Below are 56,554 nucleotides of genomic sequence, written 5' to 3'. Positions count from 1 at the left end.
CACGATCTTGAGCATCACGCGCGGGTCGTAGGCGCTGGCGCCGACTTCATCGTTGCTGAACTTGGCATCCAGCGCGCTCAGGTCCAACTCATGATCGACCAGATGATCCAGCGCGAACTCGAAGGTGCCGGGTTGAATCTGCTCGGCCAGCACAACAGGCAGAAAGCGGGGACTGCGATCTACGAGCTTGTAGCGTGGCATTGGCTTCATCCGGCTGCAGCGTGATGACTGCGATCGTGCCGACACGCCTGCGTCGGTGACAGTCGGATTTACCGCATGTCGTTGGGTTATTGCACAGCGTCAACGTTGCCGTTCAGTGGCCTGGTTCCGAGCGTAGCGACGGTGACGAATCTGTTCCCGGTGTTCAGAAGATCTCGATCACCGTTGCAGCTGGGGCAAGGCCTTCGCTGACGGCGCGCAGCGTGGCGCGACCGGGGCTGCCGGTGGATTGCAGGATCACCTGTGCATGGCCGTTGAACACGCTGCGTTGCCACGGCCCGGTGGACGTGGTGGTGCGCAGCGTGACCCAGCGCCGGCCGCCCTGCGCGTCGTCGAAGAGCTTGCGCGTGCCACCGGCCGGCGTGGCGAAGACGAGGGTCAGCGTGTTGAGATCGCTCAACTGAGCAGGGTCGAGGTCGATCACGCCCATGCCGTCCTCGCGGCGCGGCGTCTGGGCCTTGCCGTTCAAATAGACCTGCTGGCCCGGCGCGATGTCGCCCACGAACAGCGCCGCGCGGCCAACCCCCGCAGCCGGCCGGGCAAAGCTGGCGTGCACGACGTTCCAGGCGCTGTCGGCCGGCTGCTTCTCCGGCGGCAGCCAGGCGAACGGGTCGCGCGCCTTCTCGGCGTCGGCACCGGCCAGCAATGCCGCCGCGTCATCCTGCCGCGCCACGCCCTGCAGGCGCCAGCGGTCGAGCGTCGCGTAGCGGTGGAACTCGGCCGGCTTGTCGGCCTCGTGCGAGCCCGGGTCACCGTTGCCCATGCCGATCAGCCGTGCCGGGCCGGAGACCTCGAAGCTGATGCGCTGGCTGGCCGTGGGCACCACGCGGCCTTCGCGGTCGACCACGCTGACCCTGACCACCGCCACATCGTCGCCATCGGCGCGGATGCGCGCACGGTCCGCCGTCAGCCGCACGGCGCTGCCGTTGCCCGTGGTGGCCACGGTCTCGGTGACGACGAGTTTGCCGCCCTGGTAGCCGCGCGCCGTCAGGCTGCCCGGCGCATAGGGCACGCTCCATTGCAGATGGGCGTAGCGCGCCAGCGACTTGCGGCCCAGTGAATTGCCGTTCAGCAGCAGCTCGACCTCATCGGTGTTGGCGTAGACGCGCACGTCGATGGGCTGGCCTTCACGGCCGGGCCAGTTCCAGTGCGGCAATACATGGACCATGGGCTCGGCAGTCCAGGCGGCCTTGAGGTACTGGCCGCTGTCCTTCAGCGCGCCGGTCGTGTCCATCATGCCGAACTGCGAGGAGACGGCGGGCCAGCCGTAGGGCGTGGTCTCGCCGCGGTAGTCAAAGCCGGTCCAGAAGAACACGCCGGCCAGGAAGGGGCGCTCGGCGTTGAAGCGCCAGGCCTCTTCGACGGTCGAGGTCGAGTCGCCGCCTGAGCGCTTGTCGTAGGCAGCGATCTGCACGCGGGCCGGGTCGTCGGCGTAGATGCCGCGCGTCGCGTAGGTCAGGCCTTCCTCGGTGACGACTGATGCGCGCTCGGGGAAGCGCTTGTGCATCGCATCGATGTTGTGCTGGCCCTTGTAGTTGAAGCCGATGACCTGCGAGCCGACCGATGTGCCCTCGGCCGCACCCGAGCTGGAGGCGGCCAGCGTCGCGGGCCGGGTCGGATCCAGGCGGCGCACGATGGCCTGCATCTGCTGCGCGAGGCGAGTGCCGATTTCGGAGTTCTCGATGGCCCATTCCTCGTTGCCCACCGACCACAGGATGACCGACGGGTGGTTGCGGTCGCGCCGCACCATGCGCTCCAGCTCGTCGCGGATCTGCGGCGCGGTGCCCATCATGCGGTGCTCGTCGATGACGAGGATGCCGAGGCGGTCGCAGGCGTCCAGCAGCTCGGGCGTGGCCGGATGGTGGGCCGAGCGGATCGCGTTCACGCCCATGCCCTTGAGCATCTTCAGCCGCGCCTCGTGCATGGCGTCGGGCAGGGCAATGCCGATGCCGGCGTGGTCCTGGTGGTTGTTGACGCCGTGCAGCTTGACGTGGCGGCCGTTGAGGAAGAAGCCCGCGTTGGCGTCGAAGTGGATCGTGCGGATGCCAAAGGGCGTGTCGTAGCTGTCGACCACGCGGCCGCCACTCTTCACGTGGGTCGTCAGCGTGTAGCGCAGCGGCGTTTCCAGAGACCACAGCTGCGGCGCCGTCACGCGCAGCGTCGCGGCCACGTCGGTGCTGGTGTCCACGCCCACGCGCCTTGCCGGTACGCTGGCGCGTGCGACGACGCGCCCGGCGGGGTCGCGCAGCTCGTGCTCCAGGCTGAAGGAGGCGGGCGCCTTGCCGTCGTTACGCACCGTCGTGTCGACGGCCACGTCGGCGCGGCCGCCCGTGACCGTGGCGCGCACGGAGCTGCCCCAGTGGTCCACGCGCAGCGGCTCGGTCTGCGTCAGCCAGACATGGCGGTAGATGCCGGCGCCTTCGTACCACCAGCCTTCCTGTGTGGTGGCGTCCACGCGCACCGCGACGACATTGCGCCCGCCAAAGTTCAGGTAGTCGGTGATGTCGACGTTGAAGCTTGAGTAGCCGCTGGCCTCGCGGTGCAGGTAGTGGCCGTTGACCCAGACCACGCTGTCGCGGAAGACACCGTCGAACTCCAGCGCGATGCGCTTGCCGCGTGCCGACTGGGGAAGAGCCAGCTCACGGCGGTACCAGCCGACGCTGTTCTCGGGGAAGCTCCGGCCGATGGCCTTGGAGCCATGCAGCGAACTGCCGCGCGCGTCGAAGGGCAGTTCCACCGCCCAATCGTGCGGCAAGTCCAGGCGGCGCCAACTGCGGTCGTCGAACTCGGCCCCCGCAGGGCCGTCGCCAAAGCCGGCCTTGGCGAAGAAGAAGGAGCCCGTGCCGTGGTTGAAGTCCTGCGCCGGGTCATGCGCATGGCCCAGCGCAAAACGCCAGCCGTCATCGATGCGGGTGCGCTGGCGCGCGCCATCAGCGGCAGTGGCGCTGCCGACGGCAAGGGCCAGTGCAAGGGCCCAGAAGACCCAGGAGAAGGGGCGAAGTGGTCTCATCTTGATGTTTGACGTTGGGGTCATGGTTTGCTCGGATTCGCTTCGGCTGCCTATCGCGGCCAATGCAGCAGGCCAGCGTTGCGGGCATAGCCGACCACCTCGGTGACGCGTGCCATGAAGGTCGGGCTGATGTTGCCGTTGGCGTCGGCGTGCTGGTTCCAGCTGGCGGGAATGCGCACGGTCTTGAAGCCAGCCGCCTTCACCGCGTTGAGCAATTGCTGGTTGACCAGCGGGTTGCCCCAGTTGGTCTCGTTGCCGCCGGCGTCCAGCGAGTTGCCGAGGTTCCATGCGGGTGACATCTGCTGCGACAGCTGGATGCTCGTCAGCTCGCGCATGCCGCTGCTGTCCGTTGCCGGGGGCGGGGGCGGGCTGGTCGTTGCGCCACCACCACCGCTGCCGCCGCCGCCGCAGGCGACGAGGCAGAAGGCCAGCACCAACGAGGCGAAGGCTGACGCTGGGGTGAGGCGAGGCGGTGTCATCTTGGTGTTACTGCTGGGTGCTACGTGGCACAGCCTGCCCCGCTTGGGGCGGGGCAGGCTGCTTGGATGGAGCGAGGGGAGGCGCGGTGGACGGTGCTCGGTGCCACCGTCCTGATGCCGCTACCTCACTTCGCGTTGTCGACGATGGCCTTGATCAGGTCCGGGTAGTACTGCGCACCGGTCGAGCGATTGAACAGCCCGAACTGGTGGTTGTCGGCGTAGCCGTTGTCCCACCAGACCGGCACGATGCCGTGCTGGAAGGCCGACTTGGTCACGTACTTCGCCCAGGCGGTGCGGTAGGTGCCGGCCGGGTCGTACTCGGACTTCAGGATCGCGCCGTATTCACCCATCAGCACCGGCAAGCCGGCGTCGACGAAGCGGGTCTTCATCTTCTGGAACTGCGCGTCGACGTAGGCTTCATTGGCCCAGGTCTCGGTCACGGCCGGGTTGGTCGCGCTCGCGCCCCACTGCCAGATGTTGCTGTTGCTATCGAGCGCGAAGTGGAACGGATCGTAGTAGTGCACTTCCAGGAACATCCGGTTGGTCGCGGAGTCGTTTGGCTTGATGAAGCCGTTGTAGGTCGAGTCGATGTTGGTGTTGAAGCCCTGCACCACGAGATGGCGCTTGGCGTTGTTGCCGCCGGTGGCCCGCACCGTGTCGACGAAGACCTGGTTGAACCCGTTCTGAACGGCCTGGTACTCGGCCGTCGGTGGACCGTAGTCTTGACCGAACTTGACCTCGTTGGTGCCAGCGAACAGCAGGAAGTCGTCGTTGGTCTTGAAGTTGTTGGCGATCTGCGTCCACAGCTTGGCCAGGCGCGCATTGGCGCTCGCCTGGGCGGCGTAGCTCGGGATCAACCAATCGTATTCGTGGTGCGTGTTCAGTACGACGTAGAGGCCAGCGTTGCGGGCATAGCCGACGACCTCGGTGACGCGCGCCATAAAGGTCAGGCTGATGTTGCCGTTGGCGTCGGCGTACTGGTTCCAGCTGGCAGGAATGCGCACGGTCTTGAAGCCGGCCGCTTTCACTGCGTTGAGCAATTGCTGGTTGACCAGCGGGTTGCCCCAGTTGGTCTCGTTGCCGCCGGCGTCCAGCGAGTTGCCGAGGTTCCAGGCGGGCGACATCTGCTGCGACAGCTGGATGCTCGTCAGCTCGCGCATGGAGCCGGGCACGGTGATGACGAACGCCTGGGTGGTCTTGGCGCCGCAGGCGTTGGTGTACGTCGCGGTGGCCGTGCAGCTGGCAGCGGGGGTGATCAACTGCTCGCGGGCCGAGCCTGACGTGCCGCAGCCGCTCCAGCTCCACGAGCCGCCGTTGATCGGCTGCGGGCCGAGGATGGCGGAGTTGCCGGCAGTGACCGTGGCCGAAGACGTCTGCGTCCAAGAGCCGTTGTTGCTGATCCACGGCGACACAGCGGTCGGCGTGCAGGCGGTGCCGCGCGTGGCGGAGGCCGAACCGGAGTTGTAGCTGCCGCCGTTGGTCGTGAACTTGACCCAGTACCAGTAGGGCGTGCCGGTGTTGGCCGAGGTGTCGGCGTAGCTCGTGGCGCTCTTGCCCGGCACGGCGATGCGACTGCGGCCGTTCGGGTCGCTGTCCGTGTCGCGGTAGACCTCCAGGCGCGAGACGTTGCCGCTGACGGTCCAGCTGAGCTGGTTGTTGTCGGCGGAGCCGCTGGCGCTCAGGCAAACGGTGGCGCCGCCGCCGCTGCCGCAGCTTTGTGCCTGGGCCATTGGGGCCGCACTCGCCCCGAAGGCGAGCAGCAGTGCTGGTATCAAGGTTCTCATGTTCTACCTTTCTAGGTGAAGGTGCTCGGCCGGTTGTCTCCTCCGGACACGAGCGTTATTGAAGGATGTGGCTCAGTGCGTGGACCTACATCCCGACAACGACGACGGACTTGGGCGACAGTTCCAGCACCGGGCCTTGCGGGCCGGCATGGCGGAGAACGGCACCGGTGTGATGACCTGCGGCTGCTCTAAGGTGTTGTGCGCGTCCATGGCGACTGCGGTCAGCAACTGGCCCTTGGCTGCGGGTGTGAGGTGGGTCGTCACTCGGATCGCGGTGCCGTCACCAAAGGGCAAAACGCGCTCGGCCATGACGCTGTTGCCCTTCAGCGCGCGCGCGCCATCTTGACCTTGAGCATGATGGGCTCCGCCATCAGGTTCAGGCCGCTGTCGACCTGGTCGCCGTTCCAGACGCGCTCCATCTGCCAGCGGCCCTTGTCGTCAAAGCTGCCTTCCTCGACACGCAGCATGAAGCCGCTTGCTTGCGGCCCGCCTTCCATGCGCACGCGGGTGCGCTGGCCAACGATGAGGAACTCGTCGTCGCCGATCTGCGCAATGGCCACGCCGCCGCCGGGCTGTTCGGTGCCGGCCGGCCGCTCGTCCTTGCTGTCCCATGCAAGGTCCCAGAACTGCCATTGGCGGTAGGTCAGCTTGGCGACCCAGCCGCCCGGCAGTTCCAGCGACTGGGGCTTGCGGTCGTCGCCTTCAGCGGCGCCGCGCGTGCGGCCCTCAAAGGCCCATTGCGCCCACTGGCGCTGGATGGGCCGAAAGGCGCCGAAGACGCGGGCGAAGGGCTCGACCATGGTCTTGTCGGCGCGCTTGGAGCCCAGCGGGAAGTTGGCGTAGTTGAAGTAGTCCAGGCCGAAGGGCGCCACACCCAGGGTGCCGCGGCCCAGCGCCGCGTAGATCCAGCGCGCATAGCCCTCGGCATTGCCGATCTCGGGAATCCACAGCGCGTTGTCCGGCCGCTGGTACAGGCGCATGTTGGCCTTGATCCCCTCGGAGTTGGGCGTATAGATGTCGGGCGCGACGATGTCGATGGCGGGCGCGGCGGCCTTGTAGATGTCGATGACGTCCCAGACCGGTCCACCGCTGGCGAAGTTGCCCTGCCATGGCTTGGGCGGCTGTTCCAGCGCCTCGCGCAGCGCGCCGTTGACGTACATCGGCAGGTCGTAGACGGCGCGGCCGGCCTTGGCGATCTCGCCGATGTAGCGGGCGATGGCCCAGGCGTGGAAGTACTCGTCGGCGTAGTCGCCATAGACCTCGCGCCAGTTGCCCGATGCGGCGGCCTTGGGGGTCTGACGCGCCACCACTTCGGCGGGCACCGGCTGCTCGAAGGCCGCCTGGGCGGCTGGCGCGAAGTCGCGCACGAGGCCGTAGGTGCCGGCCTCGTTCTCGACCTGAACCATCAGCACGGTGCGCTCGGTCGCGTCGATCTTCTTCAGGTGAGCCATGAGCGCCACGAAGGCGCGCTTGTCGGCCTTGAGCGTCTCTTCACCGAAGGGGCTGAAGCAGAAGTTGGCCTTGCCGTCGCGGTCCAGCATGGAAGGGAAGCGCTTCCCATTGAGCTTGACCCAGTCGGGGGTGTACGAGCCGCCGGTGTTCTTCCAGGTCGCGAACCACAACAGCACCAGGCGCTTGTCCTGCTGCCGCGCTTCCTTGACCAGGACGTCGAGGAAGCTGAAGTCGAACTGGCCTTCCTGGGGCTCGACCTGCTGCCAGGCCACCGGCATCAGCACGGTGTTGGCATGCGCATCGTTGGCCGCGGCCCAGACCTTGCCCAGGGCCTTGGGATAGTTGCTGGAGTTGTGCGCCTGGGCCCCGAGCATCAGGAAGGGTTTGCCGTCGACGAGCAGGGCATGTTGGCCGTCGCGCTGCACGAGGCGCGGGGCTTCGGCGGCGCTGACGGGCGTGATCAGCACTGCGGCGAGCAGCGCCGCGATCAAGGTGGTCTTCTTCATGGGTGACGCTTTGCACGGCCAGGCGCGCCTTACGGTTTCGCAGGGCCGGTCAGGCGCAGCATCAGCACGCTGTGTGGCGCCAGCCGCGCTTCCAGTTTGCCGTTGGTGTCGCCCGTCTTCTTGCTCCACAGGTCGGACCAGCGGTAGACGGCCTGCTTGAAATCGACCGACCGCTTGCTCAGGTCATCGCCCAGGACCTGCTTCTTCCAGTCATGGTGAACGTCGGCAGGCTGGTTGGAGCGGTTCAGGAACATCAGTGCCCAATCCCCGCCGTCGAGCGGCTTGGCATAGAACTCCAGCGGGCCGTCGACCAGGACGCGCAGCGCCTGCACACCCAGCTTGTCCTGGTTCACCGCGATCACGCCCGCGTTGGTCAGGATGCGGCGGGTCGACTCGGACATGGAACGCAGGTCGTTGCCCAGGATGAGGGGGGAGGCCAGCATGGCCCAGATCGACAGATGGGCGCGGTCTTCATCCTCGCTCATGCCGTTGCCGACTTCGAGCATGTCCATGTCGTTCCAGTGGCCCGGCCCTGCGAAGTTGCGCAGGTTGGCGTCAGCGTGCTTGTCGAGAATGCGCAGTACGCCCAGACCCGTCGAGAAACCGGGATTGAACTGGCAGTCGAAGCAGTTGTAGATGTCGGGCGTGGTGCGCCACAGATGGCCGACCTTGCCGGCCCACTCCCACGGCTTGCTCATGCCCCATTCGCAAATGCTGAACACCATCGGACGGCCCGTCTTGGCGATCGCGTCGCGCATCGTGGTGTAGGCCGGTTCGGCGCTCATGCCTGGGGTGTTGCACCAGTCGTACTTGACGTAGTCGATGCCCCAGCGCGCATAGACCAGCGCATCCTGATATTCGTGGCCGCGGCTGCCGGGACGGCCGCCGCAGGTGGCATCGCCGGCATCCGAGTAGATACCCAGCTTGAGTCCCTTGCCATGGACATAGTCCGCCAGCGCTTTCATGCCGGATGGGAAGCGCTTGGCGTCGGGCTGGATGTTGCCCTCGGCGTCGCGCTGGCCTTGCCAGCAATCGTCAATGTTCACGTACTGGTAGCCGGCGTCCTTCATGCCTGACTTGACCATGGCATCGGCGGTCTCGCGGATCAGGCGTTCGTCGATATCGCAGGCAAATTTGTTCCAGCTGTTCCAGCCCATGGGCGGGGTGAGGGCCAGGCCTTCAGCCTTTTGCGCCCAGCTATTGCCTGCCGCGCCAAGGAACAGGGTCAACGCCGCGGCGGCCATCATTGCCCAGCTGTGGAACAGCGACTTGTGTGTTGTGTGCTTTGTTTTCATTTCTGAATCACTCTCAGTTCGATCAGTTCAATCAGTTGCAGGCAGCAATCGGCCGGCACGCTTTGGCCTCGCCACCACCGCCAGGCTCGGCTGGATGGTGGGCGACACGACAAGATAGGCCGCCACGCGCACCAGGTCCGGACCGTCCAACAGAACGCTTTTGGTCATACCGCGCAGATGGAACCGCACGCCTTCCGCCGTTCGGCGCCAAGCGCAACCGTCGGACCGCGCGTCCGCCTGCAACTGCCCGGCAGCGTCGAGCGCCGAAGGTTGCTGCCCTGTCGCGCGCGTCGGCGAGCGTGCCTACTAACGCCCAGGCCAGCACTCCTTCGGAGAAATTGTTGTGTTCGTCCTGGCCCAGGAACATACGGCTCTCGTTGCTTTTGCGGATTGACTAATCGGTTGATCAATTTTTAATTAACCGATTAATCAGCCGATCAAAAAAGGTGCGGCCACGCCGCACGCGCATCTTAAATTGGTCGACCAGTTAAGCTGACTAGGGGAAAACCTAGCCACCTCCGCACGTGTCAAGGGATGGTCAGCGGCTCGCTCCGCGGTCCTGGCAAGGTCCGCCTGTGGACGATCTCGACGGGCAGGACGATGTCGCGAGGGCCCTCGTAGGCCTCGCCACGGCGCTGCGCCTCGATCAGCTGCATCAGGGCCTCGACCGCACGACGACCTATCTCAAGCAGGGGCTGGCGCACGGTCGTCATGCCCAGTGCGCGGGCCATCAAGGTGTCATCGAAGCCTGCAATGGAGATGTCCCGAGGAACGCTCAACCCGCAGCTCTGCAGCGCCTCGATGCAGCCGAAGGCGATGTCGTCGCTGCCACAGCAGACGGCCTCGGGCAACGGCTGGCCGCGGTGGCGTTGCAGCCATTCCCGCATGGCCTGCCTACCCCCTTCGGCGGTGAACCACGTGCGGATCAGATGGTCGGGCGCAACTTCCACTGCGGCTTCGGCATGGGCGCGCAGGAAGCCATCGACACGGACGTCCGCGCCCTTGACGTTCACCGGACCACCCATGCAGAGGATCCGGCGATAGCCAAGCTCGAGCATGTGGCGTGCAATGGCATAGCCGCCTGCTTCATCGTCGGCCTCGACGTTCACCTGGGCCTGCAATAGCGGGCCAGCGTGGATCGTGACCATGGGCGTATGCGGTGGCAGCCAAGTCGTGCTGTCATCTTCCAGCTGACGCGCCAGCACGACGAGCCCGTCGACGCGTCCGTCGCACAACGCAGGGATGCGCTTGGGCGCTTCTTCCCAGCCGCCGAGCGGAAAAATGGATGTGCTCTGTTGGGCTTGCGTCGCGCCCCGCACGACGCCGTTGAAAATTTCCAGGAAATAGAGGTTGGGCTCCTCATTTGCAATGTTGGCGACGAAGCCGATGGCATTGGTGCGTTGAAACGTCAGCGCACGCGCGGTCGCGTTGGGCCGGTAGCTCAAGCGCGCCGCCGCCGCGAGGACCCGTTCACGCGTCTCGACCGACACGCGCGTCGAACCCTTCGCACCGCTGAGCGCGGAGGACGCCGCCGCACTAGAAACCCCCGCTTCTCGCGCGACGTCAGCAAGCGTGGGCAACTTGTGACGACGGCTCTTCGGCGGCTTGGACGGCGGGGGTATCGGAGCGGACACTTCCGGGGGCTGGAGACGGGGCGAGGCACTCTAGCATCGCGTCTGGCTGGAGCCGCTGGAACTGCTGGAGTCCTTCAGTCGAATCAATGCTCCAAGGCAGCTCTGTGCTCACCTTCGCCAGCTTGCGGCCGACCGTGGTCACTGTCGGACCTGACGTCTTCGTGGCTGATGGTCGTCAACGAAGGCCGTTGACCTATGTGGTCAGAGCCCGATCCTCGCCATTTGCGGGCTGACTTGCTGGTGAAGAGGCTTTCCGTGACGTGGGGCCGTCGGGTGCTGGCCGCTAGCCGCCCCGTCAAGCACTCGTCCTTCGCATCAGCCGGCCTCGACCCCCAAGAACTCCGCCAGCCGCGTCCGCTCCACCTCCAGCGCTGGTTTGAAGGCCGCGTCGCGGGGTGCGCGGCCGGCCACATAGCCGCAGTCCACTTTCAGTCGCCCGCCCTTCACGCTGGCATTGGCCCAGCCGACGACCTGGTCGCGCCACAGCAGCGGCAGCGCGTAATGGCCACGCACCCTCTTAGCCGCGGGCGTGTAGGCCTCGAACCGATAGGCCCAGCCCCACAGCAGCTCGAAGCGGCGGCGGTCCCAGACGACAGGATCGAAGGGCGCGAGCAGTCGCACCTGCGAGGGGATGCGCCAGCCGCGCGTCGGGTCTTCATTCGCCGGCCAGTACCAATCCACGCCGCCGATGTGCGTGTGCGCCAGGCGTTCCTTCGCGCGGGCGATCGTCGCCGGCGCCAGCTCGCGCCACTGGTGGGCGCCGTGGAACAGCATGCGGATGAGCTGGGACAGGCTGCCGGCCGGCAGGGGGGCGTATTTCTGCACCAGCACATCGGCCAGCGCGTCCATGGCCGTCTGCGGGTCGGGGTGGGCTTCCCAGGTCGGACCGAGTCGGTAGACGCGCGTGCCGCTGTCGCGCCGCACGACGTCGAGATGGCCGCGGTAGTGCAGGCCATCCAGCAGCTCGGTGGACAGCCGGCTGTTACCGCCAAACCAGTTCTTCACCGGTCCGTGGCCCAGCGCCGCGTCGACCTCGGCGGGATGGGCCTCGCCCAGGCGCTCGACCTCGGCCAGCACGGCGTTGGCGAGCTTCCAGCGCGGCTTGTCCCACACACGACGCGTCGTGCGCGGGTGCATCAGCGCGCGCAGCTCGGGCGTGACGAAGCCGTAGTTGATGAAGAAGTCTTCCTGCAGCGGCAGGCGCGGGTAGCGGCGCTCCAGGTCGCCGGCGCGGTAGTCCTTGACGCGGTGGCGCAGCGTCAGGTCCTGCGCCCTGGCTGGGGCGCGCAGCGGGTCGGCCTGCACAAAGCCACCGAGCTTCTCGACGGCCTTGACCAGGGTGGTGGGCGTGAACAGGCTGCGCGCGACGGCATGGCGGCGCAGGGTGCTGAGATCAAGGCTGGCGGGCATCGCTAGGCGGGGGCTGCTTGCGGGCGAACATGTCGGCATCGGCATGCCGGAGCAGGCTCTCGGTGTCCTGGCCGTCGTCGGGGTAGAGGGCGATGCCGAAGCTTGCCGCCACCTGGAAGTCGGCCGGTGCCAGGCCCGCCAGGCTTTCCAGCGGCATGCGCATGCTGGCCTCGAGGTGGTCGCGCGCGGCTTCGGCGTCGGCGCGGTTCTCGACCGAGTCCAGCAGCATGACGAATTCGTCGCCGGCATAGCGGGACACGATGTCGCCGATGCGCACGCCGGCCCGCAGCCGCTGGCCGACCTCCTTCAGCACCGCGTCGCCCACGCCATGGCCAAAGCGCTTGTTGACGTCCTTGACGCGATCGAGGTCGACGAACATGACGGCGAAGGGCCAGCGGTCGCCGCGGCGGCGCTGCTGCAGGATGCGGTCCTCGATGCGGCGCAGGATGGCGCTGCGGTTGGACAGGCCCGTCAACTGGTCGGTCAGCAAGCGCCTTTGCATGTCGGCAAAGCTGCGCGCGAGCTCGCCGAGTTCGTCGGTGCGGTGCACCTCGGGCGGCTCGTCGAGCACGCCCTCGCCCACGCGCCGGGCGGCGTCGGCCAGCTCGCGCAGCTCACGGGTGACGATGCCCAGCACCGCCCAGCCCAGGCCCAGGGCGATGACGACGCCCAGGCCCGCGAGCATGCCGGCCTGCACGAAGTTGCGCTGCACACCAACCAGGAAGTCGGCGCGCGGCACGGCGACGATGATGAGCCAGTTCAAGCCCAGGGCCGGGTCGACGCGGGCATAGCCGAGCTGCACGACGCGGCCATCGGCATCGGCAAAGCTCGCCGTGCGCGGCGCGGTGCCCAGGGCCTCGGCGCCGGCCGCCGTGCGTTGGCGCACTGCCTCGAAGGCGGCAACAACGAGGGCGTCGGGGCTCTGCGCGGCGTTCAGCCTTTCGTGCTGGCCGACGGCCAGCGTCTTCATGTGTGCGCCGCGTGACACGCCGACGAGTTGCCCATCGCCTTCCACGACCATGGCGACGGCGTTCTCGCTCAGCGCCAGCCGCTGCAGCAGCGCATTGACCTGTTTGAGCGACAGGTCGGTGGCGGCCACGCCCTCAGGCTCGCCGACGTCGTTGCCGACGCGCTTGGTGCGCGTCGTGACCAGATCCAGGGTCTTGAAGTCGATGTAGACCGGCGTCCAGCTCAGCGGCGCCGGGTTGGCCAGTGCGGCCTGGTACCAGGGGCGCTCGCGCGGCTCGAACACCTTGTCCTCGGTGACCGGCGAGCGCATGTCGCCGGTGATACCGCTGAGGCGGTAGATGGTGCGCGGGCCGGTGCCCGCGGTGCGCACGCGCAGCTCGGCCTCCAGTTCGGAGAAGCGCCACAGGCCAAGGAAATGACCCTGGCGGTCGCCGTAGTAGACGTAATTGTTGGGATCCCGGTGCACCGAGGTCGCCAGCCAGAAGCGGTTGCGCAGCGCGTCCAGCTCGCGGGGCAGGTTCTCCGGCGCCGGCAGGCCGGTGGGGAAGGCCGCCTCCAGCACGGCATCGGCCCCGCCGACATGGCGCTCCAGCGACACGGAGATGCGGTTCACGGCCTCGACCAGGAGCTGGCCCGACAAGGTGTTCACCGTGTCGCGCCCGGCGCGCCAGGACAGCGTGCCCACCAGCAGCACCAGACCCAGCACCAAGACGACATAGGGCAGCGTCAGCAGGCTGCGCAGGCTCAGTCGGTCGGTCAGCGCCCTGATCGGCAAGGGAGGAACTCCAGGCAGGTTGAATGTGGCGGCGGCAGGTTAGCAGGGGTGGGCGCCGCGGCGTAGCCCCTCGGAGCCCCGTCATCGGGGCGTTTGGCGCGGCGCACTAGAATTCAAGGTTGCCCTGCGGTTTTTGCGGCCGCCCATCCAAGGAATTCAACGTGTTCATCTCCAACGCCTACGCCCAGGCCGCCCCGGCTGCCGCCAGTTCCGACAACGGCCTGCTCGGCATGCTGCCCCTGGTGCTGATGTTCGTCGTGCTCTATTTCGTCATGATCCGGCCGCAGATGAAGCGCCAGAAGGAGCACAAGGCCATGATCGAGGCAGTGCAAAAGGGTGACGAGGTTGTCACGGCCGGCGGCATCATCGGCAAGGTCGCCAAGCTGGGTGACAACTTCATCCACCTGGAAGTCGCCAACGGCGTCGAGCTGCAGATCCAGCGCAGCGCCGTCACCCAGGTTCTCCCTAAGGGCAGCTTGAAGTAATCGGCCCTGCGCCCATCTCCCGGGCCACGGCCGCCCGGGCGCTGCTGATTACGCCGTGCAGGCGCATACAAGGAAGTCCCCATGAACCGCTATCCGCTCTGGAAGTACGCGATCCTGCTCGTCGCGCTGCTGATCGGCACTCTTTACACCCTGCCCAATCTGTTCGGCGAAGCGCCGGCGGTGCAGGTGTCCAGTGCCAAGGTGACCGTCAAGGTCGACAACTCGATGACCACCCGCATCGAGGCCGCACTGCAGCAAGCCGGCATCAAGGCGGACTTCGTCCAGTTCGACGGCAACTCGGTCAAGGCGCGCTTTGGCGACACCGACACCCAGCTCAAGGCCAAGGACGTCATCAGCAAGGAGCTCAACCCCAATGCTGCCGAGCCGACCTACATCGTCGCGCTGAACCTGCTGTCGCGTTCGCCGCAATGGCTGGCCAGCCTGCATGCCAACCCGATGTACCTGGGCCTGGACCTGCGGGGCGGCGTGCACTTCCTGATGCAGGTCGACATGAAGGCGGCACTGACCAAGAAGGCCGAGTCGCTGACCGGCGATGCACGCAGCATGCTGCGTGACAAGAACATCCGCCACGCCGGCATCAGCCGCGACGGCAACACGGTGGTCATCGCCTTTCGCGACGCCGAACAGCGCGCCGCTGCCACCGAGTTGCTGCAGACGCAGCTGCCTGATGTCGTCTGGACGCCGCAGGGCGAAGGCAGCGAGCTGCAGCTGTCCGGCAGCCTGGCGCCCAAGGCCCAGGTCGCGGTGCAGGACGCCGCCATCAAGCAGAACATCACCACCCTGCACAACCGCGTCAACGAGCTCGGCGTGGCCGAGCCCGTCATCCAGCAGCAGGGCGCCGACCGCGTCGTCGTGCAGCTGCCGGGCGTGCAGGACACTGCCAAGGCCAAGGACATCATTGGCCGCACCGCCACGCTGGAGCTGCGCATGGTGGACGACGGCAGCGAGTCGCTGGAGGCGCTCAAGGGCAACGGGCCCGTGCCCTTCGGCACCGAGCGCTTCATCGACCGCGGCTTCGGCCCCATCATCGTCAAGCGCCAGGTGGTGCTGACCGGTGACGCCCTCGTCGATGCTCAGCCCGGCTTCGACGAGAACCACTCGCCGTCGGTCGACCTGACGCTGGACGCCAAGGGCGCCCGCATCATGAAGGACCTGTCGCGCGAGAACGTCGGCAAGCGCATGGCCATCATCCTGTTCGAGAAGGGCAAGGGCGAGGTCGTCACGGCACCGGTCATCCGCAGCGAATTGAGCGGTGGCCGCATCAAGATCAGCGGCGCGATGACGACCCAGGAAGCCAGCGACACGGCCCTGCTGTTGCGCGCCGGGTCGCTGGCCGCGCCGATGGAGATCATCGAAGAGCGCACCATCGGCCCGAGCCTGGGCAAGGAGAACATCGAGAAGGGCATCGCCAGCGTCACCTGGGGCTTTGCCGCGGTGGCCGCCTTCATGTGCGTCTACTACCTGCTGTTCGGCGTGTTCTCGTCGCTGGCGCTGGGCTTCAACCTGCTGCTGCTGATCGCGGCGCTGTCGATGATGCAGGCCACGCTGAGCCTGCCGGGCATCGCCGCCATTGCGCTGGTGCTGGGCATGGCCATCGACTCCAACGTGCTGATCAACGAGCGCGTGCGCGAGGAACTGCGTGGCGGCGAATCGCCCCAGCAGGCCATCCGCCTGGGCTACGAACGCGCCTGGGCCACCATCCTGGACTCCAACGTGACGACGCTGATCGCCGGTGTCTCGCTGCTGGTGTTCGGCTCCGGCCCGATCAAGGGCTTTGCCGTCGTGCATTGCCTGGGCATCCTGACCTCGATGTTCTCGTCCGTCGTGTTCTCGCGCGGCCTGGTGAACCTCTGGTACGGCCGCCAGAAGAAGCTCAAGAGCGTGTCCATCGGGCAGATCTGGAGGCCCGACGCCGACAAGCCCGCCGCCGAGACGACCGACGTCGCCGCCAAGGCCTGAGAAAGCTAGAACATGGAACTCTTTCGCATCAAGCGCGACCTGCCGTTGATGAAGCATGCGTTGGTCTTCAACGCGATCTCCTTCATCACCTTCGCAGCCGCCGTGTTCTTCCTGGTCACGCGGGGCCTGCATTTCTCCATCGAGTTCACCGGCGGCACGGTCATCGAGGTGGCCTACCCGCAGGCGGCCGAGATCGAGAAGACTCGCCTGGTCGTCGAGAAGATGGGCTTCGGCGAAGTGCAGGTGCAGAACTTCGGCTCTTCGCGCGACGTGATGATCCGCCTGCCCGTGCGCGGCGATATCAAGCAGACCGAGCTGGTCGGCAAGGTCTTCACCGAGCTGTGCACGGCCGAGGCCGGCACGATCAGCGAGCATCAGGAAGTGACGCCCCAGGGCGAGCAGGTCAGCAAGCAGATCTGCAGACGAGCCGATGGCGCCGAGCCGATCAAGCTGTCGCGCTCCGAGGTCGTCGGCCCGGCCGTCGGGGCCGAGCTGGCCCAGGACGCCGCCAAGGCACTGGCCGCGACGGTCATCGGCATCATGATCTACCTGGCCATTCGCTTCGAATGGAAGTTCGCGGTCGCCGGCATCATCGCCAACTTGCACGATGTGGTCATCATCCTGGGCTTCTTCGCCTTCTTCCAGTGGGAGTTCTCGCTGGCGGTGCTGGCGGCCATCCTGGCGGTGCTGGGTTACTCGGTCAACGAGTCGGTCGTCATCTTCGACCGGGTGCGCGAGGCCTTCCGCAGGTTCCGCAAGATGAACACCCACGAGGTCATCGACCACGCCATCACCTCGACGATGAGCCGCACCATCATCACCCACGGTTGCACGCAGCTGATGGTGGTGTCCATGCTGCTGTTCGGCGGGCCGACGCTGCATTACTTCGCCGTCGCGCTGACCATCGGCATCCTGTTTGGCATCTACTCCTCGGTGTTCGTGGCGGCGGCCATCGCCATGTGGCTGGGCGTCAAGCGGGAGGACCTGGTCAAGGCGGGCGTGAATCGTGACGACCCCAATGACCCGAACTCCGGGGCCGTCGTGTAGAGTGATCGCAACCCAACATTCCAGCCGCGCAGCCCTCACCAGTCCATGACCGCCGCTCGTAACCAGGCCCTGGCGACCCAGGCGCGGCGCGTCTATCTGGAAGCTCTGGTGCGCGGCATGACGCCCCTGGTCGCTGCGGTCGGCCAGGGCGCTGGCCAGCAACTGGCCCACGGCGTCCCCCACGCCATCATGATGGCCAGGCGCGACGCGGTGCAGGCCTGGCAGAAGCTGGGCCCCAACTGGCAGATGGCCGTCGTCGCGGCGCTGCGCCACGCGGCAGTGCACGGCGTCTCCGACAACGCCCGCGAGCACGACACGACCGTGCCGGCCCAGTCGGTGAAGATGAGCCTGGTCGACGACTCGACCATCGAGCGCGAGATCACCAGCTCCCGCCTGGCCCTGGTCATGATGGACCGGGCGACCTGGGAATTCACCGACCTGCGCACCCGCATGCAGGCCCTGGAGGCTCATGACGACCTGGAACCGCTGGACCTGCTGCGGGCCCATGTCGTGGCCCGCGTGGCGCTGGACGCCTGGACCCGCGTCGGCCTGGACGCGAACATCTGGCAGCTGCTGCACCATGAGCTTCACGAGGAATTCGCCCAGCTCATCAGCGAGGCCTACCACGAGACCAACCGCTGGCTGATCGCCCAGAAGGTGCTGCCCGAGGTCGATCTGCGGCCCTTCATCCGCCGCACGGCCCAGGCCGCTACGGCGGCGACGGCGACGGCCACTGGCGCGCCGGTACCGCCGCCACCGCCGGTGTCTCCCGGCCCGGGTCTCGCCCCCACGTCAGGCCCGGTGCCGATGGTCGCGGGTGGGGCATCGGCGCGCAGCAAGGCGAGCAGCCAGGCCGACGAAGTCATGGCCCAACTGCAGCGCGTGCTGGCCCGCCATGTGCCGGGCTTTCCGGTCGTCAAAAGCCAGGTGCCGGCCCGCCCGGGTGGCGGCAAGCCGAGCCTGGCCGATGTGACACCCAGCCATGCCGGTGCCCTCGGTGGTGGCAGTTCATCGAGCGGCGATGCACCCGCCTCCGTGGCCAGGCCGTCGCTGGCCGATGCGCCGCCCGTCTCCGTTTCCGCCGCCTCGCCGCGGTTGATGGGTGCCATCAAGCATGCCCAGGAGTCCTTGCAGCGCCGCCCCGGCGCAGCTGGCGGTGTGGATACCGGTGGCAGCGCCAGCGCCCCGCGTGCGCTGGAGGAGATTGGCGCGCGCAACCAGGCCTTCAAGCAGGTCCTGAAGCAGGCCGCGAGCAACCCGGCCGAACGCGCGACCATCGAGATCGTCGCCATGATGTTCCAGAGCATCCTGACCGAGGAGCGCATCCCGGCCACGGTGCGGGTCTGGTTCGCGCGGCTGCAGATGCCGGTGCTGCGGGTGGCCGTCAGCGAACCCGACTTCTTTGCCGCCGCCGACCATCCGGCGCGTCGTCTCATTGACCGCATGGGCGCGTGCGTGATGGGTTTCAACACGGCCCAGGTCAGTGGCCCGGGTTCGGAGCGCGCCAGCAACGATGCGCTGGAGCGCGAGATCAAGCGCGTCGTGCAGGTCGTCGAGGCCTATCCGGACACCGGCCGGCGGGTCTTTGCCACCGTGCTGACCGAGTTCGAGAAGTTCCTCGACCACTATTTCGAGAACGAGAACCAGGCCTCCAAGCGCGGCGTGTCGCTGGCCCAGCAGGTCGAGCAACGCGAAACCCTGGCCATCCAGTACACCATCGAGCTGCGCAAGATGCTGTCCGAGGTGCCGGTACAGGACGGCGTGCGCGACTTCCTCTTCCACGTCTGGGCCGACGTGCTGGCCGTCACGGCGGTGCGCGCGGGCGCCCAGTCCGACGTGACCAAGTCCATGAAGCGGGCCGCCGCCGACCTGATCTGGAGCGCCAGCTCCAAGGCCTCGCGCGAGGAGCGTGCCGAGGTCATCCGCCGCCTGCCGCCCCTGCTCAAGACGCTGCGCGATGGCATGAGCCACGCCGGCCTGCCGACGGACAAGCAGGACGAGCATGTGCGCCAGCTCAACAACGCATTGGCCGCCGCTTTCACGGCCAAGACGGCCGCCATCCCGCGCGAGCGCCTGGACGAGCTGATGGACCAGCTCGAGACACTGGAAGCCATGCTGCCCGAGGACATCGAAGGCGGCGACAGCCATGTCGACGAGATGCTGGTGCGCGACCTGTCCGGCCACGAATCCGAGGGCATGGAGGTCGTCGCCGAAGGCGGTTCGGCGCCGACGCCGGCCATGGTGGCCTGGGCGCGCGAGCTGCAGGTCGGCGGCTGGTTCATGCTCGACTACCGCGGCCGCAACGAGCAGGTGCAGCTGGCCTGGCGGGGCCTGCGCAAGCAACTGGCGCTGTTCGTCACGCCCAAGGGCCGCGGCGTGCTGTTCTCGCTGAACCGCATGGCCGCCTTCCTGCAGGCAGGCCTGCTGCTGCCTGCCCAGGACGAAGCGCTGACCGTGCAGGCCACGCGCAAGGCGCTGGCCAAGCTGGATGCCGATCCCGGGCAATTGCTCAAATGATTTGCGGGTCAGACTTGCGCGCGTAGCGCGCTGCTCTGACCCCAACTGATTCAGGAATTGAAAAAGGACGCCCCGGCGTCCTTTGTTCTTGGTGCATCAGCGGGTTCAGTGGATCAGCCGATCCTCGGGGGCAACGAACAGCTCGTCCAGGATCAGCGCATCGGGCTCTTCGCCCAAGCTCCAGAACACCATCAGCACGATGATCTTCAGATCTTCCAGGTCCATCGGGTTACCGGAGATGGCCATGGCGCGGTCGATGACCATCTCGCGCATCGGGCCGGGCAGCACGCCGGCCGACTCGAGGAAGCTGACGAAGCTGATCGACTCCTCGCCCAGGTGCTCCATCTCCGCGGGCGAATACACGCGCATCGCGTGTTCGCTCTGCTCGCCCTGGTAGGACTCCCCGGACGCGGCCAGACCGTCCAGCCAGGAGAGGGCCTCCTGGATTTCGTCGTTCTCGAAGCCCACCGCCGTCAGTTTTCGCGCGAGTTGCGCGTGATCGGGGCAGGCGTCCGGGCGCCAATAGGTCTCGTAGAGATAAACCAGGACATCGAACATCGTGAGGGGATGATAGCCCAGGGTCTGGCGCACTCCGGACGCGAATAACCCCTCGGATCAGGCTCTGATATCCGCGGTTAAGCTCGCCGTCTCTGCTGCCCAGCCTGTCCTCATCCCTGCCGTCGGCGCTGGAAGAGCTGGCCCGCCAGGCGGGCGATGTGTCCGTCGAGCTCCAACTCCAGCAGGGCGGCGCTGAGCTCGGCCGCCGGCCAGCCGCAGCGGGCCATCAGGGCATCCAGGCTGACCGGATCGAAACCCATGGCGTCCAGCAGCGCCTGCTGCTCGTGAGGCGTCTCGGCAGGCTCGGGCGTCACGCACAGCTTGCCCAGCGGCGGCAGCTCCTCCAGCACGTCCTGGGCCGACTCGACCAGCTTGGCGCCCTGGCGGATCAGCGCATGGCAGCCGCGGGCCTGGGGTGAATGGATGGAGCCGGGGATGGCGAACACCTCGCGGCCGGCCTCGACGGCCTGCCGGGCCGTGATCAGCGAGCCCGACTGCACGGCGGCCTCGACGACCAGGCAGCCCTGGGCCAGGCCGGCAATGATGCGGTTGCGGCGCGGAAAGTTGCCCGGCAGCACCGGGGTGCCCAGTGAGTACTCGCTGACGATGAGGCCCCCGCCGGCCAGTAGCCGCGCCGCCAGCTTCTCGTTGCGGCGCGGGTAGACCTGGTCCAGCCCGGTGCCGACGACGGCGATGGTGGCGCCGTCGGCGTCCAGGGCGCCCTCATGCGCGGCGGCGTCCACGCCCAGGGCCAGGCCCGAGACGATGGTGTAGCCACCGCGTGCCAGCGCCCGGGCGAAGGCGCGCGCGTTGTCGCCCCCCTGGGCGGTCGGGTTGCGGCTGCCGACGATGGCGATGGACGGCGCGCCCAGCAGTTCGCGCCGGCCCTGCAGCCACAGCAGCAGCGGTGGGTCGGCCGTGGCCAGCAGGCGGGGTGGGTAGTCGGCATCGCCGAGAACGAGCAGGTCATGGCCGGGTTCGGCCAACCATGCCTGGGCCTTGTCGATCAATTCGTCGAGATGGTCAGGGGGCTTGTTGAAGCCCTCGCGCTGTTTGCCCGGCAGCGCCTGGTCCAGGGCGACGGCGGGGAGTTCGAAGACAGCCTGCGGGCTGCCGGCCATGGCCAGCAGCCGCCGCGCCGCTGCCGGGCCCACGCTCTCGGTGAGCCGCAGCCAGGCGACAAGCTCGATGGGTGTCAGCATCAGCGGTTCGAAGAACCGCCGGGCCGAGCGCTGGGCCGCTCCCGAGCCGGCCCGCCTTGGCGATGTGCTTGCCGGTCAATCCGGCAAGCATCGCCGTTCCCTCGGGGGCTGAGGCCGGACACATTGCGCCCAGTGGGCGCGATGTGCCTACCGAAGGGCTGCGGCACCCGCCGCAGCGCGGTCTGCAAGACCGACCAAGGTACTCCTTGGGCGAGGGGCTCCATTCTCTAGGGCTGGGTAAAGCGGTCGCCCGGTCGAACCGGCTCTTTCACCGAGATGATCAGCGCATAGGACACGCGCTCATAGACCTCGAAGACGAACAGGATGCCGTGGCGCTCGTCGGGCAGCTTGATGGCCTCGGCCCTCTCCTGGGTCTTGTCCATGACCCTGGCGCCGTCGCGCCACAGCGCGAACACATGGCCGCGCTCGATGCCATCACGCTTGCCGCGGTTGAGCGCGACGATCTGGTTCTGGCCTGCGTTGAGTGCCTCGCCGTAGATGGCCGCGATTTGACCCGCCATGGGCTGGCTGGGCGCGTGCGGCACATACAGCTCGAGATTGCGTGCCGGTGCCGGCGCCAGGCGGTCGCCGATGCCGACCTCCTGCTTGATCTGCCGGACGGTCATCGTGGCCGGCACGATCTCGGCCTTGCCATCGGCGCCGGTGCGCTCCTCGCCCAGACGGGTCAGTTCAGCCGTGCCGACATACGGGGCCTCGTAGCCCAGGATCTCGTTGGTGGCTGGGTCGCGCAGCGGGCGGGCGTTGCGGAAGACGCGGAAGTCGGTGCCGCTGCCGAAATCGCCACGCGCATAGGCCAGTTCGCCCGGGCCGAGCAGCACATGCCCTTCCTGGGCGGCGACGATGCGCGGTGCCGTGGCCAGCGCATCAGTGTCGAAGACGACAGCGTCGGTCAGGAAGGGTTGGATCAGGTGCAGCGGGATGCTTGGGATGGGGCTGGAATCCAGCGCCGAAATGCGCATCTGCGGCCGCAGCTTGACCACGCCATTGCCGGCCGTACTGCCGCCGACGCCCTGTGCCAGTTGCAGCCGGGCCCGGCCATCGACCTTGACCAGCAGCAGCACCTGGCCCGGGTAGATCAGGTGGGGGTTGCGAATCTGGTCGCGGTTCATGCCCCAGAGCTCGGGCCAGCGCCAGGGGCTTTTCAGGAACAGCTTGGAGATGTCCCAAAGCGTGTCGCCTGGCTGCACCGTGTGGCTGTCCGGCGCATTGGGCGCCAGTTCGGCCAGGGGCACGCCCGCGGACGCGACCTGATCGGCGACGCGTCGCTGTTCGGCGGTGACGGGCAGCTTGCTGGTTTGCGCCCAGGCTGAGGTCGCCGTCGCGAGGGCGAGGCAGGTCGCAAGGACTGCGAAGTGGGCTGGGCGGGCAACGGGCATCTGGCGCGGTCTCCGAGGGGATTGCCGGATCGGCGAAAATCCAGGCGATTCTGCCCGCAATCACCGGGGGCAACCAACAACCGCTAGCGCTCGTTTGCGAGTGCTTACAAGGCGCCATGGCCCAACTGCACATCCTTCGCTACCCCGACCCGCGTCTGCACACCGTTGCCAAACCGGTGGCCGCCGTGGACGAGCGCATCCGCCAGCTCGTCGATGACATGCTGGAAACCATGTACGCCGCCGATGGTGTCGGCCTGGCCGCGACGCAAGTCGATGTGCATGAGCGCGTCATCGTCATCGACACGTCGCAGGATCGCGACACCCCGCGCGTGCTGATCAATCCCGAGCTGGTTCGTCTCAGCGAGCGCATGGTCGAGGGCGAGGAAGGCTGCCTGTCGGTGCCGCAGATCTACGACAAGGTGCCGCGCCACGCCGAGGTCACCGTGCGCGCCACCAACCGCGACGGCGAGGTCTACGAGTTCGAGGCCGATGGCCTGCTGGCCGTGTGCGTGCAGCACGAGATGGATCACCTGCTGGGCAAGGTCTTCGTCGAATACCTGAGCCCGCTCAAGCGCGACCGCATCAAGACCAAGATGGTCAAGAAGACGCGCGAGGAAGAGCTCGAGGCCAAAAAGCGCAACCAAAGGTTGTGATGCGCGTCGTCTTTGCTGGCACGCCAGAATTCGCTGCCGTTGCGCTGGACGCGTTGCTGGCTGCCGGTTTTGCCGTGCCGCTGGTGCTGACCCAGCCCGATCGCCCGGCCGGGCGTGGCATGAAGCTGCAGGCTTCGGCGGTCAAGCAACGCGCCGTTGCGGCCGGCATCCCGGTCGCCCAGCCGCAGGGCCTGAAACTGGACGGCAAATATGCCGCTGACGCGGCTGCGGCGCGCGAGGCGTTGCGGGCGGCAGATGCCGACGTGATGGTCGTCGCCGCCTATGGCCTCATCCTGCCGCAGTGGGTGCTGGACACCCCGCGCCGCGGCTGCCTGAACATCCACGCCTCGCTGTTGCCGCGCTGGCGCGGTGCCGCGCCCATCCACCGTGCCATCGAGGCTGGCGACGCCGAGACCGGCATCACCATCATGCAAATGGATGCGGGCCTGGATACCGGCGACATGCTGCTGATCGGCCGCGAGACCATCCGCGCCGACGACACGACCGCGGCCCTGCATGACCGGTTGGCCGAACTGGGCGGTCGCCTGATTGTCGAGGCTCTGCAGGCGCCCAGCCTGGCGCCGACGCCCCAGCCCGACGAGGGCGTCACCTACGCGCACAAGATCGAGAAGGCCGAGAGCGCCATCGACTGGACGCTGCCCGCTGTCGTGATCGAGCGCCGGCTGCGCGCCTTCGATCCCTTCCCCGGCGGCCAGGCGACACTGGCCGGCGAGGCGCTCAAGGTTTGGCGGGCCGAGGTCGTTGAAGGCCGGGGTAAGCCGGGTGAAGTCATCGCCGCCGGGCCGGAGGTTGCTTGTGGTGAAGGCGCTTTGAAACTGACCGAACTGCAACGCGCCGGGGGCAAGCGCGGGCCGGCTTCGACCTTCCTCCAGGCCCGGCCGATTGCCGTCGGCGAACGCTTCGACGCTTGAAACCCCGGGTGCGTGGCACCATCTCCCACGTATTCCTGACTTCCGGGCCGGTGACATGTTCAATCTGGTGAAAACCGCTGTCCTGATGGCCGCCATCACGGCGCTGTTCATGGCCGTCGGGTCCTGGATCGGCGGCCAGGCCGGCATGCTGATCGCGTTGCTGGTGGCCGTTGGCATGAATTTTTTCGCCTACTGGTTTTCGGCCGACATGGTCCTGCGCATGTACAACGCCCGGCAGGTCGACGAGAGCACGGCGCCACAGTTCTATCGGATGGTTCAGGAACTGGCGCAACGGGCCGGTCTGCCCATGCCCAAGGTCTATTTGATCGACGAGGAAGCACCGAACGCCTTCGCGACCGGCCGCAACCCGGAGCATGCCGCCGTCGCGGCAACGACGGGCATCCTGCGCGTACTGTCCGAGCGCGAGTTGCGTGGTGTCATGGCCCATGAACTGGCCCATGTGGCGCACCGGGACATCCTCATCAGCACCGTCAGCGCGACGATGGCCGGCGCGATCTCGATGCTGGCCAACTTCGCCGGGCTGTTCGGCGGCCGCGACGAGAACGGCCGGCAGACCAATGTCATCGCCAGCATTGCGATCGCGTTGCTTGCACCACTGGCCGCCACGGTGATCCAGATGGTCATCAGCCGCGCCCGCGAGTTCGAGGCCGACCGCGGCGGCGCGGAACTCTCCGGCGACCCGGCCGCGCTGGCCTCGGCCCTGGACAAGATCCACCGCTACGCTCAGGGCATTCCGATGGCACCCGCCGAGGCTCACCCGGAGACGGCGCAGATGATGATCATGAACCCGCTGTCCGGTGGTGGCCTGCGAGGGCTGTTCTCCACCCACCCGTCGACCGAGGAACGCGTCACGCGCCTGCTCGCGATGGCCAGGCGCTGACTCGCCGTGACCTCAAGTTGCAGCCGCGCCGGCCGATAGCTGAGCCCATGAAGCGCCTTCTTCTTGCCCTGCCCCTGCTCGCAGCCCTGTCGGCCTGCGAGCAGCTTGGCATCGACGACCCCGCCAAAGTGGCCGCTGCCAAGGAAGCCGAGGGCAAGGCCATCGGCAGCGCCTGCCGGCATGCGATGCGTGCCATCGAGGACTGCTACGTCCTCAACCCCAAGGCCCAGAAGGCCGCCGTCTACACCGGCTGGCGCGAGATGGACGAGTACATGCGTGAGAACAAGCTCGAGGGCGTCGCGCCCGTCGTGCCGCGCCCGGGCTCGGTCAAGCCGTCGGCCGACGAGCCAGAGGCCAAGCCGGTCGAGAAAGCCGCTGAAAAGGCGTCTGAAAAGGGCGGCGACAAGGCCAAGGGCCACTGATCCGGCACCGCCAGACGCATTTCGCCCCTTCCATCCTGCGCACTGTCGCGTTGGTCAGGTCCGTCCCGGCGCCGCTTGGCACCATGGGAACCATCAAAACCCGATGGAGCCCGACATGAACACCTCCCGCCGTCTCTTTGCCCTCGGTCTCGTGGCCGCCGCCATGTTCAGCGGCTCCGCCCAGGCCTGGAGCTGGACCATCAACAGCGAGCGCGTCAACGGCAATGGCGACATCGCTACCGAGGCCCGCGACACGGGCGCCTTCGACGGTGTCGCGCTGACCGGCGGCTTCAACGTCGTCATCCGCCAGGGTTCGGGCAACAAGGTCGAGGTCAAGGCCGACCGCAACCTGCTGCCCCTGATCGAAACCCGCGTCGTCGACGGCAGCAAGGGCCGCACGCTGGAGATCTCGCCCAAAAAGGGCGTCAATGTGCACAGCTCGACCAACCCCAGCCTGACCATCGAGATGCCGGCCCTGCGCTCGATCGCTGTGGCCGGCTCCGGCACCGTCAAAGTCGAGGCCATGAAGACGGCCGGCGTCGACGCCTCCATCGCCGGCTCCGGCGACATCCGCTTCGCGGGCCTGGACGCCGAACGCCTGGGGATGAAGGTCAGCGGCAGTGGTGACATCGTCGCGGCCGGCCGCTGTGCCAGCGCCCAGGTGACCATCGCCGGCAGCGGCGACGTGAAGGCGGCCGACCTGGTGGCGGAAGACGTCAAGGTCAGCATCGCCGGTAGCGGCGACGCCCAGGTCAACGCGACCAAGCGCCTGAACGTGTCCATCGCCGGCTCGGGTGACGTGAAGTACGCGGGCTCGCCGGAGATTTCGTCCTCCGTCGCCGGCAGCGGCAAAGTCCGTCGCATCGGGCAGTGATTTGAGGGCCTGTTCGCCCGACAGCGATGGGTCGCGAAGGCCCGCCGCCAGGGGCCAATCAAGGCGCAGTGCGCCGCCCGCACTCGTGTGCGGGCAAGGGATGCAACGCCGAGTGGCCCCTGGCGGCGGACCTTCCCTTCGGGTTGTGGCCAGAAAGACTGCGCGCGGCGTTGCAAATCCTCGCCGGGCAACCGGCCCGGCTGCGGTTTGCGCCTTGCTCGCAGCCTTTCTTGCCACAACGCGACCCATTGCTGTCGGGTGAACAGGCCCTATGCCGCCGACAATGGCGGCATGAGTCTGACTTCCAGGTTGCGCGCGCTCGCGGCCGACCCTGATTTCCGCCACGGCGCGCGCGACATGGCCTCGCCCTCCCTGGGCCTGGCCGCCTGGGGCCTGGTGACCGGTGTGACCATGGTCAAGAGTGGGCTCAGCATCCCGCTCGCCATGGGCATGTCGCTGCTGGTGTTCGCCGGCAGCGCGCAACTGACGGCCCTGCCGCTGATCGCCTCCGGCGCGCCGCTTTGGGTGCTGCTGGCCACGGCCTTCTGCGTCAACCTGCGCTTCGTCATCTTCAGCGCGCAATGGCGCAACTACTGGGCCCAGCTGCCCAGGGTGCGCCGGCTGCTGAGCGGCTATTTCGCGGCCGACCTGAACTTCGTCTACTTCGTCAAGCGCTATCCGGACCCCGTGCCGGTACCCGGCCAGCAACGCTATTTCTGGGGCGGCGTGGCCGTCAACTGGCCGACCTGGCAGGCCTGCTCCTTCGCCGGCATCCTGCTGGCCGACCGCATCCCGCCGCACTGGGGTATTGGCTTCGCCGGCGTATTGGCGTTGCTGGGGCTGTCCTACTCGTTGCTGACCGAGAAGGTGCTGTGGTGGGTGGCTGTGACGGCCGGCGCTGTGTCGATTGCGACCTATGCATTGCCGCTCAAGCTCAACATCCTGTGCGCCATCTTTGCGGCGGGCGCCGTAGGCTGGTGGCTGGACACGCGGAAGGGCAAGGCATGAGCGACGCGATGACCTGGGTGGCGCTGTTCGGCCTGGCCGGCATTTCCGTGTTGACGCGCAGTTTCTTCATGATCGGCGAGAAGCCCCTGCCCATTCCGGACTGGCTGCGCGAGCTGCTCAAGGTCGCGCCGCTGGCGGCCCTGGTCGCGGTCGTCGCGCCCGAGATCTTCATGACGCAGGGCCAGCTCATCACGACCTGGCAGGACGCGCGCTGGCCCGCGGCAGTGGCGGCGACGGCCTACTACTTCTGGCGCAAGGGCATCCTGGGCACCATCCTCGTCGGCATGGCGGTCATGCTGCCTTTGAAGCTCGGCCTCGGCTGGTAACTGTTGGCCCCTCGCCCAGTCTTACCTGCTGAACGCGGGCAAGCCTGGTCGGTCCCCCGTGGGGACGGCGATGCTCGCGGCATTGAGCCGCAAGCACATCGCCTGCGGGCCGGCTTGGGGCGGCCCAGCGCCGGTCCGCGGTTACAACGCCGTACGGTGGAGAGCAGAGGCGAGAATCGAGGCAGTTCTTCTCATCAACTGCCCGCCCACCATGAACGTCATCCGCTTCTCCGACCTGATCGCCGCCGGCAAGGTGGCCGGCCAGCGCGTCTTCATCCGCGCCGACCTCAACGTGCCGCAGGACGACGCCGGCAAGATCACCGAGGACACCCGCATCCGCGCATCGTTGCCGGCCATCAGGATGGCGCTGGACGCTGGCGCCGCCGTCATGGTCACCTCCCACCTGGGCCGCCCGACCGAAGGCGAGTTCAAGCCTGAAGATTCGCTGGCCCCCGTGGCCGAACGCATGGCCGAGCTGCTGGGCCGCCCGGTGCCGCTGCAGCGCGACTGGGTCGACGCCGTCTCCGTCGCGCCGGGCCAACTGGTGCTGCTGGAGAACTGCCGCGTCAACAAGGGCGAAAAGAAGTGCAGCGAGGAGCTGTCCAGGAAACTGGCTGCCCTGTGCGACATCTTCGTGCACGACGCCTTCGGCACGGCCCACCGCGCCGAGGCCACGACCTACGGCATCGCCAAGTACGCCAAGATCGCTTGCGCCGGCCCGCTGCTGGCCGCCGAGATCGACGCCATCACCAAGGCCTTGGCCAACCCGCGCCGCCCGCTCGTCGCCATCGTTGCCGGCTCCAAGGTGTCGACCAAGCTGACCATCCTGCAAGCCCTGGCGAGCAAGGTCGACGGCCTCATCGTCGGTGGCGGCATCGCCAACACCTTCATGCTGGCCGCAGGCCTGAAGATCGGCAAGTCGCTGGCAGAGCCGGATCTGATTGACCAGGCCAAGGCTGTCATCGAAGCAATGGCTGCGCGTGGCGCCGACGTGCCCATCCCTGAGGACGTCGTGACGGCCAAGACCTTCTCCGCCGGCGCCACGGCGGCGGTCAAGGCGGCCACCGACGTGGAAGACGACGACCTCATCCTGGACATCGGCCCCAAGACGGCCGCCAAGCTGGCCGAGAAGCTCAAGGCCGCCGGCACCATCGTCTGGAACGGCCCGGTCGGCGTGTTCGAATTCCCGGCCTTCGCCCATGGCACCGAGGCCATCGCCCGCGCGATTGCCGAGAGCGTTGCCTTCAGCATCGCTGGCGGCGGCGACACGCTGGCCGCGATTGCCAAGTACGGCATCGAGAAGGACGTGGGCTACATCTCCACAGGCGGTGGCGCCTTCCTGGAAGTGCTGGAAGGCAAGACCCTGCCGGCCTTCGAGATCCTCAGCAAGCGCGCCGCCGGTTGATGGCGCGCGGCGGCGCACCCGCTCCTGCGCTGCTGGCCGCCGTCGCCTTGGGCGCGGCGGCACTGAACCAGTTGTTCTGGCTGATGCCCCTGGCGTTGATGCTGGGGCTGCCGGCGCTCTGGTGGGGCAATGCCTTCATCGCTGGCCTGGCTGTCGTGGCTTTCCTGGTGCTGGCCTGGGTGTTACAGCCGCGCCAGCCCTCGCCGCCGCACGAGTTGCGGCCGGATGAGGCGCCCCAGCTGTTTGAGCGGGTGAATGCGCTGGCCGATGCGCTGCAGGCGCCGCGCGTGCATGCAATCGCCTTGGACGATGAGCTCAATGCCGGGGCGCTGGAGCTGAATCGCGGTGTCTCGCTGCGCCCGGTGAGGCGGGTGCTCGTGTTGGGGCGGCCCTTGCTCGCTGCGCTTGATGTGCCCGCCGCCGAGGCCGTCATCGCCCACGAGCTCGGGCATTTCTCGCGCCGCCATGGCCGCCTGGGCCATTGGCTGTATCGCACCCGCCAATCCTGGGAAGCTTTGAGCCAGTTGGAGGATGGCGACGCCCCTGTCGCGGCCAGCTCGCCCTGGGAGCGTGCGGCGGCCGGTTTCGCGAACCGTTTCCTGCCCTGGTTCGACCGCCTCAGCTTTGCCCACATGCGTCGCTGCGAGTTCGAGGCCGATGCGCTGGCCGCCCAGGTTGCCGGGCCGGTTGAACTGGCGCGTGCGCTGGTACAGCTGCAGCGACTGCAGGCGCCGCGTGCCTTGATCGGCGACACGGTGCGGCGGCGCTGGATGCGTGAGCACGCAGAGCCGCCCGTCGATTTGTTGGCGCGTGAGGTGGCTGCCTGGCGCGAAGCGGCTCAAGGTGTCGACGCGGTGCAGGACACCTCCGGCTCCGGCACCCACCCGCCTCTGGCTCAGCGTCTCGCCGCGCTGGGCGTCGTGGCCCCGGACGGATCTTGGCCGTCGGTGGTTGCCGCCGATTGGTTGCCCGAGGCCGTTGCGCAGGGGACGCCGGCCGACGTTGCGGCAGCCCTGCTGCGCTGGCACATGGGCCATCGGCTGTTGCGCGAGCTGGTGCCAGGGCCGGAGGCAACGCCAGCGCGTCGCCTGCAGCTGGCGCTGACGCTGGGCGAGCCCACACAGGCGCTCGCCCAGGTGCTCGGAGATTCGCCGCTGGAGCTGCTGCTGCGCGCGCGTGTCGAGATCCAGGCGCAGCGTCGCGATTCGGCGCGGCAGTTGCTGGAAGCCTGCCGCGCGCACAAGACCGCCGAACGCGACGTGGCCACGGCCTGGCTGGTGGCCGACGAGCTAGGAGCGAATGCCGAGGAGCGGCATCGCCATGGGGGCTGGCTGCGCCTGGTACGCGCGCGCCGGGAAGCTGCGCTGGAACAACTCGCCGCCGACCGTGAGCAGGGCAAGGTCGACCTCGCGCCATTGCCAGCCACCGATGGCGCAGCACTGGGTGGCGCTCTGCAGAAGCATCCCGCGGTGCGGGAGGCCTGGCTGTTTGGCCAGACCGCGGCTGCCCAGGGCGTGTCCTACCAGGCCGCGGTGCTGCTGTTGCGCGTGGATGCCGCGGCTACGCTTGAGCTGGGGCTCGACGAGGATTCGTTGGCCGAACTCGCCCACGAGCTGTTGGCCTGGGTATCGCCGCCGGGGCAACTGCGTCTGGTATTGACCCGCTACACGACGGAAGGCTTGATGCCGAAATTGGGCGCCGCCCTGGCCGCGAAACCCGCCACGCGCCTGTTCTGAGCCGGGCCGATTTCACGCGCCGGGTCTGTCAGCCTCGCCGGTCGAGGGCTCGCGTCTCCACAATTGCCGCATGGTCCTGCGCTGGCTTCTCGCCCTGCTCGTCGTCGCGACGCTGCTGGGCCTTTATGCCAATGAGCATTGGATGACGAGGCGCCTGGCGCTGGACGGCCGCGCGCCGCGCCAGAGCCTGCAGGCAGTCGACGACCGCGGCAGTGGCGGGCGCAGCCAGGCCGACCTGGTCAAGAGCCAGGACGGTGGCCCCGTCGAGATGCGGTGTGAGATCCGGCAGGGTTTCGAATGGCCGTTCTGCGAGCTGCAGATCGAACTGCTCAAGCACGACCTGGATCTGAGCGACTTCAGCCACATCCGCCTCTGGCTGCATGTCGAAGGCCCGACGCTGGACCACAGCGCGCCGCAGGTGCGCGTCTTCCTGCGCAATTTCGATCCCGCCTATTCCGCCAAGGGCGGCGCCCTCAACCTCAAGCCCCACGAGGTCGTCTTCGCGCCCGGCGCCCAACCGGTGCCGGTGGAGTTGCGGCTGTCGCAGTTCATGGTCAGTTCCTGGTGGGCGCAAAGCCACCCCTTGCCCGTGCCGCTGATGGGCCCACAGCTGGATCGCATCCGCGTCTTCAGCCTGAGCACCGGCGGCCAGGCGGCGCCGGGCGTGCATCTCATCCGGCTGGAGCGCGCCGAGCTGATCGGCAACTGGGTGGCGCCCGAGACCTTCCGCCTTGGTCTCGTGGGCCTGTGGATGTTCAGCCTGCTGGGCTATCTGGCCTGGGAGAGCTGGACGGTTCATGGGCGCTTGCGGCGCTCGATGAAGCGCTCGCGGGCGCTGGAGAAAATGGCCTTGCGCGACCCGCTGACGCGTGTGGCCAATCGCGATGGCCTGACCCGTGCGATGGAGTTGCTGCTGCAGGTGCAGGGCGACATGAGCTTCCCGCTGTCGGTCGTGTTTGTCGACGTCGATCACTTCAAGCGCGTCAATGACGGTCATGGCCATGAGGTGGGCGACCAGGTGCTGGTGCTGCTGGCCCGCACGCTGCGCGCCAACCTGCCGCGTGATGATCTGCTGGCGCGCTGGGGCGGCGAGGAGTTCGTCATCGTCATGCCGCAGACGCCGGCCGAGGAGGCCGTGGCCGTGGCCGAGCGGCTGCGCCAGGTGCTCGCGCGCGTTGAGTGGCCAGCCGAGTTGAAGGTCACTGCGAGTTGGGGCGTGGCACAGGCTGTGGTGGCGGCGGATGTGGAGGCTGCTTTGCGCGAGGCCGACCAAGCCATGTACCGTGCCAAGCATGAGGGGCGAGATCGGGTGATATCGGCTTCGGCATAGATCGCCAAAAAACCAGCATCGGCGGGGGCTGAAACGCGGCGTAACCTTGAGGGTTCCTCCCTGCAGAGTCACCCTCATGGAAAAGAACAACGCTCCCTTGTCACCCGCCGAAGCCGCACTGCGCGACGCCGCCCTCGACTACCACCGCAGCCCGACGCGCGGCAAGATTTCCGTCACGCCCACCAAGGCCCTGAGCAACCAGCGCGACCTGTCGCTGGCCTACTCGCCGGGGGTGGCCTATCCCTGCCTGGACATCGAGCGGGACCCGTCGCTGGCGGCCGACTTCACGTCTCGCGGCAACCTGGTGGGCGTCATCACCAACGGCACCGCCGTGCTGGGTCTGGGCGACATCGGCCCGCTGGCCGCCAAGCCCGTGATGGAAGGCAAGGGCTGCTTGTTCAAGAAGTTCGCCGGCATCGACGTGTTCGACATCGAGCTGGCAGAGCGTGACCCGGACAAGCTCATCGACATCATCGCGGCGATGGAGCCGACGCTGGGCGGCATCAACCTCGAGGACATCAAGGCGCCCGAGTGCTTCTACATCGAGCGCGAGCTGTCCAAGCGCATGAACATCCCGGTCTTCCACGATGACCAGCACGGCACCGCCATCATCTCGTCGGCCGCACTGCTCAACGGCCTGGAGCTGGTGGGCAAGGACATCGCCAAGGTCAAGGTGGCAGTGTCCGGCGCGGGGGCCGCGGCCATCGCCTGCCTGGACGTGATGGTGGGCCTGGGTGTGAGGCGCGACAACGTCTTTGTCTGCGACTCGCGCGGCGTCATCCAGTCGGAGCGTGAGGACGCGAAGGCCGGCAAGCTGGATGAATCCAAGCAGCGCTATTGCCAGATCACGGCGGCGCGTACGCTGGCCGACGTGGTCGATGGCGCCGACGTCTTCCTCGGCTGCTCGGCCGCCGGCGTGCTGACGGCGGACATGGTCAAGACCATGGGCACCCAGCCCATCATCCTGGCGCTGGCCAACCCCGAGCCCGAGATCCGCCCCGAGCTGGCCAAGGCCGTGCGGCCGGACTGCATCATGGCCACCGGCCGCAGCGACTACCCCAATCAGGTCAACAACGTCCTGTGCTTCCCCTATATCTTCCGCGGCGCGCTGGATTGCGGCGCCACCAAGATCACCGAGGGCATGAAGCTGGCCTGCGTGCGCGAGATCGCGGCGCTGGCCAAGGCGGAGACGTCGGATGAAGTGGCCGCGGCCTACGCCGGCCAGGAGCTGGCCTTCGGCCCGGAATATCTGATCCCCAAGCCCTTCGACGCGCGGCTGATCCTGCGCATCGCGCCAGCGGTTGCGGCGGCGGCGGCGGCCGACGGTGTCGCGACGCGACCGGTGACGGACCTCGTCGCCTACCGCCAGTCGCTGGAACGCTTTGTCTACCAGACCGGCATGTTCATGCGCCCCGTGTTTGCCACCGCCAAGGCCGAGTGCGCCCGCGTCATCTACGCCGAGGGAGAGGACGAGCGCGTGCTGCGCGCCGTGCAGGTGGCGCTTGACGAGGGCCTGTGCAAGCCGACGCTGATCGGCCGACCGGCGGTGCTCAAGGCGCGCATCGAGCGGGCTGGCTTGCGGCTGAAGCTGGGTGAAGACGTCGCCGTCATCGACCCCGAGGACGACCCGCGCTTTCGCCAGTACTGGGAGGCCTACTACGCCCGCATGAAGCGCAACGGCTTCACGCCGGAGATGGCCAAGTCGGCCGTGCGGCGCTCCAACACGGCCATCGGCGCGCTGGCCATCGAGCTGGGCGACGCCGACGCGATGATCTGCGGCATGGTCGGCCGCTTCGACCGCCACCTGGAGCAGGTGCGCGACCTCGTCGGCCTGCGTGAAGGCGCGCGCCAGTTCGCGGCGATGAACGCGCTGATCCTGGAGCAGATGACGCTCTTCATCACCGACACCTTCGTCAACGACGACCCGACCGCCGAAGAGTTGGCCGACATCGCCGCGATGGCTGCCGATGAGGTGAGGCGCTTTGGCCTCCCGCCCAAGCTGGCCTTTGTCAGCCACTCGATGTTCGGCTCATCCACCCGCCCATCGGCGCTGAAGATGCGCCGCGCTTACGAACTGTTTGCCGCTGCTCACCCCGAAGTCGAGTGCGACGGCGAGATGCATGGCGACGCTGCGCTGTCCGAGAGCGTGCGCCAGGCTTTCCTGCCCGACAGCAAGCTCAAGGGCGCCGCCAACCTGCTGGTCCTGCCGACGCTGGACGCGGCCAATATCCTCTTCAACGTGCTGAAGATCAGCGCCAGTCACGGCGTGACGGTCGGTCCCATCCTGCTGGGCGCCGCAGCACCCGTGCACATCCTGACGCCGTCCGCCACCGTGCGCCGCATCGTCAACATGACGGCTCTGGCGGTTGCGGACGTGCGGGAAGCCCGCGAGGCCCGTTCAGCGCAGGGCTGAACTGGGCGAGGGCCACGCCGGCGAGGATGACGCCGGCGCCGAGCAGCTTGGCCGCGCTGAACTGCTCGCCGCCCCACAGCCAGGCGATCAGGCCAGCCACCAGCGGCATCAGGTAGATCAGCGGCGCGGTGCGGGCCACGCCGCGTTTTTCGTTGGCCCAGCCCCAGGCCAGCCAGCCCAGGAAGCCGCCGCCGACGACCTGCCAGGCCAGGCCCGGCCACACCCACGTGGGCTGCGTTGCCCAGTCCATGGACATCAGCGCTGGCGAGCACCACAGCAGCATCGGCAGCGTGCACACGAGGCTGCCATAACCCAGCACCGTCACACCGCCGTGGTGCTGGATCAGCGGCTTGCTCGCCACCGTGTAGTAGCTGAAGAGGGCGGCGGCTGCCAGCAGCGTCAGGTCGCCCAGGCCGGCCTGCCAGTCGGCGGCGAGCAGCTTGTCCGATGTGAAAACCAATGCGCCGGTGGCCGCCATCGCCACGCCGACGACCTGGCCCGCGGAGAGTTTCTCCACGCCGGTTGCGCGCAGGATCAGCAGTGTGAACACCGGCCCGCAGGCCAGCAGCACGCTGGCGCTGAAGGCGGTGGAGCCCTGCATGCCGTAGGCCGACAGCAACAGGTGCAGGCCTTGGCCGATCAGCGTCAATCGCACCAGCGGCCAGACTTCGCCGCGGTCCAGTCGCGGCCAGCGCATGCCGAAACGCCAGCACAGCAGGGCCACGGCACAGAAGGGCATCAGCAGGTAGCGCAGCCCCAGGAAACCCGTCGGGCCGACCTGGTTGAACAAGGCCTTGGACAGTGGGAAATTGACGCCCCAGGTCAGCACGACGGCCATAGCGGCGATCAATGGAGCGAGCTGGCGGTCCTTCATATCGGCTAGCATATTCTCATATGAGAGAAGAATTCTCTGAATTGAGCGAAGAGGGGCAGTTCGAGCGTCAACTGGCCGAGCGGCTGGCTGCGCTGCGCACGGCCGCCGGCTGGTCGCTGGACGAGTTGGCTTTGAAAAGCGGCGTCAGCCGCGCAACGCTGAGCCGGCTGGAGCGCGCCGAGACCAGCCCGACGGCGACGCTGCTGTCGCGCCTGGCCCGCGCTTACGGCCTGCCGTTGAGCCGCCTGCTCGCCGAAGCCGAGGCCTTGCCCGTGCGCCTGCTGCGCGCCGCCGACCAGCCACGCTGGCACGACGTGCAGAGCGGCTTCGAGCGACTGATGCGCTGTCCGCCCCTGGCCGGCTTCGCGACCGAGGTCATCGAGGGCCGTCTCGCGCCCGGCGCCGAGCTGGCCTACGACGAGCCCACCGTCGCGCGCCTGGAACACCACCTGTGCCTGCTGGAAGGCCGGCTGCGGCTGACTCTGCAGGGGCAGGTCTTCGAGCTGGGCGCTGGCGACTCGATCAGCTTTCGCTGCCTTGGGCGCAGCGTTTTCACCAACCCCGGGGCCGAATCAGCGCGCTATCTGCTCGCGATGACGGTGCCTTCCCTGTAACTGGTATCCAACCACCATGAATTCCGAACTGCCCGCCCGCCTTGCGCCGCTGGACCCCGGTCACCCCGATGCGCGGCGTCTGATCGCGCTGTCCGAGGCCTATATGGGCGCGCTCTATCCCAGCGAGAGCAACCACTTCGAGCCCGCCGATGGCCTGCGCCCACCGCAGGGCAGCTTCTACGGGCTGTGGCGTGGCGAGCAGCTCGTCGGCTGCGGCGGCGTCAAGCACTTCGACGCGGACGGCTATGGAGAGATCAAGCGTCTTTTCGTGCTGGATAGCGAGCGTGGCCGTGGCGTCGCCCGGCAGCTGATGGCGCAGTTAGAGGCCGAGCTGACCGAACGCGGCCTGCGGATCGCGCGGCTGGAGACCGGTATCCACCAGCCCGAGGCCCTGGCGTTGTACCGGCGTCTGGGCTACTCGGAGCGCGGGCCCTTCGGCGGCTACACGCCTGATCCATTGAGCTCCTTCTTCGAGAAGGTGTTGGGTTGAAACACGACGAAACTCGCGCGAGGCTTGGCGGACCATAATTCCGCGCCTTCCAAGAATCGAGACAGCCATGACCCGCGCCACCAAGATCGTCGCCACCCTCGGCCCTGCTTCCAACACGCCGGAGATCCTGGAGAAGATGATCCGCGCCGGCGTCGACGTCGTGCGGCTGAACTTCTCCCACGGCAAGGCGCAGGACCACATCGACCGCGCGACCATGGTCCGGGAAGCCGCGCAACGTGTCGGCAAGTCGGTGGCCATCATGGCCGACCTGCAGGGCCCCAAGATCCGCGTCGGCAAGTTCGAGGGCGGCAAGATCGAGCTGATCCCCGGCGCGCCCTTCATCCTGGACGCCGACCGCACCGAGCTGGGCAACCAGGACATCGCCAGCCTCGACTACAAGGAACTGCCGCGTGACGTGAAGCCCGGCGACACGTTGCTGCTCAACGACGGCCTGCTGGTGCTGACCGTCGAGTCCGTGCGCGGCGCGCAGGTCCACACCATCGTCAAGCTCGGCGGCGAGCTGTCCAACAACAAGGGCATCAACAAGCAGGGCGGCGGCCTGACGGCGCCGGCACTGACAGCCAAGGACATGGACGACATCAAGACCGCGATGTCCTTCCAGTGCGAATACCTGGCCGTCAGCTTCCCCAAGAACGCCACCGACATGGAAATGGCGCGCCAGCTCGCCAACGTGGCCGGCGAGGCTTATCGCCACAAGCCGGCCATGATCGCCAAGATCGAGCGCTACGAAGCCATCCCTCACCTCGAGGCCATCCTGAAGGCCAGCGACGGCATCATGGTCGCGCGTGGTGACCTGGCCGTGGAAGTGGGCAACGCAGCCGTGCCGGCGCTGCAAAAGCGCATGATCAAGATGGCCCGCGAACTGGACAAGGTGTCCATCACGGCCACGCAGATGATGGAATCCATGATCGTCAACCCGGTGCCCACGCGCGCCGAGGTCAGCGACGTGGCCAACGCCGTGCTGGACGGCACCGATGCCGTCATGCTGTCCGCCGAGACGGCTGCCGGCAAATACCCCATCGAGACCGTCGAGCAGATGGCCAACATTGCGCTGGAAGCCGAGCGTGCCGAGTTTGTCAGTCTCGACACCGACTTCGCTGGCCGCCAGTTCGGCCGCATCGACCAGTCCATCGCCATGGGCGCGCTGTTCACCGCCTACCACCTGGGCTGCAAGGCCATCCTGGCCCTGACCGAATCCGGCTCGACGGCACTGTGGATGAGCCGCCACCGCATCCAGGTGCCCATCTTCGGCTTGACGACCCAACCGGTCAGCCAGCGCAAGATGGCGCTCTACCGCAATGTGCTGCCGCTGTTGATGCCCAAGTTCGAGGACCGCGACGTGGCCCTGGCCGCCGCGGAAAAGATCCTCGTCGAGCGCGGTGTGCTGATGCCCGGCGACACCTATGCCATCACCTGCGGCGAGCCGATGGGCTACCCCGGCGGCACCAACATGCTGAAGGTCTGCCGGGTCGGCTGATGCCCTAGTGGCTGTGGCCGACGTGGCTCTTGGGCGGTAGCTCGGCGCCCGGCCCGGCCAGCCCTTCGAGGATGGCGCAGGCCGGCTCGTTGCCCTGGCAGCGGGCGCGCAACGCGCGCAATTCCTTCTCCAGTTCCTGCAGCGCCGTGATGCGCGCGCTGACGTGGTCGATGTGCGCGTCCAGCAGCGCATGCACACCTGCTCCGTTGGCGCCACCGTGCCCGTCGCCCTGCAGCGCCAGCAGCGCCCGCACCTCAGCCAGGTTCATGTCCAGCGAGCGGCAGCGGCGGATGAAGTGCAGGCGCTCGACATCAGGCGGGCCATAGACGCGGTATCCAGCATCCGTGCGCGGTGGCGGCGCCAGCAGGCCCTCGCGCTCATAGTGGCGGATGGTGTCGACCTTTGTTCCGGTCAGGCGGCTGAGTTCTCCGATACGCATGTGACGATTCTCGGCTTGACTCTGGTGTGGCTCCAGGGTTTGCAATAGCGGCAGTTTTCAGCCAAGGTCTTCTCCACCATGAGCCACGCCTGCCACCACCATCACGATGAACCCAGCCCCGGCAATTCGCCGGCCTACCGCCGCGTGCTGTGGGCGGCACTGCTGATCAATGCGGCCATGGCCGTCGTCGAGATCACGACCGGCTGGCGCGCCGGGTCGCTGTCGCTGTGGGCCGATGCGCTGGATTTCATCGGCGACGCAGCCAACTATGGCGCGTCGCTGGCCGTGCTGTCGGCCGGGCTGCTGTGGCGGGCGCGGCTGGCCTGGGTCAAGGGTTGGGCGATGGCGGTGTTCGGCGTTGGTGTGCTGGCCCGCGCGGCCTGGGCCGCCTGGGCGGGCGAGCCACCGCAGGCCGCGACCATGGGTATCGTCGGCACGCTGGCCCTGCTGGCCAATGTGGGTGTGGCCGTGATGCTCTATGCCTGGCGCGAAGGCGACGCCAACATGCGCGCGGTCTGGCTGTGCAGTCGCAACGACGCGCTGGGCAATGTGGCCGTCGTGGCCGCTGCCGGTGGCGTGGCGCTGACCGGCCAGGCCTGGCCCGACTTGCTGGTGGCCGTCATCATGGCCGGCCTCGCCTTGCATTCGTCGCGCGTGGTGCTGCGCCACGCGCGTGAAGAACTCAGACCAGCGCCAGTGCCAGTGCGGTAAGCGCCATCACGCCGGTGGCAGCCCAGCCCATGCGGCGCAGCCTGGGGCCGATGACATGCTCGCCCATGACGGATTCGCGCGTGGCCAGCACCATCATCGCGGCCATGATGGGCACAGCGCTGATGCCATTGAACACCGCCGACCAGAACAGCGCCTTGACCGGGTCCAGCGGCGCGAAGCACAGGGCCACGCCGCCCAGGGTCGCGACGGCGATGACGCTGTAGAAGCCGCGTCCCTCGCCGCGTTCGAGCTTGAGGCTCAGGCTGTCGCGCCAGCCGGCCACCTCGGCCACCGCGTAGGCCGCCGAGCCAGCCAGCACCGGCACGGCCAGCATGCCCGTGCCGATGATGCCCAGGCTGAACAGCAGCGCCGCATGCTCGCCCGCGATCGGCCGCAGCGCCTCGATGGCCTGGGCCGAAGTCTGGATGTCGTGCACGCCGGCGGCATGCAGCGTCACGGCCGTGGACAGCATGATGCAAAAGGCGATGAGGTTGGAAAAACCCATGCCGACATGCGTGTCCAGCTTGATGCGGCGCAGATGGCGCTTCACGTCGGCTGGCTTGCAGGGGCGGCCTGCGCAGTCCTCGACCTCCTGGCCCGCCTGCCAGAAAAACAGATAGGGGCTGATCGTCGTGCCGAACAGCGCCACCAGCATCAGCACCGTGTCACGGTTCCATTTCAGCTCCGGCCGTATCGTGTGCAGCAACACCTCGCCCCAGTCCAGGCCCAGCACGATGACGACGCCGACATAGGCCAGCAGTGCCAGCGTCAGCCACTTCAGCCAGCGCACATAGCTCTGGTAGGCGAGGAAGACCTGCATCAGCACGCTGACCACGCCGAAGGCGATCGCGTAGATCAGCGCCGGGCCGCCCACCAGCATGTGCAGCGCGCTGGACATGGCGGCGATGTCGGCGGCGATGTTCAGCGTGTTGGCTGCCAGCAGCAGGCCTACCAGCGCCAGCAGCACAGGGCGCGGGAACGTGCGCTTCATGTTGGCCGCAAGGCCGCGGCCGGATACATAGCCGATGCGGGCGCTGACGATCTGGATCGCGGCCATCAGCGGCAGGGTGAAGACGACGCTCCACAACATGCCGTAGCCGAACTGCGCGCCGGCCTGGGAGTAGGTGGCAATGCCGCTCGGGTCGTCGTCCGCCGCGCCGGTGATCAGCCCAGGGCCGAGCTCATGGAAAGGCCGACGAAGACGGGCAAGGAGAGTCATGGCGCGGCTAGCCTAGCCGCGAGGATGGGGGCAGCCTGTCGGCAAGTTCCTCGGGCGGCTGTCGGATTTGGCGAAGCGGCAGACGCCGTGTCTCGCCGATGGCCAGCGTGAAGACGGCCTGCTCAGCCAGCCCGAGCGCCGCGCGCTGCCGTTCGAGCTGGCGGGGCGGCTCGTCCAGCGCCTCGTCGGTCAGCTCGAAGGTGCCCCAGTGCACGCCCAGCGAGCGCTTGGCGCCGAGGTCGGCGTGGATCTTCAGCGCTTCCTCGACATTGACATGCTGGCTCTGCATGAACCAGCGCGGCTCGTAGGCGCCGATGGGGATCAGCGCGATGTCGAAGCTGCCGCCTTGATGAGGCTGCTGGCGCTCGGCGAAGCGCTCGCGGATGTCGGCGAAGTCGCGTGAATAGCCGGTGTCGCCGGCGAAGAAGAGCTGGCAGTCTGGTGCGAACACGGCGAAGCCGCCCCACAGCGTCTTCATGCGATCGTTCAGGCCACGCGCCGACCAGTGCTGGGCCGGGACGAGCACGATGTCCACGCCGGCGAGGCGCTCGGCCTGCCACCAGTCCAGTTCCACGACGCGCTCGATGCCGCGTGCCTGGAACCAGGCCCTGAGGCCCAGTGGCACGACGAAGAGCGGGCTGCCGCCGGGCTGGCGCGCGAGGCTTCGTACCGAAGCCAGGTCGAGGTGGTCGTAGTGGTTGTGCGAGACGAGCACGGCGTCGACGTGGGGCAACTCGGCCAGCGCCACGCCTGGCGGCTGCTCGCGCTTCGGCCCGGCAAAGGGCAGCGGCGAGGCGCGCCCGGAGAAGATCGGGTCGGTCAGCAGGTTCAGGCCGCCAAGCTGGGCCAGCACGGTGGCGTGGCCGATCCAGGTCACCGCCGGCTGCTGCCTAGCGCCGTGGTTGGCGCGGATGAAGCCGAGATCGGCCGGCTGCGTCGGGATGGGCTCGGCCGGGCGCGGCGGCAGGCCGCGACGGGAGGCGTTCCAGCGCCAGCGGATCACGTCCGCCAGCGACTTGGGCTCGAAGTCGCCGTGGTTGTTCTGGAAGCCGCCGTTGCGGTGGTGTGGGGGCAGGCTCATGCAGAGGCGCCAGGCCAGGCCCGGTTTCCTTGACCCCTTTGTGAGTCGGGCTGGGCGAATGCCGGTCCTGGCAGCTTCATTTCGTGATGATGTCGCGGTGGAAATGGGCCATGCGGGCCAGCAACTGGTTCTGCACGCCAAAGGGCACGTTGGCCCTGTCCATGGCGCGCTGCAGGTGCTCGACCAGGGTGTTGAAGTCGCCTTTGCCAATGCCCAGGTGGGCGTGCGCGTCCTTCATGCCCACGCCGTCGTAGACGCAGGGGCCGCCGGCAACGACGCAGAAGTAGTCTGCCAGCACGCGCTTGAGGTGCTTCATGTTGATGCCGTCGAAGAAGCGCGCGATGCGCGCGTCCTGCAGCAGGGCGTCGTAGAAATCGTTGGTGAAGCGCTGGATGGCGTCCTGGCCGCCGAGTTGCTGGTAGAGCAGGTCATCGTGAGGAATCGGTGCCACGCCGGGGCGGACCGTGCTGGCCTGCGTCTGGGCATGGGCCAACGGCACCGCCAGGGCCCAGGCCAGGGTGAGGGCGGCGAACGACAGGCGGGACTTCATCGGCGGGTGTGGCAGGTGACCGGCGAGTCTAGCGATGCGACCCTGGGCGTGGCGTGCCGGGTCGGCAGGTTTTCGTGCGCCGGTCACGGTCCGCTGGCCGGCTGGCCACCCTGCGCTCGCCCTGGATTGGCGGGCACGGCATGATGCAGTCCCATGGTCGGGACGCGGCGATATTGGGTGCGAAGGGGAGTGGGCGGCATGGCCGCGCTGCTGCTGAGCCCGCTTGCCGGTGCCGAACCTGCCCGGCCGCTGGTGATGCTGGTGGAGACCAGCGCGCTGATGCCGCATGCCCGCATCGAGGGCGACCGCGTCATCGAAGGCCTGAACCTGGACATCGGCCAGGCCCTGGCGCGGCGCCTGGGCCGCGATCTGGTGGCCCGCCCGACGCCGCGCAAGCGCCTGGCCGAAGCCCTGCAACGCGGCGAGGGCGACTTGTTGTGCGATTACCAGAGCGACTGGCTGCCCGGCGCCTTCGCGTGGAGCCGGCCCTTCCTGCCCGACCAGGCCCTGCTCGTCAGTGCCGCCTCGGTGCCGGCGCCGGCCTCGTTGACAGCGTTGACAGGGCAGCCCATCGGCACGGTGCGCGGCTATGTCTATCCGGAGATGGCCGACGCACTGCGATCAGGCTTCCTGCGCGACGACGCACCCGATGCGGTGGCCAATCTGCAGAAACTCGAACTCGGCCGCATCCGCCATGCGCTGACCGGCCGGCGCGTGCTGGAGTACCAGCAGCGTATCGGCCACTTCAAGCTGCCCCTGCATCCGCCGCTGGTCGTGTCGGAAGTGCTGGCCCAGTGCGCGTTGTCGCCGAGCAGCCCGGTGGGCCTGGCGGCGTTGAACACCGCCATCCAGGGCCTGGTCAGCGAAGGCGAACTGAATCGCCTGCTGGCCAGGTACCGCTGAGCCTCAGCCGGCGGCAATGCGCTGAGCCAGATGGGCCAGCGCCTCTTCCACCTGATCCACCAGCACCAGGCAGAGGTCGCCCGGCTGCAGGCGTTCCAGTGCGCGGTCGATGGCCGTGAACTCACCGACGATCTCCTCGACATGCCGGGTGCGTGACGCGCCTTCCAGCCCGGCACGCAGCAGGGCCACGACCTCGCCGGCCGCGCGGCCGCGCTGGCAGGCGTCTTCGTAGAGGATGACCTCGTCGAAGGCGCCGCCGAGGATCTCGGTCTGCACGCGGATGTCCTCGTCGCGGCGGTCACCAGCGCCGCTGATGACGACGCTGCGGGTCTTGGCCGGCAATGCCGCGACGGCACCGACCAGGGCCTTCATCGCGTCGCCGTTGTGGCCGTAGTCGGCGATGACGGTGGCGCCGCGGTAGTCCATGACGTTGAAGCGGCCCGGCGCGTTGTCGGCGTCATTGGCGAAGCTGGCTACGCCGCGGCGGATGGTGTCCCAGTCCAGGCCCACGGCCCAGGCCGCGGCCACCGAAGCCATCGCGTTCTCGACCTGGAAGCCGATGAGGCCGCCACGCGTGATGGGGATGTCGCGCAGCGGGATGCTCTCGCGCCAGACGCCCTGGGCCGCAATGAGCTGGTCGCCGTCCACATAGACGCAGCGCTTGCCCTGGGCGCGGTGGGTTGCCATCAGCGGGTGGTGGCGGTCGGCGGCGAAATAGATGACCTGGCCGGGGCAGACGGCGCTCATGCTGGCCGTCAGCGGGTCGGTGGCGTTCAGCACCGCGTAGCCGTTGGGCGCGACGTTCTGCACGATGACGCGCTTGACCAGCACCAGGTCCTCGGCCGTGTGCAGGAAGTTCATGCCGAGGTGGTCGCCCGCGCCGACGTTGGTCACCACGGCGACCTGGCAGCGGTCGAAGCCCAGGCCTTCACGCAGGATGCCGCCGCGGGCGGTCTCCAGCACAGCGGCCTCCACGTCGGGGTGCATCAGCACATTGCGGGCGCTTTTGGGGCCGGAGCAGTCGCCGCTGTCGATCTGGCGGCCATCGACATACACGCCGTCGGTGTTGGTCATGCCGACCTTGAGGCCGCAACTGGCGAACAAGTGCGCGATCAGCCGCGTGACGGTGGTCTTGCCATTCGTGCCGGTGACGGCGACGACGGGGATGCGGCCGTCCTCGGCCATGCCGCCCGACTTGTTGCCGGTGCCGAACAGATGGCCGACGATGCCCTCGCCGACATTGCGGCCCTTGCCATAGCTGGGGCTCAGGTGCATGCGCAGGCCCGGTGCCGCGTTGACCTCGACGATGCCGCCGCTGATCTCTTCGAGCGGCCGCAGCACGCTCTCGGCGACGACGTCGACGCCGCAGACGTGCAGGCCGACGACCTGGGCCGCGGCAATGGCGCGCGCAGCCACCTCCGGGTGGACGTCGTCCGTCACGTCGGTGGCGGTGCCGCCGGTGGACAGGTTGGCGTTGTTGCGCAGGATGACCCGCTGGCCCTTGTCGGGCACCGACTCGGGTGCCAGGCCCTGCTGGGTCAGGCGCGCGACGGCGATGTCGTCGAAGCGGATCTTGGTCAGCGACGTCGCGTGGCCGTCACCGCGGCGCGGGTCGGAATTGACCTTGTCGACCAACTGCTTGACCGTGTGCACGCCGTCGCCGATGACATGCGGCGGATCGCGTCGCGCGGCGGCGATCAGCTTGTCGCCGATGACGAGCAGCCGGTAGTCGGAGCCAGGCAGGAACTTCTCGACCATGACGGGGCCGATCTCGTCGGCCGCCTTGTAGGCAGCCTCAAGCCCCAGGCGTGTCGTCACGTTGACGGTCACGCCCTTGCCCTGGTTGCCGTCCTGCGGCTTGACGACGACGGGCAGGCCGATCTCCTGGGCCACGGCCCAGGCATCGTCCACCGAGTCGACCGGCCGGCCGATGGGCACCGGCACGCCGGCGGCCTGCAGCAGGCGCTTGCACAGGTCCTTGTCCTGGGCGATGGACTCGCTGACCGCGCTGGTGGCGTCGACCTCGGCGGCCCAGATGCGGCGCTGCTTGGCGCCCCAGCCGAACTGCACCAGGCTGCCTTGCGTGAGGCGGCGGTAGGGAATGCCGCGCGCCAGGGCCGCATTGACGATGGAACCGGTGGAGGGGCCGAGGCGGATGTCCTCGTCGAGCTCGCGCAATCGGGCCAGCGTCGCGTCGGCATCGAACTCGCCACCGTTCAGTGCAGCGAGCACGAGCTTGAGCGCCTGCTCGAAGGCCAGCCGGCCGACGTCTTCCTCGCTGTACTCGATGACGATCTGGTAGGTGCCGGCCTCGGGCGTGACATGGGTCTGGCTGAAGGTCACCGGGCAGCCGGCCTGGGCCTGCAGGGCCAGCGTGGCCTGCTCGAGCACCTGGGCCAGCGAGGCGTCTCTGCGCAGCTCGCCGACTGAGGGAAAGAGCTGGCGCAGCCGCGGCTCGAAGCCGGGCAGGCGCTCGAGCGAGCGCTCGGACTCGTTGCAATGCACGACGGCTTCGATGGCCGTGTGGCGGCTCCACATGTTCGGGCCGCGCAGCGCGCGGGTGCGGGAAACGTCCATGAGTCGTGTTCTTTTCAGGCGAGGTGCAGGTTGGGCACGAAGGTGTCGAGCCCGGCGGCGATCAGCTCGGGCGAGATGCCCAGGGCCCAGGCGGCGGCGACGGCGGCAAGCAGCGTCGAGGCATCGATGGCCTGGTCGCCAAAGCGGCGCAGCAGGGCCTCGATGTTGGCGCCCGGCGTCTCGGCCGGGCCATGGGCCAGTACGGCGGCGCCGCCGCGCAGGAAGACGGCGCGTCCACCGCGGTCGCGGTGGTGCTGCAGAGCCTCGAGGCTGCCGTCCTCCGCGTAGAAGACGACCTCGCCGTCGCTCAGCTCGGCCATGTCCACCAGGCGCGGGTGGGCGGCATTGAGCACGCTGGCGCCGTCGCTGAGCACGACGTCGATCTGGGTGCGCAGCACCTTGTAGAGCTGGTCGACGTCCTGCACGTCGAACTCCGCCAGCGCGGCGATGCCGTCCAGATCGGTAACGACGCCGACGGCGGCGCGGTCATAGGCCAGGCCATCGCGCAGGATGGAGGCAGCATCGTTCTCGATGACGACGGCGTTGACGCCGCGGTTCATCAGGAGGCGGTGGGCGGCGTCCCAGCGGGCGCTGTCGCGCTTCTCGACGCGACGCGTGCCCAGGAAGAGGCCGTCGCGGCAGGCCAGGCCGACATGGCGCCCGTTCAGGTGCAGCAGCCACGCGACCAGGCGCGTGATCTGGCGCCCGCCGCGCGAGCCAGCCACGCCGACGATGGGGATGCGGCCGGTCTCGTCCTCGGCGAACAGGTGGTCGATGATGGCCTGGCCGACGGGCTGCGGCGCGCCGCCCGCGGGCTTGAGGTGCATCAGCAGACCCGGGCCGGCGTTCACTTCGACGATGGCGCCGCCGGTCTCGGACAGCGGCTTGGAGATGTCCTCGGTGACGAGGTCGACGCCGGCGATGTCCAGGCCCACGGTGCGGGCGGCGAGCGACACGGCATGCGCCACCTCGGGGTGGACCTCGGGCGTGCAGTCGATGGACACGTTGCCATTGCGCTGGATCAGCACGGCCTTGCCGGCCGCGGGCACGGCCTCGGGCGACATACCCTGTCGTTGCAGGTCCAGCAGCAGGGCGGTGTCTTCGTGCACGCGGATGCGGTTGAGCGGGAAGTCCTCGCTCAGGCCGCGGCGCGGGTCGGTGTTGATCTGGCTTTCGACCAGTTGCTCCACGGTCTGGCGGCCGTCGCCGTGCACCCAGGCGGCCTCGCCGCGCGCGGCCGCCACCACCTGGCCGCCAACGACGAGCACGCGGTGCTCATTGCCGGGGATGTAGCGCTCCACGAGCACCGAGGAGCCGTGGCGGGCCGCCAGCGCGAAGGCGGCCTCGCAGTCGGCCTCGGTCGCGATGTCCAGGGAGACGCCGCGGCCATGGTTGCCGTCGCTGGGCTTGACGACAACGGGCAGGCCGGTGTCCTGTGCCACCGTCCAGGCCTCGGCGGCGGTCTTGACCTCCTGGCCTTCCGGCACGGGCACGCCCACCGCCTTCAGCAGCGTCTTGGTCAGGTCCTTGTCGCTGGCGATGCCTTCGGCAATGGCGCTGGTCATGTCGGTCTCGGCCGTCCAGATGCGGCGCTGGCGCGCGCCGTGGCCGAGCTGCACCAGGTTGCCGTCGTTCAGGCGGATGTGGGGGATGCGGCGGTCCGTGGCCGCGGCGACGATGGCCGCCGTGGAGGGGCCCAGGTAGCAGTCGTCCAGCTTGTCGCGCACGCGGGCCACCGCGGCGGGCGCGTCGAAGGGCTGGTCGTTGATGACGGCCATGATCAAGGCATGACCCTCGGCCAGGGCCGCGCGGGCGACCTGCTCGTCACGCGCCCGGAACACCATGCGGTAGACGCCGCGCTGGCTGGTGGAGCGGGTCTGGCCGAAGCCGGTCGGCATGCCGGCCAGGTTGAGCAGCTCGATGACGATGTGCTCCAGCACATGGCCGCACCAGGTGCCTTCGGTCAGCCGTTCCAGGAAACCGCCGCGCTCACCGACGCCGCAGTGGTGCTCGACGAGGTTGGGCAGGGCGGCCGTCAACCGCTCGTTGAAGCCCGGCAACACATGGCTGGGGTGGTCTTCCAGCTCGCCGAGGTCCAGCCAGACCTCCAGCACCGGCCGGTAGGTCCACATATTGGGCCCGCGCAGGTAGTTGATGCGCAGCAGGCGGATGTCGTTCTTCTGGCTCATGGAGCGTATCGAGTAAGGGGTTGTGCGCGGTGCAATCGCGTGGAATTGTGCGCTGAACTCATGGCGGAGAATCGCCGCAGCCCGTAAGAGCCAACAACAACATGCAAGACCTTCCTCCCGCTGCAGTGCTTCATCCCCAAACAGCCGTCCTTCAGGGGCGGCTCATGGCTGGCGAGAACGTGGTGGCCCTGCTGGAGGTTGACCTGGATGCCCAGGGCCACTTCGCGCAAGGGCTGATCGCGCTGACGAATTCACGCCTGCTGGCCCTCGATCCCACCAGCGCCAGCTGGGTCGAACACACGCTGGTGCCGGGCTTGAGCCTCAAGCTCAGCGACCATGGCGGCCTGGCCTTCATGGAGCTGTTCGACGCCGACCGGCGCCTGGCGCGCTGGCGCTTCACGCTGGCCTGCAATCCGGCGGCGGTGCGCTTTGCCGACGCCTTCGGCCGCGAGGTGCAGCGCCTTTCGGGCCATGTCGTGCTCGAAGAGGCCGATGACGGCGAGGACTCGACCTTCGATTTCGGCGAGGCCAGCAAACCACCGAGCACCTGGGTGCTGCTGCGGCTGTGGCGCTTTGCGCGGCCCTACCGGGGCCAGCTCTTGCTGGGCTTCTCGCTCATGCTCGGCTCGATTGGCGCAACCCTGGTGGCGCCTTACCTGAGCATGCCGCTGATGGACAGGGTGCTGATCCCGTTCCAGAACGGCCAGTCGATCGACACCAGGCTGGTCGGGTCGCTGCTGGGTGGCCTGCTGGGTGCGGCGTTGTTCTCGTGGTTGCTGGGCTGGGCCAAGACCTATCTGCTGGCGCTGGTGTCCGAGCGCATTGCCGCCGATCTGCGCACGGCGACCTTCGACCATCTGCTCGGCCTGTCGCTCGAATACTTCGGCAACAAGCGCACCGGCGACCTGATGGCGCGCATCGGCTCCGAGACCGACCGTATCAGCGTGTTCCTGAGCCTGCATGCGCTGGACTTCATCACCGATGTGCTGATGCTCCTGATGATCTCGGCGATCCTGTTCAACATCCACCCGGGCCTGGCGCTGGCCACCCTGGTGCCCTTGCCCTTCATCGCCTGGATGATTCATCTGGTGCGAGACCGGCTGCGCACCGGCTTCGAGAAGATCGACCGCGTCTGGGGCGAGGTCACCAACATCCTGGCCGACACCATCCCGGGCATCCGCGTCGTCAAGGCCTTTGCCCAGGAGAGGCGCGAGGCGCAGCGCTTTCGGGAGGCCAACGCCAAGAACCTGGTCGTGAACGACCGCCTCAACAAGACCTGGAGCCTGTTCGGGCCCACGGTCTCGCTGCTGACCGAGATGGGCCTGCTCGTCGTCTGGGGTGTGGGCATCTGGCTGATCTCGCACCAGAGCATCACGGTCGGCACGCTGACAGCCTTCCTGGCCTACATCGGCCGCTTCTATGGCCGGCTGGATTCGATGAGCCGCATCGTCTCGGTCACGCAGAAGGCCGCGGCGGGCTCCAAGCGCATCTTCGACATCCTGGACCACGTCTCCAACGTGCCCGACCCGGTCAACCCCCAGCCCTTCGAGAACGTGACCGGCGCGATTTCGATGCAGGGCCTGGACTTCCGCTACGGTTCGCGCTCGGTCATCCGCAACCTGAACCTCGACATCCGCCCCGGCGAGATGGTCGGCCTGGTGGGCCACAGCGGCTCGGGCAAGAGCACGCTGGTCAACCTGATCTGCCGCTTCTATGACGTGACCGAGGGCGCCATCAAGGTCGATGGCGTGGACCTGCGGCGCATCAGGGTGACCGACTACCGCCGCCACATCGGCCTCGTGCTGCAGGAGCCCTTCCTGTTCTTCGGCACCATCGCCGAGAACATCGCCTACGGCAAGCCGGAGGCCACGCGCGACGAGATCGTCGCAGCCGCGCGCGCCGCGCATGCCCACGAGTTCATCCTGCGCCTGCCGCATGGCTATGACAGCCTCGTCGGCGAGCGCGGCCAGGGCCTGTCAGGCGGCGAGCGCCAGCGCATCTCCATCGCCCGGGCGCTGCTGATCGATCCGGCCATCCTCATCCTCGACGAAGCGACCTCAGCCGTGGACACCGAGACCGAGAAGGAGATCCAGCGCGCGCTGGACAACCTCGTCAAGGGCCGCACCACCATCGCCATCGCCCACCGTCTGTCCACGCTGCGCAAGGCCGACCGCCTCGTTGTCATGGACCGCGGCGAGATCGTCGAGCTGGGCCCGCACGACGAACTGATCGCCCGCCAGGGCCACTATTGGCGCCTCTGGGAAGCTCAGGTCCGCCGCGTGGACCAGGAAGACCTGGAGGAGCATGCCGTGACCCCCAACCCCAGCGCCCACACCACCGATGCTTGATACCGCCCTGCACGACCGTGACCGCGAGCTGGATGCCGCCAGCGCGGAACATGGCTTCGACCCCGCCGTTCCCCTGCAGATCGGCGGGCGCTACACCTCGCTGGTGCGCGACGGCCGAACCCTCTACCTGAGCGGCCAGATCCCGCGCATCGGCGACCACGTCGCGGTGGCTGGCGTCGTCGGCGCCGAGGTCAGCCTGGAACGCGCCAAGCGTGCCGCAGCCATCTGCGCGCTGCGCGCGCTGACCCTGCTGCGCCAGGAGCTCGGCAGCCTGAATCGGCTGCAAACCGTGCTCAGAATGACCGTGTTCGTTCATTGCGATGCCGGTTTCACCCAGCAGAGCGAGGTGGCCGATGGCGCCTCCGACCTGATCTGGCGCGTGCTGGGCACGGCCGGTGCTCACACGCGCACCACGGTCGGCGTGCTGCAGCTGCCCAAGAACGCGGCGGTCGAGGTGGACCTGATTGCCGTCGCCGGGGAGGCCTGAATGTCCACATTGCCCTTCCGCGACCTGCGTCTGGACGCCCTCGGCCGGCTGCTGTTGACCGACCTGAACGGCGACAGCCATGTCGGCGTCACACCGGTGCGTGCCCACCCGATCTCGGCGCCGGACGAGGGCCTGTCCCTGGTCGGCTCGCACGGCCATGAGCTGGCCTGGGTGGAGCGCCTGTCAGCCCTGCCCGAAGGGCCGCGCCGGTTGCTGGAGGCCGAACTGGCCGCCCGCGAATTCCATCCGACGCTCAAGCGCCTGATTTCGGTCAACACCTTCGCCACGCCCAGCACCTGGCGCATCGAGACCGACCGCGGCGAGGTCGACTTCGTGCTCAAGAGCGAGGAAGACATCCGCCGCCTGGAAGAGGGCCGCCTGCTGATCACTTCCACCCATGGCGTGCAGTTGCAGGTGCCGGATCGCTGGGCGCTGGACAAGCATTCCAAGCGGCTGCTGGAACGCTTCCTCTGAGACAAGAAAAAGCCGCCTGCAAGAGGCGGCTCGGCGCGAGGGTGAGGGTGCTCAGCTGGGCTCGCTCATCTGCGACTGCAGATAGTTCTGTTCACCGACGGTGGTGACCAGCTCCAGCTGGGTTTCGAGGTGGTCGATGTGTTCCTCGGTGTCGTCGAGGATTTGCACGAAGATCTCGCGGGACACGTAGTCGCGCACCTGCTCGCAGTAGGCGACGGCTTCCTTCAGGTGGACGTGCGAGGCCTTTTCGATGATCAGGTCGCAGCTCATGGTCTCGACGGCGTTCTCGCCGATGTAGAGCTTGCCGAGGTCCTGCAGGTTGGGCAGGCCGTCCAGCGTCAGCACGCGCTCGATGAGCTTGTCGGCGTGCTTCATCTCCTCGATGGACTCCTCGTACTCGTGCTTGGCCATCTTCAGCAGGCCCCAATTCTTCAGCATGCGGGCGTGCAGGAAGTACTGGTTGATGGCCGTCAGCTCCAGCTTCAGCTGGGCGTTGAGGTGGGCGATGACTTGGGGGTCGCCTTTCATGGGGAGCTCCGGATCGTGAAATTAAGCCGCAGTATCCCCAGTGAAAGCCCCACGGCAAAACCGCTCTTTCTGCAAATGAGACCGATTCGCATTAGACTTCGCACCCATGATTGTTTGTGTCTGCCACCGAGTCTCTGATCGCGACATCGCGATTGCCGCCTCCAGCGGCTGCCCGGATTTCGAGGCCCTGCAGGATGACCTGCGCGTGGCCACGGCCTGCGGCGCCTGCCGGGACTGCGCCTGTGCGGTTTTCGAGGAAAGTCGTGTCGAAGGCGCCGCTCCGCGGGGACGCGGCATGGTGGTCGTCCCGATCCGACTGGCGGCATGAACTAGAATGCTCCCCGGCGCCGACATCCGGCGCCTTTTTGTTGGTCTGATTTCCTGAACGTCGTTGTGAATTCCGCAGCCGATCTGGGGCGGGCCACGCAGCACGACAACAGTAAGGAAATTCCATGAGCACCCTCCAAACCGGCACTGTCAAATGGTTTGACGACGGCAAGGGCTTCGGCTTCATCACGCCGGCCGACGGCAGCAAGGACCTGTTCGCCCACCACAGCGAAATCAAGAACAACGGCGGCTTCCGCACGTTGGCTGAAGGCGCCCAGGTCGAATTCGAAGTGAAGCAGGGCCCCAAGGGCCTGCAAGCAGCAAACATCCGTTCGCTGTAATCCCTCACGGCTTTGGCCGTTGAGTCAAGCCCGCGCCCTGCGCGGGCTTTGTGCTTTCTGGGTCCGCCGTCGACAATCCACCTCTTATGTCCGCCTTGCCCGTCACTGCCCCGAAGGCCCTGACCGCTTACCGCCCGTTCTGGGCCAAGCGTTTCGGCCCCGCACCCTTCCTGCCCATGAGCCGGGCGGAGATGGAGCAGCTCGGCTGGGATTCCTGCGACATCATCATCGTCACCGGCGACGCCTACGTCGACCACGCCAGCTTCGGCATGGCCGTGATCGGCCGCACGCTGGAGGCGCAGGGCTTTCGCGTCGGCATCATTGCGCAGCCGGACTGGAACAGCGCCGACGCCTTCAAGGCCCTGGGCAAACCCAATCTGTTCTTCGGCGTCGCGGCCGGCAACATGGATTCGATGATCAACCGCTACACGGCTGATCGAAAAATCCGCAGCGACGACGCCTACACGCCCGGTGGCGAAGGCGGCAAGCGCCCCGACCGCGCGACCCTGGTCTACACCCAACGCTGCCAGGAAGCCTTCAAGGACGTGCCCATCGTCATCGGCGGCATCGAGGCCTCGCTGCGCCGCATCGCGCACTACGACTACTGGCAGGACAAGGTGCGCCGCTCCGTCCTCGTGGACAGCAAGGCCGACCTGCTGGTCTACGGCAACGCCGAGCGCGCCATCATCGAGATCGCCCACCGCCTGGCGCGCCGCGAGCCCATCGAGAGCCTGACCGATGTGCGCGGCACTGCCTTCATGCGCCGCGATGACGACCCGACGGCCGAAGGCTGGTTCGAGCTGGACTCGACCGAGGTGGACCGTCCCGGCCGCATTGACGATCTGATCAGCCCCTACCAGATCGTCGAAGAGAACAAGGCCTGCGCGTCCAACGACGCGCCCGATGGGGCGAAGCCCATCACCATCCACAAGACCGGCCGCATCACCATGCCGCCGCGCGACCACACGGTGGTGCGCCTGCCGGCCTACGAGAAGGTCAAGAGCGACCCGGTGCTCTACGCCCACGCCAACCGCGTGCTGCACCTGGAGACCAACCCTGGCAACGCCCGTGCCCTCGTGCAGCGCCACGGCGAGCGCGACCTGTGGATCAACCCGCCGCCCATCCCGCTGACGACGCCGGAGATGGACCACGTCTTCGACCTGCCATACGCGCGCAGCCCGCACCCGAGCTATGCGGACGAGAAGGGCGGCCACGACGGCGCGACCAAGATCCCGGCCTGGGAAATGATCCGCTTCAGCGTGAACATCATGCGCGGCTGCTTCGGCGGCTGCACTTTCTGCTCCATCACCGAGCACGAGGGGCGCATCATCCAGAGCCGCTCGGAAGACTCCGTGATCCGCGAGATCGAGGAGATGCGCGACAAGGTCAAGGGCTTCACCGGCATCGTGTCGGACCTGGGCGGCCCGACGGCCAACATGTACCGCATCGGCTGCAAGAGCCCCGAGATCGAGGCCGCCTGCCGCAAGCCCAGTTGCGTCTACCCGGGCATCTGCCCGAACCTGAACACCAGCCACGATCCGCTGATCAAGATGTACCGCCGCGCGCGCGCGCTGCCGGGCGTCAAGAAGATCCTGATCGGCTCGGGCCTGCGCTACGACCTGGCCGTGCAATCGCCTGAGTACGTGAAGGAGCTGGTCACGCATCACGTCGGTGGCTACCTGAAGATCGCGCCCGAGCACACCGAGAACGGCCCGCTGTCCAAGATGATGAAGCCGGGCATCGGCAGCTACGACCGCTTCAAGCAGATGTTCGAGGCGGCGAGTGCGGCGGCCGGCAAGAAGCAGTACCTGATCCCTTACTTCATCGCCGCCCACCCCGGCACCAGTGACGAGGACATGATGAACCTCGCCGTCTGGCTGAAGAAGAACGGCTTCCGCGCCGACCAGGTGCAGACCTTCTATCCCAGCCCGATGGCCACGGCGACGGCGATGTACCACTCGGGCAAGAACCCGCTCAAGGGCATCAGCCGTGACGAGACGCGCGGCGAGAGCGTGGACATCGTGCGCGGCGAGCGCCGCCGCCGCCTGCACAAGGCCTTCCTGCGCTACCACGACGCCAACAACTGGCCGCTGCTGCGTGAGGCGCTCAAGGCCATGGGCCGGGCCGACCTGATCGGCAACGGCAAGCATCACCTGATCCCGAGCTACCAGCCCATCACCGACGGCAGCTACGAAAGCGCGCGGCGCAAGAACTCGACCGGCGTCACGCCGGCGGCCAAACCAGCAAGTGCGGCGCCGATGAAGCCGGCCACCCCACGCAAGGGCCAGCTCTTGACCCAGCACACTGGCCTGCCGCCGCGCGTGACCGGCGCAAGTCGTAACAGCGCGCCGCGTCCGGGCAAACCCGCAAAACGTTGAGGCGATTCGCAGGACTTTTGCCCCTGCTTTTCGTGACTACAAGGCCGAGGATGCCGTACGCTTGCGGCTACTTGACGAGTAGGAGCCGCGGCCGCGCCGTGATGCCCCAGCCCCGGAGCCCTCGCCCCCATGCAAGAAACGCCCGCCGTTGACGACGACCTGCTCGAGCTGCTCGACGACCCCGAGCACGCTGAAGGCGAGCATCGCCCGCAAGACCGGCCCTGGCGCATCCTCATCGTTGACGACGACGGTGACGTCCACAAGGCCACCGAACTGGCCATGCAGGGCCTGACCGTCGAAGGCCAGCCCCTCGTCTTCCTGCACGCCTCTTCCGCCGCCCAGGCCCGCCAGTTGCTGGCCAGCGAGGACGACCTCGCCGTCGTGCTGCTCGACGTCGTCATGGAGAGCGAAGACGCCGGGCTGCAACTGGTGCGCCATATCCGCGATGAGCTGTGTCTGAACGCCCTGCGCATCGTGCTGCGCACCGGCCAGCCCGGCTATGCGCCCGAAATCGAGACGGTGCAGGCCTATGACATCAACGACTACAAGACCAAGTCGGAGCTGACCCGCACGCGGCTGTACACGGTGCTGACGGCCGCGGTGCGCTCCTACCGCCAGATCTGCGCGCTGGAGGCCAACCGCCGCGGCCTGGAGATGATCGTCGAGAGCAGCACCTCGCTGTCGCGCATGCGTGGGCTCTCCCGATTCGCCGAGGGCGTCGTCACCCAGCTCTGCGCCCTGCTCGGCATCCTGCCCGAGGGCCTGGTCTGTGCTCAGGTCAGCGGCGAAACCGGCGACGAAGTCCGCATCGTCGCGGCCGCCGGCCAGTACAGCGGCCTCATCGACCGGCCGCTGGCCCAGGTCAAGATCGCCACCGTGCGGGACCGCCTGGAGCGCTGCCTGCAGCAGGAACGCAACCTCTACGACGACGGCACGGTCCTCTATTTCGGCATGGGCAAGGGCCGCGCGATGGCAGCGCTCGTGGATGTCGGCCGCGAGCTCGACGAGCTCGACCAGCAGCTGCTGCGCGCCTTCTGCTCCAACATCTCGGTCGGCTTCGAGAACGTGGTGCTCTACAGCCAATTGCTGGACCAGGCCTACAACGACCCGCTGCTGCGCCTGCCCAACCGCAACCGTTTCGTCGAGCTGCTCGACAAGAACCTGAAGGATCCGTCCGGTGTCACGCTCGCGCTGATCGACATCGACGATTTCTCCGACATCAACGACGCCTTTGGCCACCACTTCGGCGACCAGGTGCTGCAGGCCGTCGTGCACCGCATGAGCGAGACGCTGGGCCTGAACACCGCGATGGCCCGCGTTGGCGCCGACACCTTTGGCGTGCTGGGCGAGCATGCCAAGGTCTGCCCCGAGACCGTGAACAGCGTCTTCGCCGACCCCTTCATCGTTGCCGGCGAGCGACTGCAACTGTCCGCCACCACGGGCCTCGTGCGCCTGGGTGAATCCAAGGCCGTCGGCTCCGAACTGCTGCTCGATGCCCAGATCGCGCTCAAGCGCGCCAAGCAGCAGCAGCGCGGCTCATCTCAGTACTTCTCTGCCGCCATGGGCAGCGACGCGCGCGAGCGCTTCAAGCTGCTCAAGGGCCTGCGGACCGGCTTCGAGGAAAGCCAGCTCTTCGTCGTCTACCAGCCCCAGGTCGAGCTGAGCAGCAGCCGCATCGTCGGTGCCGAGGCCCTGCTGCGCTGGAAGACGCTGGATGGTCGTTTCATCCCGCCCGACCAGTTCATTCCGCTGGCCGAGCAGAGCGGCCTCATCATTCCCATCGGCGAGTTCGTCATGCGCACCTCCT

Annotated in this window: 48 protein-coding genes and 1 pseudogene (1 of these 49 running past the window's edge); 27 read left to right on the top strand and 22 right to left on the bottom strand. The window is 67.8% G+C overall.

Annotated features, from left to right (window positions below; translation table 11 throughout):
• The 11 genes and pseudogenes from ACXJKJ_RS07120 to ACXJKJ_RS07070 form a co-directional block, all read right to left on the bottom strand.
• Positions 1 to 201: pseudogene (locus tag ACXJKJ_RS07120) on the bottom strand (IS1182 family transposase); the annotation flags it as partial.
• 163 nt (positions 202 to 364) lie between these two features.
• Positions 365 to 3,229, bottom strand: coding sequence for a beta-galactosidase GalA (gene galA, locus ACXJKJ_RS07115; protein ID WP_457389603.1), 2,865 nt, complete (start codon positions 3,227 to 3,229; stop codon positions 365 to 367).
• Between the two features lie 50 nt (positions 3,230 to 3,279).
• Positions 3,280 to 3,708 (bottom strand): cellulase family glycosylhydrolase, encoded by a 429-nt coding sequence (locus ACXJKJ_RS07110; RefSeq protein WP_457389602.1) that lies wholly within the window; start codon positions 3,706 to 3,708, stop codon positions 3,280 to 3,282.
• A gap of 125 nt (positions 3,709 to 3,833) precedes the next feature.
• Positions 3,834 to 5,492 (bottom strand): cellulase family glycosylhydrolase, encoded by a 1,659-nt coding sequence (locus tag ACXJKJ_RS07105; protein WP_457389601.1) that lies wholly within the window; start codon positions 5,490 to 5,492, stop codon positions 3,834 to 3,836.
• A 72-nt stretch (positions 5,493 to 5,564) separates the two neighbouring features.
• Complete coding sequence (locus ACXJKJ_RS07100; protein ID WP_457321854.1) at positions 5,565 to 5,801, bottom strand: hypothetical protein; 237 nt, start codon at positions 5,799 to 5,801, stop codon at positions 5,565 to 5,567.
• A 14-nt stretch (positions 5,802 to 5,815) separates the two neighbouring features.
• Complete coding sequence (locus ACXJKJ_RS07095) at positions 5,816 to 7,450, bottom strand: DUF5597 domain-containing protein (RefSeq protein WP_457389600.1); 1,635 nt, start codon at positions 7,448 to 7,450, stop codon at positions 5,816 to 5,818.
• A 29-nt stretch (positions 7,451 to 7,479) separates the two neighbouring features.
• Positions 7,480 to 8,745, bottom strand: a complete 1,266-nt coding sequence (locus ACXJKJ_RS07090; RefSeq protein ID WP_457389599.1) for a glycoside hydrolase family 27 protein — start codon at positions 8,743 to 8,745, stop codon at positions 7,480 to 7,482.
• A 27-nt stretch (positions 8,746 to 8,772) separates the two neighbouring features.
• Positions 8,773 to 8,913 carry a hypothetical protein gene (locus tag ACXJKJ_RS07085; protein WP_457325289.1) on the bottom strand — a complete coding sequence of 47 codons (141 nt, stop codon included), beginning with the start codon at positions 8,911 to 8,913 and terminating at the stop codon, positions 8,773 to 8,775.
• A gap of 359 nt (positions 8,914 to 9,272) precedes the next feature.
• Positions 9,273 to 10,325: a LacI family DNA-binding transcriptional regulator gene (locus ACXJKJ_RS07080; RefSeq protein WP_457352594.1), complete on the bottom strand. Its 1,053-nt coding sequence runs from the start codon at positions 10,323 to 10,325 to the stop codon at positions 9,273 to 9,275.
• 369 nt (positions 10,326 to 10,694) lie between these two features.
• On the bottom strand, positions 10,695 to 11,789 hold the full coding sequence (locus ACXJKJ_RS07075; protein ID WP_457389598.1) for a DNA glycosylase AlkZ-like family protein: 1,095 nt from the start codon (positions 11,787 to 11,789) through the stop codon (positions 10,695 to 10,697).
• The gene (locus tag ACXJKJ_RS07070) at positions 11,773 to 13,533 is read right to left on the bottom strand and encodes a diguanylate cyclase domain-containing protein (protein ID WP_457389597.1); all 1,761 of its coding nucleotides are present in this window, start codon (positions 13,531 to 13,533) and stop codon (positions 11,773 to 11,775) included. The genes ACXJKJ_RS07075 and ACXJKJ_RS07070 overlap by 17 nt, the downstream gene beginning before the upstream one ends.
• A gap of 161 nt (positions 13,534 to 13,694) precedes the next feature.
• Here ACXJKJ_RS07070 and yajC point away from each other — a divergent pair, with 161 nt between their 5' ends.
• The 4 genes from yajC to ACXJKJ_RS07050 all read left to right on the top strand — a co-directional run bounded on the left by yajC (position 13,695) and on the right by ACXJKJ_RS07050 (position 19,562).
• A complete protein-coding gene (gene yajC / locus ACXJKJ_RS07065; RefSeq protein ID WP_056205313.1) occupies positions 13,695 to 14,018 on the top strand; it encodes a preprotein translocase subunit YajC in 324 nt (107 codons plus the stop codon).
• 81 nt (positions 14,019 to 14,099) lie between these two features.
• Positions 14,100 to 15,998 carry a protein translocase subunit SecD gene (secD, locus tag ACXJKJ_RS07060; protein WP_457352588.1) on the top strand — a complete coding sequence of 633 codons (1,899 nt, stop codon included), beginning with the start codon at positions 14,100 to 14,102 and terminating at the stop codon, positions 15,996 to 15,998.
• A gap of 12 nt (positions 15,999 to 16,010) precedes the next feature.
• Entirely contained in the window at positions 16,011 to 17,045 is a 1,035-nt protein-coding gene (gene secF / locus ACXJKJ_RS07055) for a protein translocase subunit SecF (protein ID WP_056205235.1), read from the top strand.
• Positions 17,046 to 17,090: 45 nt separating this feature from the next.
• Entirely contained in the window at positions 17,091 to 19,562 is a 2,472-nt protein-coding gene (locus tag ACXJKJ_RS07050; protein WP_457389596.1) for a DUF1631 family protein, read from the top strand.
• 105 nt (positions 19,563 to 19,667) lie between these two features.
• Here the strand turns inward: ACXJKJ_RS07050 and ACXJKJ_RS07045 are convergent, their stop codons facing one another.
• From ACXJKJ_RS07045 to ACXJKJ_RS07035, 3 genes are all read right to left on the bottom strand, one after another.
• The gene (locus ACXJKJ_RS07045; protein ID WP_056205310.1) at positions 19,668 to 20,120 is read right to left on the bottom strand and encodes a DUF494 family protein; all 453 of its coding nucleotides are present in this window, start codon (positions 20,118 to 20,120) and stop codon (positions 19,668 to 19,670) included.
• 110 nt (positions 20,121 to 20,230) lie between these two features.
• Entirely contained in the window at positions 20,231 to 21,322 is a 1,092-nt protein-coding gene (gene dprA, locus ACXJKJ_RS07040; protein WP_457389595.1) for a DNA-processing protein DprA, read from the bottom strand.
• 227 nt (positions 21,323 to 21,549) lie between these two features.
• Entirely contained in the window at positions 21,550 to 22,719 is a 1,170-nt protein-coding gene (locus ACXJKJ_RS07035) for a LysM peptidoglycan-binding domain-containing protein (protein WP_457389594.1), read from the bottom strand.
• Between the two features lie 116 nt (positions 22,720 to 22,835).
• Here ACXJKJ_RS07035 and def point away from each other — a divergent pair, with 116 nt between their 5' ends.
• The 11 genes from def (at position 22,836) to ACXJKJ_RS06980 (ending at position 34,719) form a co-directional block, all read left to right on the top strand.
• Positions 22,836 to 23,372, top strand: a complete 537-nt coding sequence (def, locus tag ACXJKJ_RS07030; protein WP_056205224.1) for a peptide deformylase — start codon at positions 22,836 to 22,838, stop codon at positions 23,370 to 23,372.
• On the top strand, positions 23,372 to 24,304 hold the full coding sequence (gene fmt, locus ACXJKJ_RS07025) for a methionyl-tRNA formyltransferase (RefSeq protein WP_457389592.1): 933 nt from the start codon (positions 23,372 to 23,374) through the stop codon (positions 24,302 to 24,304). Before def ends, fmt begins: the two co-directional genes overlap by 1 nt.
• Before the next feature lie 55 nt (positions 24,305 to 24,359).
• The gene (gene htpX / locus ACXJKJ_RS07020; RefSeq protein WP_457389591.1) at positions 24,360 to 25,205 is read left to right on the top strand and encodes a zinc metalloprotease HtpX; all 846 of its coding nucleotides are present in this window, start codon (positions 24,360 to 24,362) and stop codon (positions 25,203 to 25,205) included.
• A 47-nt stretch (positions 25,206 to 25,252) separates the two neighbouring features.
• Positions 25,253 to 25,627: a hypothetical protein gene (locus ACXJKJ_RS07015; RefSeq protein WP_056205217.1), complete on the top strand. Its 375-nt coding sequence runs from the start codon at positions 25,253 to 25,255 to the stop codon at positions 25,625 to 25,627.
• Between the two features lie 115 nt (positions 25,628 to 25,742).
• Positions 25,743 to 26,501, top strand: coding sequence for a head GIN domain-containing protein (locus ACXJKJ_RS07010; protein WP_162247880.1), 759 nt, complete (start codon positions 25,743 to 25,745; stop codon positions 26,499 to 26,501).
• A 291-nt stretch (positions 26,502 to 26,792) separates the two neighbouring features.
• On the top strand, positions 26,793 to 27,509 hold the full coding sequence (locus ACXJKJ_RS07005; RefSeq protein ID WP_457389590.1) for an AzlC family ABC transporter permease: 717 nt from the start codon (positions 26,793 to 26,795) through the stop codon (positions 27,507 to 27,509).
• The gene (locus ACXJKJ_RS07000) at positions 27,506 to 27,835 is read left to right on the top strand and encodes an AzlD domain-containing protein (RefSeq protein WP_056205211.1); all 330 of its coding nucleotides are present in this window, start codon (positions 27,506 to 27,508) and stop codon (positions 27,833 to 27,835) included. The genes ACXJKJ_RS07005 and ACXJKJ_RS07000 overlap by 4 nt, the downstream gene beginning before the upstream one ends.
• Positions 27,836 to 28,046: 211 nt before the next feature.
• A complete protein-coding gene (locus ACXJKJ_RS06995; protein ID WP_457389589.1) occupies positions 28,047 to 29,240 on the top strand; it encodes a phosphoglycerate kinase in 1,194 nt (397 codons plus the stop codon).
• A complete protein-coding gene (locus ACXJKJ_RS06990) occupies positions 29,240 to 30,976 on the top strand; it encodes a M48 family metalloprotease (RefSeq protein WP_457389588.1) in 1,737 nt (578 codons plus the stop codon). The genes ACXJKJ_RS06995 and ACXJKJ_RS06990 overlap by 1 nt, the downstream gene beginning before the upstream one ends.
• Before the next feature lie 70 nt (positions 30,977 to 31,046).
• Positions 31,047 to 32,306 carry a GGDEF domain-containing protein gene (locus ACXJKJ_RS06985; RefSeq protein WP_457389587.1) on the top strand — a complete coding sequence of 420 codons (1,260 nt, stop codon included), beginning with the start codon at positions 31,047 to 31,049 and terminating at the stop codon, positions 32,304 to 32,306.
• A gap of 76 nt (positions 32,307 to 32,382) precedes the next feature.
• A complete protein-coding gene (locus ACXJKJ_RS06980; protein WP_457389586.1) occupies positions 32,383 to 34,719 on the top strand; it encodes an NADP-dependent malic enzyme in 2,337 nt (778 codons plus the stop codon).
• Here ACXJKJ_RS06980 and ACXJKJ_RS06975 read toward each other — a convergent pair.
• Positions 34,652 to 35,593, bottom strand: a complete 942-nt coding sequence (locus ACXJKJ_RS06975; protein ID WP_457389585.1) for a DMT family transporter — start codon at positions 35,591 to 35,593, stop codon at positions 34,652 to 34,654. The two genes, ACXJKJ_RS06980 and ACXJKJ_RS06975, sit on opposite strands and share 68 nt — an antisense overlap.
• A gap of 20 nt (positions 35,594 to 35,613) precedes the next feature.
• On the opposite strand from ACXJKJ_RS06975, the gene ACXJKJ_RS06970 reads away from it, so the two are divergent.
• The 3 genes from ACXJKJ_RS06970 to pyk all read left to right on the top strand — a co-directional run bounded on the left by ACXJKJ_RS06970 (position 35,614) and on the right by pyk (position 38,195).
• Complete coding sequence (locus ACXJKJ_RS06970; RefSeq protein WP_056205199.1) at positions 35,614 to 36,207, top strand: helix-turn-helix domain-containing protein; 594 nt, start codon at positions 35,614 to 35,616, stop codon at positions 36,205 to 36,207.
• A 16-nt stretch (positions 36,208 to 36,223) separates the two neighbouring features.
• Positions 36,224 to 36,697 carry a GNAT family N-acetyltransferase gene (locus tag ACXJKJ_RS06965; RefSeq protein ID WP_457389584.1) on the top strand — a complete coding sequence of 158 codons (474 nt, stop codon included), beginning with the start codon at positions 36,224 to 36,226 and terminating at the stop codon, positions 36,695 to 36,697.
• Positions 36,698 to 36,764: 67 nt separating this feature from the next.
• Positions 36,765 to 38,195, top strand: coding sequence for a pyruvate kinase (gene pyk / locus ACXJKJ_RS06960; RefSeq protein WP_056205191.1), 1,431 nt, complete (start codon positions 36,765 to 36,767; stop codon positions 38,193 to 38,195).
• A gap of 4 nt (positions 38,196 to 38,199) precedes the next feature.
• Here pyk and ACXJKJ_RS06955 read toward each other — a convergent pair whose 3' ends face one another.
• A complete protein-coding gene (locus tag ACXJKJ_RS06955; RefSeq protein ID WP_457389583.1) occupies positions 38,200 to 38,634 on the bottom strand; it encodes a Cd(II)/Pb(II)-responsive transcriptional regulator in 435 nt (144 codons plus the stop codon).
• Between the two features lie 78 nt (positions 38,635 to 38,712).
• Here ACXJKJ_RS06955 and ACXJKJ_RS06950 point away from each other — a divergent pair, with 78 nt between their 5' ends.
• Positions 38,713 to 39,345, top strand: a complete 633-nt coding sequence (locus ACXJKJ_RS06950) for a cation transporter (RefSeq protein ID WP_457320696.1) — start codon at positions 38,713 to 38,715, stop codon at positions 39,343 to 39,345.
• Here ACXJKJ_RS06950 and ACXJKJ_RS06945 read toward each other — a convergent pair.
• The 3 genes from ACXJKJ_RS06945 to ACXJKJ_RS06935 form a co-directional block, all read right to left on the bottom strand.
• Complete coding sequence (locus ACXJKJ_RS06945; protein ID WP_056205184.1) at positions 39,317 to 40,564, bottom strand: NRAMP family divalent metal transporter; 1,248 nt, start codon at positions 40,562 to 40,564, stop codon at positions 39,317 to 39,319. The genes ACXJKJ_RS06950 and ACXJKJ_RS06945 overlap by 29 nt on opposite strands.
• A 7-nt stretch (positions 40,565 to 40,571) precedes the next feature.
• Positions 40,572 to 41,645, bottom strand: a complete 1,074-nt coding sequence (locus tag ACXJKJ_RS06940) for an MBL fold metallo-hydrolase (RefSeq protein WP_457389582.1) — start codon at positions 41,643 to 41,645, stop codon at positions 40,572 to 40,574.
• Positions 41,646 to 41,721: 76 nt separating this feature from the next.
• Positions 41,722 to 42,195, bottom strand: coding sequence for a group I truncated hemoglobin (locus tag ACXJKJ_RS06935; protein ID WP_457389581.1), 474 nt, complete (start codon positions 42,193 to 42,195; stop codon positions 41,722 to 41,724).
• Positions 42,196 to 42,393: 198 nt separating this feature from the next.
• Between ACXJKJ_RS06935 and ACXJKJ_RS06930 the strand changes: the two genes are divergently transcribed.
• Positions 42,394 to 43,098, top strand: coding sequence for a substrate-binding periplasmic protein (locus ACXJKJ_RS06930; RefSeq protein ID WP_457389580.1), 705 nt, complete (start codon positions 42,394 to 42,396; stop codon positions 43,096 to 43,098).
• Between the two features lie 3 nt (positions 43,099 to 43,101).
• Here the strand turns inward: ACXJKJ_RS06930 and cphA are convergent, their stop codons facing one another.
• Complete coding sequence (gene cphA, locus ACXJKJ_RS06925) at positions 43,102 to 45,675, bottom strand: cyanophycin synthetase (protein ID WP_457389579.1); 2,574 nt, start codon at positions 45,673 to 45,675, stop codon at positions 43,102 to 43,104.
• A 14-nt stretch (positions 45,676 to 45,689) separates the two neighbouring features.
• Positions 45,690 to 47,864 carry a cyanophycin synthetase gene (locus ACXJKJ_RS06920; RefSeq protein ID WP_457320687.1) on the bottom strand — a complete coding sequence of 725 codons (2,175 nt, stop codon included), beginning with the start codon at positions 47,862 to 47,864 and terminating at the stop codon, positions 45,690 to 45,692.
• 101 nt (positions 47,865 to 47,965) lie between these two features.
• Here ACXJKJ_RS06920 and ACXJKJ_RS06915 point away from each other — a divergent pair, with 101 nt between their 5' ends.
• Genes ACXJKJ_RS06915 through ACXJKJ_RS06905 form a run of 3 tightly spaced genes read left to right on the top strand, consistent with a single transcriptional unit; the run spans position 47,966 to position 51,173 of the window.
• Complete coding sequence (locus ACXJKJ_RS06915) at positions 47,966 to 50,212, top strand: cyanophycin metabolism-associated ABC transporter (protein WP_056205165.1); 2,247 nt, start codon at positions 47,966 to 47,968, stop codon at positions 50,210 to 50,212.
• Positions 50,205 to 50,699: a RidA family protein gene (locus ACXJKJ_RS06910; RefSeq protein WP_457389578.1), complete on the top strand. Its 495-nt coding sequence runs from the start codon at positions 50,205 to 50,207 to the stop codon at positions 50,697 to 50,699. Before ACXJKJ_RS06915 ends, ACXJKJ_RS06910 begins: the two co-directional genes overlap by 8 nt.
• Positions 50,700 to 51,173: a cyanophycin metabolism-associated DUF1854 family protein gene (locus ACXJKJ_RS06905; protein WP_457389577.1), complete on the top strand. Its 474-nt coding sequence runs from the start codon at positions 50,700 to 50,702 to the stop codon at positions 51,171 to 51,173.
• 51 nt (positions 51,174 to 51,224) lie between these two features.
• Here ACXJKJ_RS06905 and bfr read toward each other — a convergent pair whose 3' ends face one another.
• On the bottom strand, positions 51,225 to 51,701 hold the full coding sequence (gene bfr, locus ACXJKJ_RS06900) for a bacterioferritin (protein WP_056205148.1): 477 nt from the start codon (positions 51,699 to 51,701) through the stop codon (positions 51,225 to 51,227).
• 106 nt (positions 51,702 to 51,807) lie between these two features.
• On the opposite strand from bfr, the gene ACXJKJ_RS06895 reads away from it, so the two are divergent.
• From ACXJKJ_RS06895 to ACXJKJ_RS06880, 4 genes are all read left to right on the top strand, one after another.
• The gene (locus ACXJKJ_RS06895; RefSeq protein WP_082533065.1) at positions 51,808 to 52,029 is read left to right on the top strand and encodes a (2Fe-2S)-binding protein; all 222 of its coding nucleotides are present in this window, start codon (positions 51,808 to 51,810) and stop codon (positions 52,027 to 52,029) included.
• 124 nt (positions 52,030 to 52,153) lie between these two features.
• A complete protein-coding gene (locus ACXJKJ_RS06890) occupies positions 52,154 to 52,369 on the top strand; it encodes a cold-shock protein (RefSeq protein WP_056205145.1) in 216 nt (71 codons plus the stop codon).
• Positions 52,370 to 52,455: 86 nt separating this feature from the next.
• Positions 52,456 to 54,747, top strand: a complete 2,292-nt coding sequence (locus tag ACXJKJ_RS06885) for a YgiQ family radical SAM protein (RefSeq protein ID WP_457352566.1) — start codon at positions 52,456 to 52,458, stop codon at positions 54,745 to 54,747.
• A 129-nt stretch (positions 54,748 to 54,876) separates the two neighbouring features.
• A protein-coding gene (locus ACXJKJ_RS06880) for a putative bifunctional diguanylate cyclase/phosphodiesterase (RefSeq protein WP_056205140.1) crosses the window boundary here: on the top strand, positions 54,877 to 56,554 show its 5' portion. The gene runs 536 nt beyond the window's last position; the window shows 1,678 of its 2,214 coding nt (coding positions 1-1,678); its start codon is at positions 54,877 to 54,879; its stop codon lies beyond the right edge, outside the window.

Source organism: Roseateles sp. P5_E1, from assembly GCF_054049335.1.
This window is presented reverse-complemented; position numbering and strand designations above follow the sequence as displayed.

Coding starts and splice junctions, on each gene's coding strand:
- galA (WP_457389603.1), bottom strand. CDS start 3,229: ATGAGACCACTTCGCCCCTTCTCCTGGGTCTTCTGGGCCCTTGCACTG.
- ACXJKJ_RS07110 (WP_457389602.1), bottom strand. CDS start 3,708: ATGACACCGCCTCGCCTCACCCCAGCGTCAGCCTTCGCCTCGTTGGTG.
- ACXJKJ_RS07105 (WP_457389601.1), bottom strand. CDS start 5,492: ATGAGAACCTTGATACCAGCACTGCTGCTCGCCTTCGGGGCGAGTGCG.
- ACXJKJ_RS07100 (WP_457321854.1), bottom strand. CDS start 5,801: ATGGCCGAGCGCGTTTTGCCCTTTGGTGACGGCACCGCGATCCGAGTG.
- ACXJKJ_RS07095 (WP_457389600.1), bottom strand. CDS start 7,450: ATGAAGAAGACCACCTTGATCGCGGCGCTGCTCGCCGCAGTGCTGATC.
- ACXJKJ_RS07090 (WP_457389599.1), bottom strand. CDS start 8,745: ATGAAAACAAAGCACACAACACACAAGTCGCTGTTCCACAGCTGGGCA.
- ACXJKJ_RS07085 (WP_457325289.1), bottom strand. CDS start 8,913: ATGACCAAAAGCGTTCTGTTGGACGGTCCGGACCTGGTGCGCGTGGCG.
- ACXJKJ_RS07075 (WP_457389598.1), bottom strand. CDS start 11,789: ATGCCCGCCAGCCTTGATCTCAGCACCCTGCGCCGCCATGCCGTCGCG.
- secD (WP_457352588.1), top strand. CDS start 14,100: ATGAACCGCTATCCGCTCTGGAAGTACGCGATCCTGCTCGTCGCGCTG.
- secF (WP_056205235.1), top strand. CDS start 16,011: ATGGAACTCTTTCGCATCAAGCGCGACCTGCCGTTGATGAAGCATGCG.
- ACXJKJ_RS07050 (WP_457389596.1), top strand. CDS start 17,091: ATGACCGCCGCTCGTAACCAGGCCCTGGCGACCCAGGCGCGGCGCGTC.
- ACXJKJ_RS07045 (WP_056205310.1), bottom strand. CDS start 20,120: ATGTTCGATGTCCTGGTTTATCTCTACGAGACCTATTGGCGCCCGGAC.
- dprA (WP_457389595.1), bottom strand. CDS start 21,322: ATGCTGACACCCATCGAGCTTGTCGCCTGGCTGCGGCTCACCGAGAGC.
- ACXJKJ_RS07035 (WP_457389594.1), bottom strand. CDS start 22,719: ATGCCCGTTGCCCGCCCAGCCCACTTCGCAGTCCTTGCGACCTGCCTC.
- def (WP_056205224.1), top strand. CDS start 22,836: ATGGCCCAACTGCACATCCTTCGCTACCCCGACCCGCGTCTGCACACC.
- fmt (WP_457389592.1), top strand. CDS start 23,372: ATGCGCGTCGTCTTTGCTGGCACGCCAGAATTCGCTGCCGTTGCGCTG.
- htpX (WP_457389591.1), top strand. CDS start 24,360: ATGTTCAATCTGGTGAAAACCGCTGTCCTGATGGCCGCCATCACGGCG.
- ACXJKJ_RS07015 (WP_056205217.1), top strand. CDS start 25,253: ATGAAGCGCCTTCTTCTTGCCCTGCCCCTGCTCGCAGCCCTGTCGGCC.
- ACXJKJ_RS07010 (WP_162247880.1), top strand. CDS start 25,743: ATGAACACCTCCCGCCGTCTCTTTGCCCTCGGTCTCGTGGCCGCCGCC.
- ACXJKJ_RS07005 (WP_457389590.1), top strand. CDS start 26,793: ATGAGTCTGACTTCCAGGTTGCGCGCGCTCGCGGCCGACCCTGATTTC.
- ACXJKJ_RS07000 (WP_056205211.1), top strand. CDS start 27,506: ATGAGCGACGCGATGACCTGGGTGGCGCTGTTCGGCCTGGCCGGCATT.
- ACXJKJ_RS06995 (WP_457389589.1), top strand. CDS start 28,047: ATGAACGTCATCCGCTTCTCCGACCTGATCGCCGCCGGCAAGGTGGCC.
- ACXJKJ_RS06990 (WP_457389588.1), top strand. CDS start 29,240: ATGGCGCGCGGCGGCGCACCCGCTCCTGCGCTGCTGGCCGCCGTCGCC.
- ACXJKJ_RS06985 (WP_457389587.1), top strand. CDS start 31,047: ATGGTCCTGCGCTGGCTTCTCGCCCTGCTCGTCGTCGCGACGCTGCTG.
- ACXJKJ_RS06980 (WP_457389586.1), top strand. CDS start 32,383: ATGGAAAAGAACAACGCTCCCTTGTCACCCGCCGAAGCCGCACTGCGC.
- ACXJKJ_RS06975 (WP_457389585.1), bottom strand. CDS start 35,593: ATGAAGGACCGCCAGCTCGCTCCATTGATCGCCGCTATGGCCGTCGTG.
- ACXJKJ_RS06970 (WP_056205199.1), top strand. CDS start 35,614: ATGAGAGAAGAATTCTCTGAATTGAGCGAAGAGGGGCAGTTCGAGCGT.
- ACXJKJ_RS06965 (WP_457389584.1), top strand. CDS start 36,224: ATGAATTCCGAACTGCCCGCCCGCCTTGCGCCGCTGGACCCCGGTCAC.
- pyk (WP_056205191.1), top strand. CDS start 36,765: ATGACCCGCGCCACCAAGATCGTCGCCACCCTCGGCCCTGCTTCCAAC.
- ACXJKJ_RS06955 (WP_457389583.1), bottom strand. CDS start 38,634: ATGCGTATCGGAGAACTCAGCCGCCTGACCGGAACAAAGGTCGACACC.
- ACXJKJ_RS06950 (WP_457320696.1), top strand. CDS start 38,713: ATGAGCCACGCCTGCCACCACCATCACGATGAACCCAGCCCCGGCAAT.
- ACXJKJ_RS06945 (WP_056205184.1), bottom strand. CDS start 40,564: ATGACTCTCCTTGCCCGTCTTCGTCGGCCTTTCCATGAGCTCGGCCCT.
- ACXJKJ_RS06940 (WP_457389582.1), bottom strand. CDS start 41,645: ATGAGCCTGCCCCCACACCACCGCAACGGCGGCTTCCAGAACAACCAC.
- ACXJKJ_RS06935 (WP_457389581.1), bottom strand. CDS start 42,195: ATGAAGTCCCGCCTGTCGTTCGCCGCCCTCACCCTGGCCTGGGCCCTG.
- ACXJKJ_RS06930 (WP_457389580.1), top strand. CDS start 42,394: ATGGCCGCGCTGCTGCTGAGCCCGCTTGCCGGTGCCGAACCTGCCCGG.
- cphA (WP_457389579.1), bottom strand. CDS start 45,675: ATGGACGTTTCCCGCACCCGCGCGCTGCGCGGCCCGAACATGTGGAGC.
- ACXJKJ_RS06920 (WP_457320687.1), bottom strand. CDS start 47,864: ATGAGCCAGAAGAACGACATCCGCCTGCTGCGCATCAACTACCTGCGC.
- ACXJKJ_RS06915 (WP_056205165.1), top strand. CDS start 47,966: ATGCAAGACCTTCCTCCCGCTGCAGTGCTTCATCCCCAAACAGCCGTC.
- ACXJKJ_RS06910 (WP_457389578.1), top strand. CDS start 50,205: ATGCTTGATACCGCCCTGCACGACCGTGACCGCGAGCTGGATGCCGCC.
- ACXJKJ_RS06905 (WP_457389577.1), top strand. CDS start 50,700: ATGTCCACATTGCCCTTCCGCGACCTGCGTCTGGACGCCCTCGGCCGG.
- bfr (WP_056205148.1), bottom strand. CDS start 51,701: ATGAAAGGCGACCCCCAAGTCATCGCCCACCTCAACGCCCAGCTGAAG.
- ACXJKJ_RS06895 (WP_082533065.1), top strand. CDS start 51,808: ATGATTGTTTGTGTCTGCCACCGAGTCTCTGATCGCGACATCGCGATT.
- ACXJKJ_RS06890 (WP_056205145.1), top strand. CDS start 52,154: ATGAGCACCCTCCAAACCGGCACTGTCAAATGGTTTGACGACGGCAAG.
- ACXJKJ_RS06885 (WP_457352566.1), top strand. CDS start 52,456: ATGTCCGCCTTGCCCGTCACTGCCCCGAAGGCCCTGACCGCTTACCGC.